The 41,606-nt window shown below is 67.1% G+C and carries 40 protein-coding genes, 1 tRNA gene and 1 pseudogene (1 of these 42 running past the window's edge); 23 read left to right on the top strand and 19 right to left on the bottom strand.

Annotated features, from left to right (window positions below; genetic code table 11):
• The 4 genes from IC535_RS13765 to IC535_RS13780 form a co-directional block, all read right to left on the bottom strand.
• Positions 1-346 carry the 5' end (the start) of a TonB-dependent receptor gene (locus tag IC535_RS13765; RefSeq protein ID WP_228886836.1) on the bottom strand. Its footprint begins 2,714 nt before the window's first position, so only the first 346 of its 3,060 coding nucleotides appear in the window; it begins with the start codon at positions 344-346; the stop codon falls past the left edge of the window.
• Between the two features lie 126 nt (positions 347-472).
• Entirely contained in the window at positions 473-1,501 is a 1,029-nt protein-coding gene (locus tag IC535_RS13770; RefSeq protein WP_228886835.1) for a LacI family DNA-binding transcriptional regulator, read from the bottom strand.
• Between the two features lie 148 nt (positions 1,502-1,649).
• Complete coding sequence (locus tag IC535_RS13775) at positions 1,650-1,919, bottom strand: BolA family protein (RefSeq protein ID WP_228886834.1); 270 nt, start codon at positions 1,917-1,919, stop codon at positions 1,650-1,652.
• Entirely contained in the window at positions 1,916-2,215 is a 300-nt protein-coding gene (locus tag IC535_RS13780) for a YciI family protein (RefSeq protein ID WP_228886833.1), read from the bottom strand. The genes IC535_RS13775 and IC535_RS13780 overlap by 4 nt, the downstream gene beginning before the upstream one ends.
• A gap of 346 nt (positions 2,216-2,561) precedes the next feature.
• Here IC535_RS13780 and IC535_RS13785 point away from each other — a divergent pair, with 346 nt between their 5' ends.
• The 3 genes and pseudogenes from IC535_RS13785 to IC535_RS13795 form a co-directional block, all read left to right on the top strand.
• Positions 2,562-3,470 carry a segregation and condensation protein A gene (locus IC535_RS13785; protein WP_228886832.1) on the top strand — a complete coding sequence of 303 codons (909 nt, stop codon included), beginning with the start codon at positions 2,562-2,564 and terminating at the stop codon, positions 3,468-3,470.
• Positions 3,471-3,485: 15 nt separating this feature from the next.
• The gene (gene scpB / locus IC535_RS13790; protein ID WP_228886831.1) at positions 3,486-4,523 is read left to right on the top strand and encodes an SMC-Scp complex subunit ScpB; all 1,038 of its coding nucleotides are present in this window, start codon (positions 3,486-3,488) and stop codon (positions 4,521-4,523) included.
• Positions 4,516-6,258, top strand: a pseudogene (locus tag IC535_RS13795) (pseudouridine synthase); the annotation flags it as partial. The gene scpB and the pseudogene IC535_RS13795, both read left to right, overlap by 8 nt.
• Before the next feature lie 409 nt (positions 6,259-6,667).
• Here the strand turns inward: IC535_RS13795 and IC535_RS13800 are convergent.
• From IC535_RS13800 to IC535_RS13810, 3 genes are all read right to left on the bottom strand, one after another.
• Positions 6,668-7,102 carry a hypothetical protein gene (locus tag IC535_RS13800; protein ID WP_228886829.1) on the bottom strand — a complete coding sequence of 145 codons (435 nt, stop codon included), beginning with the start codon at positions 7,100-7,102 and terminating at the stop codon, positions 6,668-6,670.
• A gap of 92 nt (positions 7,103-7,194) precedes the next feature.
• Positions 7,195-8,028, bottom strand: a complete 834-nt coding sequence (locus tag IC535_RS13805; RefSeq protein ID WP_228886828.1) for an amidohydrolase — start codon at positions 8,026-8,028, stop codon at positions 7,195-7,197.
• Positions 8,028-9,176, bottom strand: coding sequence for a pyridoxal phosphate-dependent aminotransferase (locus IC535_RS13810; RefSeq protein WP_228886827.1), 1,149 nt, complete (start codon positions 9,174-9,176; stop codon positions 8,028-8,030). Before IC535_RS13810 ends, IC535_RS13805 begins: the two co-directional genes overlap by 1 nt.
• A gap of 157 nt (positions 9,177-9,333) precedes the next feature.
• On the opposite strand from IC535_RS13810, the gene ccmA reads away from it, so the two are divergent.
• From ccmA to IC535_RS13875, 13 genes are all read left to right on the top strand, one after another.
• Positions 9,334-9,972, top strand: a complete 639-nt coding sequence (ccmA, locus tag IC535_RS13815) for a heme ABC exporter ATP-binding protein CcmA (protein WP_228886826.1) — start codon at positions 9,334-9,336, stop codon at positions 9,970-9,972.
• Positions 9,969-10,664 (top strand): heme exporter protein CcmB, encoded by a 696-nt coding sequence (ccmB, locus tag IC535_RS13820; RefSeq protein WP_228886825.1) that lies wholly within the window; start codon positions 9,969-9,971, stop codon positions 10,662-10,664. Before ccmA ends, ccmB begins: the two co-directional genes overlap by 4 nt.
• Positions 10,665-10,760: 96 nt before the next feature.
• Positions 10,761-11,537 carry a heme ABC transporter permease CcmC gene (gene ccmC / locus IC535_RS13825; RefSeq protein ID WP_228886824.1) on the top strand — a complete coding sequence of 259 codons (777 nt, stop codon included), beginning with the start codon at positions 10,761-10,763 and terminating at the stop codon, positions 11,535-11,537.
• Complete coding sequence (locus tag IC535_RS13830; RefSeq protein ID WP_228886823.1) at positions 11,534-11,719, top strand: heme exporter protein CcmD; 186 nt, start codon at positions 11,534-11,536, stop codon at positions 11,717-11,719. The genes ccmC and IC535_RS13830 overlap by 4 nt, the downstream gene beginning before the upstream one ends.
• Positions 11,716-12,177, top strand: coding sequence for a cytochrome c maturation protein CcmE (ccmE, locus tag IC535_RS13835; RefSeq protein WP_228886822.1), 462 nt, complete (start codon positions 11,716-11,718; stop codon positions 12,175-12,177). Before IC535_RS13830 ends, ccmE begins: the two co-directional genes overlap by 4 nt.
• Positions 12,178-14,091, top strand: a complete 1,914-nt coding sequence (locus IC535_RS13840; RefSeq protein ID WP_228886821.1) for a heme lyase CcmF/NrfE family subunit — start codon at positions 12,178-12,180, stop codon at positions 14,089-14,091.
• A 111-nt stretch (positions 14,092-14,202) separates the two neighbouring features.
• Positions 14,203-14,727, top strand: a complete 525-nt coding sequence (locus IC535_RS13845) for a DsbE family thiol:disulfide interchange protein (protein ID WP_429000396.1) — start codon at positions 14,203-14,205, stop codon at positions 14,725-14,727.
• 13 nt (positions 14,728-14,740) lie between these two features.
• The gene (locus tag IC535_RS13850) at positions 14,741-15,175 is read left to right on the top strand and encodes a cytochrome c-type biogenesis protein (RefSeq protein ID WP_429000395.1); all 435 of its coding nucleotides are present in this window, start codon (positions 14,741-14,743) and stop codon (positions 15,173-15,175) included.
• Positions 15,169-16,188, top strand: a complete 1,020-nt coding sequence (locus IC535_RS13855) for a tetratricopeptide repeat protein (RefSeq protein ID WP_228886882.1) — start codon at positions 15,169-15,171, stop codon at positions 16,186-16,188. The genes IC535_RS13850 and IC535_RS13855 overlap by 7 nt, the downstream gene beginning before the upstream one ends.
• Before the next feature lie 64 nt (positions 16,189-16,252).
• A complete protein-coding gene (metX, locus tag IC535_RS13860; RefSeq protein ID WP_228886818.1) occupies positions 16,253-17,365 on the top strand; it encodes a homoserine O-acetyltransferase MetX in 1,113 nt (370 codons plus the stop codon).
• Positions 17,362-17,700, top strand: a complete 339-nt coding sequence (locus tag IC535_RS13865) for a DUF1294 domain-containing protein (protein WP_228886817.1) — start codon at positions 17,362-17,364, stop codon at positions 17,698-17,700. The genes metX and IC535_RS13865 overlap by 4 nt, the downstream gene beginning before the upstream one ends.
• A gap of 246 nt (positions 17,701-17,946) precedes the next feature.
• Positions 17,947-18,666, top strand: coding sequence for a hypothetical protein (locus IC535_RS13870; RefSeq protein WP_228886816.1), 720 nt, complete (start codon positions 17,947-17,949; stop codon positions 18,664-18,666).
• 53 nt (positions 18,667-18,719) lie between these two features.
• Positions 18,720-19,673, top strand: coding sequence for a CPBP family intramembrane glutamic endopeptidase (locus IC535_RS13875; protein ID WP_228886815.1), 954 nt, complete (start codon positions 18,720-18,722; stop codon positions 19,671-19,673).
• Positions 19,674-19,776: 103 nt separating this feature from the next.
• Here IC535_RS13875 and IC535_RS13880 read toward each other — a convergent pair whose 3' ends face one another.
• A complete protein-coding gene (locus IC535_RS13880; RefSeq protein ID WP_228886814.1) occupies positions 19,777-20,280 on the bottom strand; it encodes a hypothetical protein in 504 nt (167 codons plus the stop codon).
• 194 nt (positions 20,281-20,474) lie between these two features.
• The gene (locus IC535_RS13885; RefSeq protein ID WP_228886813.1) at positions 20,475-20,975 is read right to left on the bottom strand and encodes a MarR family winged helix-turn-helix transcriptional regulator; all 501 of its coding nucleotides are present in this window, start codon (positions 20,973-20,975) and stop codon (positions 20,475-20,477) included.
• A gap of 121 nt (positions 20,976-21,096) precedes the next feature.
• Between IC535_RS13885 and IC535_RS13890 the strand changes: the two genes are divergently transcribed.
• Together IC535_RS13890 and IC535_RS13895 are read left to right on the top strand one after the other, a co-directional pair.
• Positions 21,097-22,221 carry a serine hydrolase domain-containing protein gene (locus IC535_RS13890; protein ID WP_228886812.1) on the top strand — a complete coding sequence of 375 codons (1,125 nt, stop codon included), beginning with the start codon at positions 21,097-21,099 and terminating at the stop codon, positions 22,219-22,221.
• Positions 22,222-22,617: 396 nt separating this feature from the next.
• The gene (locus IC535_RS13895) at positions 22,618-24,024 is read left to right on the top strand and encodes a S41 family peptidase (RefSeq protein WP_228886811.1); all 1,407 of its coding nucleotides are present in this window, start codon (positions 22,618-22,620) and stop codon (positions 24,022-24,024) included.
• Positions 24,025-24,138: 114 nt separating this feature from the next.
• On the opposite strand, the gene IC535_RS13900 is transcribed toward IC535_RS13895, so the two are convergent.
• The 8 genes from IC535_RS13900 to IC535_RS13935 form a co-directional block, all read right to left on the bottom strand.
• Positions 24,139-24,705 (bottom strand): TetR/AcrR family transcriptional regulator, encoded by a 567-nt coding sequence (locus IC535_RS13900; protein WP_228886810.1) that lies wholly within the window; start codon positions 24,703-24,705, stop codon positions 24,139-24,141.
• 15 nt (positions 24,706-24,720) lie between these two features.
• On the bottom strand, positions 24,721-26,001 hold the full coding sequence (gene fabF, locus IC535_RS13905; protein WP_228886809.1) for a beta-ketoacyl-ACP synthase II: 1,281 nt from the start codon (positions 25,999-26,001) through the stop codon (positions 24,721-24,723).
• Complete coding sequence (locus IC535_RS13910) at positions 26,001-29,069, bottom strand: efflux RND transporter permease subunit (protein ID WP_228886808.1); 3,069 nt, start codon at positions 29,067-29,069, stop codon at positions 26,001-26,003. Before IC535_RS13910 ends, fabF begins: the two co-directional genes overlap by 1 nt.
• On the bottom strand, positions 29,066-30,184 hold the full coding sequence (locus IC535_RS13915) for an efflux RND transporter periplasmic adaptor subunit (protein WP_228886807.1): 1,119 nt from the start codon (positions 30,182-30,184) through the stop codon (positions 29,066-29,068). Before IC535_RS13915 ends, IC535_RS13910 begins: the two co-directional genes overlap by 4 nt.
• An 82-nt stretch (positions 30,185-30,266) precedes the next feature.
• Positions 30,267-30,884: a TetR/AcrR family transcriptional regulator gene (locus IC535_RS13920; RefSeq protein ID WP_228886806.1), complete on the bottom strand. Its 618-nt coding sequence runs from the start codon at positions 30,882-30,884 to the stop codon at positions 30,267-30,269.
• Between the two features lie 241 nt (positions 30,885-31,125).
• A complete protein-coding gene (locus IC535_RS13925; protein WP_228886805.1) occupies positions 31,126-31,371 on the bottom strand; it encodes a hypothetical protein in 246 nt (81 codons plus the stop codon).
• Positions 31,368-31,709 carry a SymE family type I addiction module toxin gene (locus IC535_RS13930; protein ID WP_228886804.1) on the bottom strand — a complete coding sequence of 114 codons (342 nt, stop codon included), beginning with the start codon at positions 31,707-31,709 and terminating at the stop codon, positions 31,368-31,370. The genes IC535_RS13925 and IC535_RS13930 overlap by 4 nt, the downstream gene beginning before the upstream one ends.
• A gap of 406 nt (positions 31,710-32,115) precedes the next feature.
• Complete coding sequence (locus tag IC535_RS13935; protein ID WP_228886803.1) at positions 32,116-32,865, bottom strand: hypothetical protein; 750 nt, start codon at positions 32,863-32,865, stop codon at positions 32,116-32,118.
• 571 nt (positions 32,866-33,436) lie between these two features.
• Here IC535_RS13935 and IC535_RS13940 point away from each other — a divergent pair.
• The gene (locus tag IC535_RS13940) at positions 33,437-34,723 is read left to right on the top strand and encodes a hypothetical protein (protein ID WP_228886802.1); all 1,287 of its coding nucleotides are present in this window, start codon (positions 33,437-33,439) and stop codon (positions 34,721-34,723) included.
• A 197-nt stretch (positions 34,724-34,920) separates the two neighbouring features.
• Here IC535_RS13940 and cydC read toward each other — a convergent pair whose 3' ends face one another.
• Positions 34,921-36,591 carry a thiol reductant ABC exporter subunit CydC gene (cydC, locus tag IC535_RS13945; protein WP_228886801.1) on the bottom strand — a complete coding sequence of 557 codons (1,671 nt, stop codon included), beginning with the start codon at positions 36,589-36,591 and terminating at the stop codon, positions 34,921-34,923.
• Positions 36,588-38,318 carry a thiol reductant ABC exporter subunit CydD gene (cydD, locus tag IC535_RS13950; RefSeq protein WP_228886800.1) on the bottom strand — a complete coding sequence of 577 codons (1,731 nt, stop codon included), beginning with the start codon at positions 38,316-38,318 and terminating at the stop codon, positions 36,588-36,590. The genes cydC and cydD overlap by 4 nt, the downstream gene beginning before the upstream one ends.
• Before the next feature lie 228 nt (positions 38,319-38,546).
• Between cydD and IC535_RS13955 the strand changes: the two genes are divergently transcribed.
• The 4 genes from IC535_RS13955 to IC535_RS13970 all read left to right on the top strand — a co-directional run bounded on the left by IC535_RS13955 (position 38,547) and on the right by IC535_RS13970 (position 41,606).
• A complete protein-coding gene (locus IC535_RS13955) occupies positions 38,547-40,130 on the top strand; it encodes a cytochrome ubiquinol oxidase subunit I (protein WP_228886799.1) in 1,584 nt (527 codons plus the stop codon).
• Between the two features lie 15 nt (positions 40,131-40,145).
• A complete protein-coding gene (cydB, locus tag IC535_RS13960; protein WP_228886798.1) occupies positions 40,146-41,300 on the top strand; it encodes a cytochrome d ubiquinol oxidase subunit II in 1,155 nt (384 codons plus the stop codon).
• 59 nt (positions 41,301-41,359) lie between these two features.
• Positions 41,360-41,473 (top strand): cytochrome bd-I oxidase subunit CydX, encoded by a 114-nt coding sequence (gene cydX, locus IC535_RS13965; RefSeq protein ID WP_228886797.1) that lies wholly within the window; start codon positions 41,360-41,362, stop codon positions 41,471-41,473.
• A 56-nt stretch (positions 41,474-41,529) separates the two neighbouring features.
• A tRNA-Pro gene (locus IC535_RS13970) sits at positions 41,530-41,606 on the top strand.

Consider the following 41,606-nt stretch of genomic DNA (forward strand, 5'->3'; position numbering starts at 1 on the left):
CGCCGTTGGCCGGCGCGCCGCTGAAGTTCAGGGTCGCCGCGGAGGCCACGGTCACGGTCACCTTCTGGGTCTGGCCATTGGCCACCACGTCATAGGTGCCCGGGTCCAGGCCCATCAGCGAATAGCTGCCGTCGGCGCGGGTGGTGGCGCGGCGCACCGAGCCGCTGGCCAGGTTGGTGGCGGTCACTTCGGTGCCGGCTTGGGCTTGGGCGACCTGGCCACGCAGCGAAGAGGTGGCCGACTGCGCCATCAGGGTCGGGGCGGCGCCTAGCAGCAGGCAACTGACCAGCGCGCTGGTCAGCAGGCTACGGGCCGGCACGCGGGTGCGGTGATTGGAATACGTCATGTAAATCTCCGGGTGGTGGTGGCCGTCTTTGCGGCCCCTGTCGTTTTTTTGATTGCGTGGTTTGGATGCGTCACGACCAACGGTCGCGACCTGCTGCACTACCTTGTGTTGCGTCATGACCAACGGTCATGACCTACCGCTTGAATCACGCACGATCAGGCTCGGCACAAGCGTCTGCTTGTCACCGGCCACTTCCGTGTTGTTGCCGTCCATCAACTGCAACAGACGCGTCATCGCCTTATCGCCGAGATCTGCAATGCTCACCTGCATCGTGGTCAACGATGGGTGAACGAAACGCGCCAGCGGAATGTCATCGAAGCCGGCCAGGGCGACATCGGCCGGAACCCGCACGCCTGCCTGCGCGAACGCATACAGACAGCCCAGCGCCATCATGTCGTTGGCGGCAAACACGGCATCGGGCAGCGTGCCGGCTGCCAGCAGCTCCTGCCCGGCGCGGTGGCCGGAGGCTTCGTCAAAGTCGCCGGGCAACTCGATGCCGGCAGCGCCGGCACCGAACGCGGCCAGCGCGTCACGGAAACCACGCAGGCGCTCGCGGGCATCGAAGTTGAGGTCCGGACCGGAAATGAATGCGATGCGACGGTGGCCGACATCCAGCAGGTGGCGGGTCATCGTCATCGCCCCGGCATGGTCATCGATGCTCAGCACCGGATGATCCTGCTCGGGCAGGTAGGTATTGATCAGCACCGTGGGCAGTGCCTGCGGCAGGTTGTCGGTGAGGAACCCCGGGCTTTCGGCGTACGGGGACAACACCAGCAGGCCGTCCACCCGGCCACGCATGGCGCGCAGGGCCGCGCCCTGCTGCTCCTGGTCGCCGTGGTAGCTGGACACCAGCAGGTGCTGGCGGCGCTCGCGGGCCACCCCGTCGATGCCACGCATCAACTCGGAGAAGAACTCGCCGTACAGGTCCGGCAGCACCACGCCAATGGTGTTGGTGCGGCGGCTGCTCAGGCTGCGGGCGGCGGCATGCGGCGTATAGCGCAGGCGCGCAGCCACCTCCAGCACCAGCTTGCGCACGGGCTCGGCGACATTTTCATGGCCGTTCAGGGCACGCGAGACCGTCGCCACAGAGACGCGGGCTTCGCGGGCTACATCTTTGATTGTGATGGCTGCCTTGTTCACTTCGCCGCCCTCCACGGCTTAGAGATTTGGGGCTTGGCGCGGAATGTAAGCGTTTTCAATCCTGAATGTAAACACTACGTTAGCCATATGTCGCACGCCGGTAACCCAAAGCTGTCCATGGCAGCCCCCTTCGGGACTGGCCAGGACAAGGCAGGACAAGGGTTTAGGCGTTTTTGGCCGGTGCCTCGGCGCGGATGGACAGCGCGTGGATATCGGTGTCCATCATGCTGCCCAGGGCGGCATAGACCGCCCGGTGGCGCGCAAGTGGCAGCTTGCCCTCGAAGGCGGCGCTGACGATGTGCACGTTGAAATGCCCGCGGCCGTCACGGGCGCCCTCATGGCCGGCGTGCCGGTGGCTGTCGTCCTCCACCTCCAGCTGCACCGGGTCCAGCGCCTGCTGCAGTGCCGCGCGGATGCGCTCGACCCGGTTCATGGCAGCACCTTGCGGAACGGGCGCACCTGCACCCGCACATATACCCCGGCATCCACGTAGGGATCGGCCTGGGCCCAGGCCTGGGCGGCCTCCAGCGAGTCGAACGCAGCGATCACCACGCTGCCGCTGAACCCGGCCGGGCCCGGGTCCTCGCTGTCGATCGCCGGGCACGGCCCGGCCAGCAGCAGCCGGCCGGCATCGCGCAGCGCGGTCAGCCGGGCCAGATGGTCCGCGCGCGCCGCCAGCCGGGCCGCCAGCACATCGGCACCGTCATAGCCTTCAATCACATACCACATAGGCAACTCCCAAGGCTCAACTAAACGAACCCGGCGATTCTAGCCCGCCCGGCTGGACACTGCCGGCCTGAACCCGTACTCTTGTCCCCATTGCACGTGGCTGGACGCAGCAGCCCCGTCGGCAACCGGCTTCACCACCCGACCGACGATCGACCCGCTGCCCCACACCAGCGCACGTAGACGACCTCCCGTAGTTCTGTCGCTGCCCATCGCGGCGCGCCTTGCTGTTTGAAGTGTGGAACCGCGCCGACACAGGCGTGTCATGGCTTGCCATCTTGCCGCCCGGAACGCTCCGGCCGCTGGCACGGTGCGGCGACCGGTCCGTTGCAATACTGACGTCAACTTGATGACCTCCGAACTCGCGCTCGACGCGAACCCGCAAATCCGGCCGACCGCCCCACAGCAGCAGGAAATGCCGCTGGCCGTGTGGCATGGGCAACCGGTCCTGCAGATTCCGCAGGACCTGTACATCCCGCCGGATGCGCTGGAAGTGATCCTGGATGCCTTCGAGGGCCCGCTGGACCTGCTGCTGTACCTGATCCGCCGGCAGAACCTGGACATCCTGGACATCCCGGTGGCCGAGATCACCCGCCAGTACGTCGAGTACATCAATGTCATGCAGGAGCTGCGCTTCGAGCTGGCGGCCGAATACCTGGTGATGGCGGCGATCCTGGCCGAAGTGAAGTCGCGGATGCTGCTGCCGCGGCCGCCCAGCATCGAGGGCGAGGAAGCCGACCCGCGCGCCGAACTGGTACGCAGGCTGCAGGAGTACGAACGTTTCAAGCAGGCCGCCGAGGACATCGACGCCCTGCCCCGCCAGGACCGCGACACCAGCGTGGCACATGCCTTCGTCCCCGACCGGGCCGCGATCAAGCTGCCGCCGCCGGTGGACCTGAAGGAAATGCTGGTGGCGCTGCACGACGTGCTCAAGCGCGCCGAGCTGTTTACCGGGCATGCGATCAAGCGCGAAGCCCTGAGCGTGCGCCAGCGCATGGGCGAAGTGCTGGGCCGGTTGGAAGATGGCAAGTTCTACCGTTTTGAAACGCTGTTCACCGCCGAAGAAGGCAAGCTGGGGGTGCTGGTGACCTTCCTGGCCCTGCTCGAACTGGCCAAGGAACAACTGCTGGACATCGTCCAGGAAGCCCCGCTGGCGCCGATCTACGTCAAGTCCCTGGCCGCCGGCAACACCAACGAACCGCTGCAGTTCAACAGCGAATTCGACGACCCCGCCGACGCCGCCAACGAAACCGACTGAGCACCCGACCCTCGCATGGATCAACCGCTGATCAACCGTATTGTCGAAGGCGCGCTGCTGGCCTCCAGCCAGCCGCTGACCCTGGCGCAATTGCAGGGCCTGTTCCCGGAAGAGGAACCGGCGCCGCCAGGCAGCATCGAACGCGCGCTGGAACTGCTGCGCGAGGGCTGCCAGGACCGTGGCGTGGAACTGGTCGAGGTCGCTTCCGGCTTCCGCTTCCAGGTCACCGGCGAAGTGCACGCCTACATCACCCGGCTGTGGACCGAGCGCAAGACCCGCTACACCCGCGCCACCCTGGAAACCCTGGCGCTTATCGCCTACCGCCAGCCGATCACCCGCGGCGAAATCGAACAGGTGCGCGGCGTGGCGGTCAGCAGCAACATCATCCAGGCCCTGGAAGAGCGCGAATGGATCCGCGTGATCGGCCACCGCGACGTGCCCGGCAAGCCGGCGCTGTTTGGCACCACCAAGGGCTTCCTGGATTATTTCGGGCTCAAGCGCCTGGACGAACTGCCGCCGCTGTCCGAGCTGCGCGACCTGGGTGAGCTGGAACCGCAGCTGCCGCTGGACAGCCACGGCCAGCTGGCCGGCCGCCTGCCCGCCGGCGCAGCCAGCCCGGAAGGCGAGCTGGACGGCGACGCGGCCAACGACGACGCCGGCCTGCCGGCGGCGGCCGGCGAAGACCAGGACGACGCGGATGCGGCGCCGGTCGACCCGCCCGAACCCGCCGCTGCCCGGTTGGCGGCCCGCGCCGCACTGGCGGCGGCGCGACTGGCGGACCCGCCCGCAGATGCGGACAATACCCAAGGCTCGGCCGATGCCGATGCCGATGCCACCGACACCCCATTCGATGCGCCGTTGCCGCCTGCCGACGACGACGCTGATACGACCGCCAGCGATGGCGAACCCGATACCGCGCCGGGAGAGCGCGCGGCGCCCCAGAACGAAACCGAAGACAACGCCGTCGCGACGACGACCGTGGCTGTTGACGAAGCCGATCCCGAACCAGAGGCCGACGCACCCGTCGCCGGCCGGAGCCAAGTGAATGAGTGACACCCCCCGCAAGCCGTCTTTGAACAAGCTTTCGCTCAAGCGCGAAACCGCCACCGACCAGCCCAAGCTGGAAGAACGCCTGCACAAGGTGCTGGCCCAGGCCGGGCTCGGCTCGCGCCGCGCGCTGGAACAGCGCATCGCCGATGGCCTGGTCAAGGTCAACGGTGAAGTCGCGCAGACCGGCATGTCGATCAAGAGCGGCGACAAGGTCGAGCTGGACGGCCGTGGCTTCGTGGCCACCGCGCTGACCGAAACTTCGCGCGTGCTGGCCTACAACAAACCCGAAGGCGAAGTGACCACCCGCGAAGATCCCGAAGGCCGCCCGACCGTGTTCGAAGCGCTGCCGGCCCTGAAGGGCGCGCGCTGGATCGCGATCGGCCGCCTGGACATCAACACCACCGGCCTGCTGCTGGCAACCACCGACGGTGAGCTGGCCAACGCGATGATGCACCCCTCCTATGAGGTCGAACGCGAGTACGTGGTGCGCGTGCGCGCCCCGGAAGGCGAAGAGAAGGTGCCCGACAACATCGTCGACCGCCTCGCCCGTGGCGTGGCGCTGGAAGACGGCCCGGCCAAGTTCGACGAGATCGAACGCATCGGCGGCACCGATTCGCACGACTGGTTCCGCGTGGTGGTCAAGGAAGGCCGCAACCGCGAAGTGCGCCGCCTGTGGGAATCGCAGGGCTGCCAGGTCAGCCGCCTCAAGCGCACCCGCTACGGCAAGGTGTCGCTGCCGCGCGAACTGCTGCGCGGCCAGTCGGTGGAACTGCCGGTCAAGCAGGTTGAAGCCCTGCGCGCCGAACTGAACCTGGAAGCAGGCGCGCCGTCGGCGCTGACCCTGCAGCCGGTGATCGGCCAGCGCCGCGCGGCCAAGACCACCGTGCGCGTGTCGCGCGAGGGTGGCCGCGGCAACGCCTACGTCAACGGCCACAATTCGGCCGACGAAGGCCGCGAACTGCGCCGTTTCGACAACGTGCGCGAAGAGCGCGGCCGTGGCCGCGGCGGCAATGGCGGCGGCTTCAAGGGTGGCCTGACGGTCAGCGGCGAAGCGGCGGCCAAGCAGTCCCAGCGCCCGTTCAAGGCGCGCCCGGACAAGGGCAACCGCGCGTTGCCCGAAGGCAACCCGGCCGCGTTCCGCAGCTGGTACGTGCCTGACGGTGTCAGCACCGGCCCGAGCAACCACCGCAATGCCGGCCCGGGCGCTGCCCGTGGCCCGGGTGCGCGCGGTCCGGGTGCCGGCGCAGGCGCCGGTGGCCAAGGCCGTCCGTACGGCAAGCCGAAGGGTCCGGGCGGCGCCGGCGGCCAGGGTCGCAGCTTCGGCGGCGAAGGCCGCGGTGCAGGCGGTGGCGGCGGCTACGGCGGCGAAAGCCGTGGCGGCTACGGCGGCCAGGGCCGTCCGGCCGGTCCGGGCGGCGGCGGCAACCGCGGCGCCCAGGGCGGCCAGGGTCCGTCCCGCCATCCCTATGGTCATCCGGGCAACGCCCCCAGCTTCCCGTCCGACCACGCCAACCCGGGCTTCAGCCCGTACGGCAGCGCGCGGCCGGCCGGCAACGGTCCCGGCGCCCGTGGTCCGGGTGGCCCCGGCGGCAACCGCGGCCCGGGTGGTCCCGGCGCACGCGGTCCCGGCGGTCCGGGCGGCAACCGTGGCCCGGGTGGTCCCGGCGCACGCGGCCCCGGCGGTCCGGGCGGCAACCGTGGCCCGGGTGGCCCGAGCGCACGTGGTCCCGGTGGTCCGGGCGGCAACCGTGGCCCGGGTGGCCCCGGCGCACGCGGCCCCGGCGGCCCGGGCGGTCGCCCCGGCGGCAGCCGCGGCCCGGGTGGCGGCGGTCATCGTGGCGGCGGCCCGCGCGGCGCCTGATCGCTGAGCCGCTGAAACGAAAAACCCGGCTCCGGCCGGGTTTTTTTGTTTACTGGCGTCGGGTGGCGCGTCGCCTGCGGTGTCGGTTGGAACAACCTGGACGGATCATCGGTGCGTGCAGATGGTCGCCGCCGGACAGGTACGCCGCGCTGCGCGTGGTCTCCACGCATGGCGTGGATCTACGGGCGTTGTCAGGTTCACAGGGAAACGCATGGCGCCGCGCGTGTAGATCCACGCCATGCGTGGATGCCTTGGTGCGGATGCCCTTGGCGTGGATGCCCTTGCTTCAACGCCGCTCGATGGTGAACTTGCCCAGGCCCACGCCCAGGTCCCAGCCCTTGCCGGTGCCGGCCAGCGCCAGCGACACATCGCCCTTGGTCATCACCTGGGCATTGCTGGACTTGTCCGCACCGGCGTGCGCCTCTACCGAGGCATACGAACCGAGCAGATCGTTGAGCGAATAGGCGCCGGAGAAGCGGCCCTTGCCGTCGACGATCTTCGACTTGCCCACGGTCAGCCCACCGCCCTTGACGGTGATCTTGACCGGAATGCGCGCGCCATTGTCGCAGCTGATCGTGCCGGTACCCGAGGCGGTCTTGTACAACACCGACCAGCCGGCCAGGTTGTAGTGCAGTTCGCAGTCGATGTTGCCGGCCGCCTGGGCCGCCGGCACCACGCTGATGCCGGCCAGTGCGATCAATGCCAGGGAGAACGTCTTCATGCAGGTCCGCTCGTACGCAATGGGAATGACTGGAATCTAGCAGCGCGCGCGTGTGGCCTGGATGAGGCCGCCCGCGCGCGTCAGGCCATCGTTCAGCCAGCGCCGGCCGGCCCGCCCAAGGTGAACGCGTCGGCATCGAGCATGGCCGGGAAGCGCGCGCGGTGCGCGGCCAGCGCCGCCGCCGACACGGTGGTGGTCGCCACCTGCTCCACCTCGCGCACTTCCAGCTGCGGCTGGCCGAGGAAATCGATCACCGCGCTGTCGCCGGCATAGTGCAGGCCGTTGCCGTCCACGCCCACGCGGTTGACCGCGGCCACGTAGCAGAGGTTTTCGATCGCCCGCGCGCGCAGCAGCGTGCGCCACGCATAGGCGCGCGCCGAGGGCCAGTTGGCCACGAACAGCTGCAGGTCGAAATCCATCTCGTCGGCGCGCTCGACGTTGTAGCGGTTGCGGCAGAACACCGGGAAGCGCAGGTCGTAGCAGACCTGCGGGTTGATCCGCCAGCCCTTCCAGTCCACGCACAGGCGTTCGCTGCCGGCGGCGTAGCGCAGGTGCTCATCGCCATAGCGGAACAGGTGGCGCTTGTCGTAGTGCTGCAGCGCGCCGTCCGGGGTGGCCCACAGCAGCCGGTTGTACACGCCCTGCCCCACCCGCAGCTGCACGCTGCCGGTGACCGCCGCGCCCAGGCGCGCGGCCTGTTCGCGCATCCAGGCCACGGTCGGGCCGTCCATGTCTTCGGCCTTGTCGATGGCCGCGTTGGAGAAGCCGCTGGTGAAGGTCTCCGGCAGGATCACCAGGTCGGTCTGCCCGGCCAGCGGCGCCAGCAGCGCGCCGTAATGGTCGCGGTTGCCGGCCGGGTCGTGCCAGCGGGTGTCGCCCTGGACCAGGGAGACGCGCAGGTCGCTGCGTTGGACGGGTGCGTCCATCACAGCGCCTGCAGGCGGTCGATCGCCGCGTCCAGGGTGGCATCGTTCTTGGCAAAGCACAGCCGCACCAGGCGCTGGCCAAGCGGCGCGGTCTCATAGAACGGCGACAGCGGAATCGCGGCCACGCCCTTTTCAATCGTCAGCCACTTCACGAATTCATGGTCGGGCAGATCGCTGATCGCCGAATAGTCCACCAGCTGGAAGTAGCCGCCCGGCACCGGCAGCGGGGTCAGCCGGGTGGTCAGCAACTGTTCGCGGAAACCGTCGCGCTTGGCCTGGTAGAACGCGCCCAGCTGCAGATGGTGTTCGGGCTCATCGCGGATCATCGCGGCAAACCCATGCTGGGCCGGGCCGAAGCTGGTGAAGGTATTGTACTGGTGCACCTTGCGGAACTCGGCGCTCAGCAACGGCGGGGCGATCGCATAACCGATCTTCCAGCCGGTGCAGTGGTAGGTCTTGCCGAAGCTGGAAATCACGAACGTGCGCCCGCGCAGTTCCGGATAGCGCAGCGCCGATTCATGCCGGCGGCCGTCGTAGATGATGTGCTCGTAGACCTCATCGGAGATCAGGTAGATATCGGTGCCGCGCAATACCTCGACCAGCGCCTGCATGTCATCGGCGGTGAGCATCGCCCCGGACGGGTTGTGGGGCGTGTTGACCATCAGCAGACGGGTGCGCGGGCTGATCGCCGCGCGGACGCGGTCCCAGTCCACCGCGAAGGTCTGCGGGTCCAGCGGCACGTGCACCGCGCGCGCGCCGGCCAGCTCGATCGCCGGCTCGTAGCAGTCGTAGGCCGGGTCGAGCACGATCACCTCCTCGCCCGGGCGCACCACCGCGTGGATGGCGTTGAAGATCGCCTCGGTGGCGCCGCTGGTGACGGTGATTTCGCTGTCCGGGTCCAGCTGCGCGCCGTACAGGTCCAGCGACTTCTGCGCGATCGCCTGGCGCAGCGGCGCCACCCCGGTCATCGGCGGGTACTGGTTCAGCCCGCCCTGCATGGCCTGGATGGTGGCATCGAGCAGGCGCTGCGGCGCGGAGAAATCCGGAAACCCCTGGCCCAGGTTCACGGCGCCATGCTCGGCGGCCAGCTGGGACATCACGGTGAAGATGGTGGTGCCCACCTTGGGCAGCTTGGTCTGCGGTTGCATCGGCCGGAAAAAAAAAGAAAGGGGGAAAGCGCAGTGTACGCAACCCAGCGGTAGCTACCCACCGTTGGTGGGTATGGCGTAAACCCGCATTCGCGTATTCGTCCCACCGCCCCGCCCCCGATACACTGTCGGCCCCATCCATCGCAAAGACCCGCCCTTGAACCCTCCTCCGCTGCTGGCCGCGCAGGGCCTGGCCTTCAGTCGCAACGATGAACCGGTGTTCGGCCCGCTCGACCTGCACATCGACGCCGGCGAAGCCTTGCTGGTGCAGGGCGACAACGGGGCCGGCAAGACCACCCTGCTGCGCGTGCTGGCCGGCCTGCTGCGCGCCGATGCCGGGCAGGTGCAGATCGATGGCCGCCCGGCCGGGCACACGGAACGGGCGCAGTTCGTGGCCTACCTGAGCCACCTGCCGGCGCTGAAGGCCGACCTGGGCGCGCTGGAAAACCTGGACTTCCTGTGCGGCCTGCACGGCCGCCGCGCGCGCCAGATGCCGGGCAACGCGCTGGCCATCGTCGGCCTGGCCGGCCATGAGGACACCCTGGTGCGGCAGCTCTCGGCCGGCCAGAAACGGCGCCTGGCACTGGCCCGGATCTGGCTGTCGCCGGCGCCGCTGTGGCTGCTCGACGAACCCTATGCCAACCTCGACCTGGACGGCATCAACCTGGTGAACCGGATGATTTCCGCACATCTGCGCAGCGGCGGCGCCGCCCTGGTAACCACCCACGGCGCCTATGCCGCCCCGCCAGTGCAGACCCGGCTGCTGCGCCTGGCCCGTGCCGGGAGCGCGGCATGATCGCCCACGGTACCCAGCCCGGCCTGTGGCAGACCGCCTGCGCGCTGGTCCGCCGCGATCTGCGCCTGCTCTGGCGGCGGCGCGGCGATGCCTTGCAGCCCCTGATGTTTGCCGTGCTGGTGGTGGTGCTGTTCGTGCTGGCGCTGGGCCGCCAACCTGCGCTGATCGCGCAGGTGGCCGCGGCGGTGATGTGGCTGGCGGTGCTGCTGGCCGGGCAGCTGGCGCTGGATTCGCTGTTCCGCAGCGATGCCGAGGACGGTTCGCTGGAACAATGGCTGCTGGCCCCGGTGCCATTGGCCTGGCTGGTGCTGGTGCGGGTGCTGGTGCATTGGGCCAGCACCGCCCTGCCGCTGATCGTGATGACCCCGCTGCTGGCCGAAATGCTGCATCTGCCACATGACCAACTGCCCATCCTGCTGGCATCGTTGCTGCTGGGAACCCCGTTGCTGAGCCTGATCGGCGGCGTGGTGGCCGCACTGACCGTCGGTATCCGGCGCTCTGGTATTCTCGTGGCGTTGCTGGCGTTGCCGCTGTATGTACCGGTGCTGGTGTTCGGTGCGGGCAGCGTGGCGGCAGCGGCAGGCGGGCAGGATCCGATCGGCCCGCTGCTGCTGCTCGGCGCCGGGCTGGTGGTGGCCCTGGTGCTGGCACCGTTGATCACCGCCGCGGCGATCCGGATTTCATTGAATTGAGGCTTGGTCCACCGCACCACCGTTTCCAGCGTCATCGTTCAACCAGCTGCGTCACGTCCGTTGAATCGTCGCCCTTCGTTGGATAGCCACCGCTGCATGCACACTATCGTCCGCTGGTTCCACCAACTCGGTTCGCCGCCCACCTTCGACCGCTTTGCCGCGCGCTGGTCGCGCGTGTTCTACGTGGCCGCGCTGCCGGTGCTGTTGATCGGCGTCTGGCAGGGGTTGTTCGTGGTGCCGCCCGAGCAGACCCAGAACGATGCCTTCCGGATCATCTACATCCACGTGCCCAGTGCCTGGATGAGCCTGTTCGTGTTCGCGCTGATGGCCTTCTATGCGGTCATCGCCCTGGTCTGGCGGATCAAGATCTGCGAAATCCTGGCGATGGCCTGCGCACCGATGGGCGCCGGCTTCACCCTGGTCACCCTGCTCACCGGCAGCATCTGGGGCAAGGGCACCTGGGGTGGCTGGTGGGACTGGGACCCGCGGCTGACCAGCGAGCTGATCCTGCTGTTCCTGTACCTGGGCGTGATCGGCCTGTACCACGCCATCGAAGACCGCCGCAGCGCCGCCCGCGCGGCCGGCCTGCTGGCCATCGTCGGGGTCGGCCTGCTGCCGGTGATCCGCTATTCGGTGGACTGGTTCGGCGGCCTGCACCAGCGCCAGTCGATCAACGTCTTTGGCACCAACGCGGTGCGCGATGAACTGATCGCGCCGCTGTGGTGGATGGTGGTGGCCACCAAACTGTGGTTCGTCGGTTCGCTGCTGGCCAAGGCACGCGCCGACAACCTGAGCCGCGAAGCCGGCAAGGCCTGGGTCGGCGGGCAACTGGCCGGCACCCCGTCGGCCCCGATCGAGGATGCGCCGCGATGAGCCACCTGCCCTTCATCATCGCCGCCTACGCGGTGTTCTTCCTGGTGCTCGGCAGCGATGCGCTGGGGTCGTGGCTGCGCCTGCGCCTGGCGCGGCGGCAGGCCCTGCGCCGCCAACAACGGCTGCAGGCACGCGCCCAGCCGCAAACCGCTACCCCGCTGGCGCCGGAGCTGAGCCGATGACCCCGGTGCAACGCCGCCGCATGATCTGGGTGCTGTTGCTGCTGCTGGCTTCGGCGCTGGCCACCACCCTGGTGGCGTTCGCCCTGCAGCGCAATATCGCCTATCTGTATACGCCGGCCGAAGTGCTGCGCGGCGAGGTCGACCCGCAATCGCGCTTCCGCCTGGGCGGCATGGTGGTGAAGGGCTCGTTCCAGCGCGCCACCGGTTCGCTGGAGGCGCACTTCGTGGTCACCGATGGCGATGCCACCCTGCCGGTGAGCACCTCGCGGATTCTGCCGGACATGTTCCGCGAAGGCACCGCGGTGGTCGCCAGCGGCCGCCTGCAGGACGGCCGTTTCATCGCCGATGAAGTGCTGGCCAAGCACGATGAAAACTACGTGCCCAAGGAAGTGGCCGACAAGATGGGCCAGGCCCACCGCAAGCACGATGTGCCGGTGGCGCCGGCCGGAGCGCCCTGAGTGCTGCCCGAACTGGGCCAGGTGCTGCTGGTCAGTGCGTTGTTGATGGCCATGCTGCAGGCGGTGCTGCCGCTGTGGGGCGCCCAGCGCGGGCAGCAGGCATGGATGGCAGTGGCGCGCCCGGCCGCGTTCGCCCAGCTGGCCTTGTTGCTGGGCGCCTTTGCGGTACTGACCGCGGCCTTTGTCGGCCAGGATTTCTCGGTGCGCTATGTGGCCGAAAATTCCAACAGCTTGCTGCCGCTGGCCTACCGCTATTCGGCGGTATGGGGCGCCCATGAGGGCTCGCTGCTGTTGTGGGCGCTGGTACTGGCGCTGTGGAGCGGCGCGGTGGCGCTGTGGTCGCAGCGGTTGCCGGCGCAGGTTTGCGCGCGCGTACTGGGCGTGCTCGGCATCATCAGCATCGGCTTCCTGGCCTTCCTGATCTTCACCTCCAACCCGTTCGCGCGGTTGATCCCGGCCCCGCTGGAAGGACGCGACCTCAACCCGCTGCTGCAGGACCCCGGGCTGATCATCCACCCGCCGATGCTGTACGTGGGCTACGTGGGCTTTGCGGTGCCGTTCGCCTTCGCCATCGCCGCGCTGCTGGAAGGCCGGGTGGATGCGCGCTGGCTGCGCTGGACCCGGCCGTGGACCAACGTGGCCTGGGGCTTTTTGACCTTGGGCATCGCGCTGGGCAGCTGGTGGGCGTACTACGAGCTGGGCTGGGGCGGCTGGTGGTTCTGGGACCCGGTGGAGAACGCCAGCTTCCTGCCGTGGCTGGCCGGGGCGGCGCTGATCCATTCGCAGGCGGTCACCGAAAAACGCGGCAGCTTCGCCAGCTGGACCCTGCTGCTGGCCATCGCCGCGTTCGCGCTGTCGCTGCTGGGTACCTTCCTGGTCCGTTCGGGCGTGCTGACCAGCGTGCATTCCTTCGCCGCCGATCCCTCGCGCGGCACCTTCATCCTGGTGTTCCTGGCCCTGGTGATCGGCGGCGCGCTGCTGCTGTATGCGCTGCGCGCCGGCGCGCTGGGCAGCGACGACCCGCGCCGCGGCTTCATGCCCACCTCGCGCGAAACCCTGCTGCTGGCCAACAACCTGCTGCTGGCCGCGGCCTGCGCGATGGTGCTGCTGGGCACGCTGTACCCGCTGCTGGCCGATGCGCTGGGGCTGGGCAAGGTCTCGGTGGGCCCGCCCTATTTCGGCACGCTGTTCCTGTTGCTGATGGTCCCGCTGGTGGCCCTGCTGCCGTTCGGCCCGCTGGTCAACTGGCAGCGCGACCAGCCGCGTCGCGCGCTGGCGCTGCTGGCGCCCTGGGCCGGGCTGGCACTGCTGCTGGGCGCGATCGCGTATTTCACGGCGCCGCAGGGCGCGCTCAAGACCGCTGCCGGCGTGACCGGCGCGGCCTGGGTGGCGCTGGGCACCGCGCGCTTTGTGTGGACCCGGCTGCGCGGCAACGGCCGCTTCAATGCGGAAATGATCGGCATGATCCTCGCCCATGGCGGGGTGGCAGTGTTCCTGGCCGGCGCGCTGCTGGTGGAAGCGCTGAACGTACAGCGCGAGGTCGCCCTGTCGCCCGGGCAGACCCTGCAGGTGGGCGGCTATGAACTGCGCTTTGAAGGCGTGGACCACCAGCTAGGCCCGAACTACAGCGCCGACCGCGGCCAGGTGCGCGTGCTGCGCCACGACCGCGAACTGGCCCTGCTGCACCCGGAAAAACGCCAGTACGCCAGCGGCGGCCAGATGATGACCGAAGCGGGCATCCTGGCCCGCGTGCGCGGCGATGTGTACGTGGCGCTGGGCGAGCCGCTGGGCAACAATGCCTGGGCGGTGCGCGTGCACATCAAACCGTTCGTCCGCTGGATCTGGCTGGGCGCCCTGCTGATGGCCCTGGGTGGCTTTGTCACCGCCGCCGACCGTCGTTTCCGCCGTCCCTAGCCATCTGCCGTCCAGGAGTTCCCCGTGTCCGACCCCCGCCCCGCTTCCCGTCCGCTGCCGCCGGTGGCCATCGTCATCGGCGTGCTGTTCTTCTTCGGGCTGCTCGGGCTGATGGTGTACGGGGTGATGAAGTCCGGCGCGCCCGACCGCGACATCCTGCCCTCGGCGTTGATCGGCAAACCGGCACCGGCGTTCACCCTGCCGGTGCTGCATGACCCCGGCATCCAGGTCAGCAGCAGCGAACTGCGCGGCGCGCCCTACGTACTCAACGTGTGGGGCAGCTGGTGCGCGGCCTGCCGCGAAGAACACCCGGTGCTGACCCGCTTTGCCGAAACCAAGCGCGTGCGCGTGATCGGCTACAACTGGAAGGACGAACCGGCCGATGCGTTGCGCTGGCTGGAACAGCTGGGCAATCCGTTCGTGCTGGTGCTCACCGACATCGAAGGCCGCACCGCGATCGACTGGGGCGTCACCGCCGCGCCGGAAACCTTCCTGGTCGACGCCAGTGGCGTGGTGCGCTGGAAGTACAGCGGCGCGCTGACCCAGCAGGTGATCGATACCCGGCTGATTCCCGAACTGGAAAAGGTGGAGCGTGCCAATGCCGATGCTGCAAGTTCCCTGCCGGCCGCGCCGTAGGCGCCTGCCGGTGCTGCGCGCGGCGGTCCTGGCCGCGGCCCTGCTGGCACCCGCATTGGCCCCGGCGCAGGCGGTCTCCGACCCTACCCCGCTGCACTACCGCGATGCCGCGCAGGAAGCGCGCTTCCACGCGCTGGCCGCCGAACTGCGCTGCGTGCAGTGCCAGAACCAGTCGCTGGCCGATTCCAACGCGCAGATCGCCCATGACCTGCGCCGTGAAGTACTGCTGCTGATGCAGCAGGGCCATGACGATGCGCAGATCAAGCAGTTCCTGGTCGACCGCTATGGCCCGTTCGTGCTGTACCGCCCGCCGATGGATGCGCGCAACAGCGTGCTGTGGTTCGGCCCGGCCGTGCTGCTGCTGGCCGGGGCCGGGGTACTGGTCTGGGTGGTGCGCCGGCGTAGCCGGCAGGTCCAGCCGATCGACACCACCGGGGACGGCTGGTGAGCGCGTGGCTGCCCGCGCTGGCGGCGCTGACCGCGACCGTGGCCGCGCTGCTGGTGCTGTGGCCATTGCGCCGCAGCGACCGACGCGCGCCCTTCATCGCGATGGTGCTGGCCGTGGGCGTGGCCGGTGCCTGCCTGTACCTGCTGGTCGGGCAGCCGCAGGCGCCATCGGCCGCCGTGGCCGCCGCGCCCACCGACCTGGGCCAGGGCGTGCAGGCGCTGGAGCAGGCCCTGCAGCGCGACCCGCAGCGCGCCGACGGCTGGGCCCTGCTCGGCCGCGCGCGCACCGAACTGGGCCAGCACCAGCCGGCGGCCGATGCATTCGCGCGGGCGGTGGCGCTGGCCCCGGATGATCCCGGCGTGCTGGTCGAAGCCGCGCAGGCGCGGGCCCAGGCCGATGCCGGCAAACAGTTCGACGACACCGCGCTGCAGTGGCTGCGCCACGCCCGGCAGCTGGCCCCCGACGCCGAGCGCGCCAGCTGGCTGCTCGGCATCGCCCTGCGCCAGCGCGGCCAGGACGCCGAAGCGGCCGGCATCTGGGAGGCGCTGCTGCCGCGCCTGGACCCGGGCGCGGCCAGCGCGCTGCGCGAACAGATCGCCATCGCCCGCGGCAAGGCCGGCCTGCCGGCTGCAACCGCCGCTGCCGCCGCAGTTGCCGGCACCGCGCTGGGCGTGCAGGTCCGGCTGGACCCGGCATTTGCCGCGCGCGCGTCCCTGCCCGCCGATGCCAGCGTGTTCGTGATCGCCCGCGTGCCGGGCGGCCCGCCGATGCCGGTGGCGGTGGAAAAACACCCGCTCGGTGCGCTGCCGCTGCAGCTCAGCCTGGACGATGCCGACAGCCCGATGCCGACCCAGCCGCTGTCGGCCCATGCCGAGGTGGAGGTATTCGCCCGCCTGTCCGTCTCCGGCAACGCCAGCCGCCAGGACGGCGACCTGGATTCGGCGCCGGTGCGCGTGCGCCTGCCGCATGCCGGAACGGTGCAACTGGTACTGGGCGCGCCGGACCGGCCTTGATGCCGGCCCTCCACGGTGTTGGCGTGCCCTCGGCCGCGGCCTGCAGCCGGGCTAAAATGGCCGCATGACTGAATTCATTCCGGCCGGCACCCGTTACCACGCCCTGCCCTCCCCGTTCCCGTTCAAGCGCGGTGGCGCCCTGCACGGCGCGCACGTGGCCTATGAAACCTGGGGCACCCTGGATGCGCAGGCCGCCAACGCGATCCTGCTGGTTACCGGGCTGTCGCCAGATGCGCATGCCGCCGCCAACGCCGGCAACCCGGCCCCCGGCTGGTGGGAAGCCATGCTCGGCCCGGGCAAGCCGATCGACACCGACCGCTGGTTCGTGGTCTGCGTCAATTCGCTGGGCAGCTGCAAGGGCTCCACCGGCCCGGCCAGCATCGACCCGGACACCGGCGCGCTGTACCGGCTGGGCTTCCCGGAACTGTCGATCGAAGACGGCGCGCGCGCCGCGGTGGAGGTGGTACGCGCCCTGGGCATCAGCGAACTGGCCTGCGTGATCGGCAACTCGATGGGCGGCATGACCGCACTGGCCGTGTTGCTGCTGCACCCGGGCATCGCCCGCAGCCACATCAACATCTCCGGCAGCGCCCAGGCCTTGCCGTTCTCCATCGCGATCCGTTCGCTGCAGCGCGAGGCGATCCGGCTGGATCCCAAGTGGGATGCCGGCCGCTACAGCGACGACAGCTACCCCGAATCGGGCATGCGCATGGCGCGCAAGCTGGGCGTGATCACCTACCGCTCGGCGCTGGAATGGGACGGCCGCTTCGGCCGCGTGCGGCTGGATTCGGACCAGACCGACGAAGATCCGTTCGGCCTGGAATTCCAGGTGGAAAGCTACCTGGAAGGCCACGCCCGGCGTTTCGTGCGCTTCTTCGACCCCAACTGCTATCTGTACCTGAGCCGCTCGATGGACTGGTTCGACCTGGCCGAATATGCCGACGGCGACGTACTGGCCGGCCTGGCCAGCATCAAGGTGGGCAAGGCGCTGGCGATCGGCGCCAACACCGACATCCTGTTCCCGGTGCAGCAGCAGCAACAGATCGCCGACGGCCTGCGCGCCGGCGGCGCCGACGCGCAGTTCATCGGGCTGGATTCACCGCAGGGGCATGATGCGTTCCTGGTGGACTTCGCACGGTTCGGGCCGGCGGTGGGCGACTTCCTCGCCACGCTGTGAAGCACGGGCGCCGCTATCTGGCACTGGCCGCCGCCGGCGCCCTGGCCGGCGCGGCGGTCAGCGGCTGGCTGCCAGCGTGGCTGGCCGCCTGGTATGCACTCGCCAGCGTGGTGGCATTCGCACTGTACGGGCACGACAAGCGCGCCGCGCGGCTGGGCCGCTGGCGCACGCCCGAACGCACCCTGCAGCTGCTGGCCTTCGCCGGCGGCTGGCCGGGCGCGCTGCTGGGCCAATCGGTGTTCGCCCACAAGCACCGCAAGACCGCGTTCCAGTGGGTATTCGCGCTGTGCGTGGTGGCCAATATCGCGTCGTTGGTGGTGCTGCTGCGTGCATAGATTCCCTGCGCCGGTTCCTGAATGACCACACAATCGCGGGGGGCATGCCGCAATTCCCGGGCATGACCGCATTTCGGCAACCCGCCACCTCCGTGGCCTTCTTCGGGATTCCAGAGAGCGCCCTATCACTGTTGACAGAGTTACAAAAAGGAACTAAACCTTGCCCCTATACATAGGACCAAAGGTTTGAATTGCAGCCGAAATCTTGGCTAGGCAATAACTCCAGCACGCAGCCTTGCAGGCGCATTGGCTAAGCAGTTCTATCAGGACATCATTGCCGGGAAGCAATTAACAGCACAAACAATGGAGGTTTGGATGATCAGGAGTATCGTCACTGTCGCGACGTTGTCCGTCGCAGCGTTTCTTCCCCTTAGTAGCGGGGCGAAAGAGGCAGACCCGCCCAAGAAGGACTTTGATGAGCCGTCGATGGCTCAAATTAGTTCGACGTCAGTTGTTCCAAACACAGGAGCCATCATCAATGGCCGACTGATGTTTGAGTCTATTGATAGCAGCGGAAAGCTGTATTCCGTCGAGTACGACCCGGCAACTTCACACGTAGTCGCAATTAGCGGCAACAACTTGATCAGCAAAACACTGACACCGCAGCAGCTCGCTATCGCAGAAACGAAAGCGAACCAAGCTGCGGCTGCGGGGCTGGCTCCCGTCGTCATGGTTCCCATTTTTATGGGCATCGCTTGTTATACAAACGACCAGTTCACGAAGCACGATGCAATTCGGCAGTGTGAACGCAAAGGGCGAACCGTTGTGATGGAGAACACCGGAATCTGTGGCTTCAATGCGAGCTACCGGTGTGATGATGTCGATCCACCACCAGTCCCAACACCGGCCCCGACGCCAGTTCCAGGCCCATCCACGGCTTACCAAGGCATTTGGCTTGCCAATGGAAACAGCGTGGGTTCAAGCGATTATTGGTCGGTCTGGACATATGACGACGACTGGTTCTAAATCGGCCCAGTAATTTCGATGCTTCCCGGCATTTCAAATGGACTATTGAAATAATGCTGAATGTGATCACGGACCGGCTGCCACGCTTCATGCCTGCGTTTCGCTTTGCCGCCGCGATGGGCCTCTCCATCACTATGGTGTTCGCGGTGTCCATGGCGTTGATGGTGGCATCAATGATCGGCGGCGTCCGTTCGATGGATTTGACCTTCAAGATCGCCGAGCCGGCGGGCAAGCCGGGCGTCCGCGATGGCAGCGCGGTCTATGGCACAGACGCCCGGCACGGAATCACCTGCGCGGACGCATCGGCCGCCATGGGCGACGGGCACTGGTGGATCCGTTGCAAGTTCGCTGCCGAGGAATCCGCCTTTGGCACGGACTACCTGGAATCGCGCGGGCTCACGTGGGACGGAGCGGCCGCAAACGTCGTCATTCGCCCCATCGGTGGGGCCTGGGTGCACTACCTGGTTGCCGCATTACTTGCGTTGATACTAGGGCTGGCCTGGAGCTGGCGCGACCGCCAACGATGGCGACGGGAGCTCCAGTGGATCTGGGCGCACCGGAAAACCGCCGTCGTGGCGCTCCTGCTTCCGGCGGCAGCCGCATTCTCCCTGTCCACGGTGACCTACCTGTTGACCGGTGCAGCGGCCATGCCGCCTGCCATGGCAAATGCAGTGCCGCGCGAGTACCTGTTGCCGATGTTCATTGCCATCGTGGTAGTGGCACCGGTGCTGGAAGAGCTGCTTCATCGTGGCGTGGTCTTCGACCTGCTCAGCCGGCGGGTGGGCGTCATTGCCGCAGCGGGTTTGGGAACGGCGCTGTTCGTCGGGATGCATTTCCTAGGCGAGTCCGGAAACGTGGAGCCCATCCGCCTGGTCTCACTGGTCACTTTCTCGCTGGCGATCTACGCGGTCCGGGTGCGATGCAACTCGTTGGTCCTGTGCGTACTGGCGCACATGCTGCTGAACCTCATCGTCTTTGCAGCGATAGCCTTGGGCACGCAAGCTTGATCTGCCAACGGGATCTGCGCGGTGCATGGCACTGATATTGCGCAAAAAAAGATATCCAAGGCCAGGACGTTGTATCTATTGCCTGGGTTTGGCCCACAGGGAATCAACATACATCCCAGTCCACGCTGCCTGCGTTCAGTGCATGGGCACGAATGGTGGAAAGGGCGTTCTCGAGCATGTCATAGGCAGATACCGCGCCCGAAACCGCAGGCCCCGCGGTCAGCACCAGGTGCTCGACATCCACGCGGCCGGCACTGCTCAATGTCACGCCAAGCTTCAGCGTGGTCGTTCCGGAAGGAATGTAGAGCTGCACTTCCCTGGCTTGTGGACCCGCGCCGGCATACACCGGCGCGCCAGCGGAGTTCGCAAAAGCCAACCGTCCTTGGGCGCCGTCCGCTCGGACCCAGAGCGCGGCGGTGCCTGCGCCATCCCTGACCAGAAGGGTGCCGGCCAAGCGCACTTCCCGCCCCTGGAAGGGACCGGCATCCAGTGAGGTGACAGCGCCAATAAACTTTTCGGTGCCGGTCGATTCAGCGGACAAGGTGAGTGCCGCACCACCGGTCTTCAGAATATCGCCCGAACCGGCGGTGATCGGCGCTGGTGCCATTCCAGACGGTGTGCGCCGACGCTCCGCCGCTGAGCAGCGCCAGAAGTAGAAATACCGCTGCGCGGTTCATGGTCAACATCCTTGTTCGCCTTGAAACGCCATCCTAGTTCAAGCCCACTCCGTCCGCTAAGTGGTGTGCAGACGCTTGGCGCGCTGCACCCGTGACGACGACCTGACGAGATGAACCCGGGTGCCTAGCGTTCTGTTCTGCTCATGATGCGCTCATACATCGCCTGCCGCGTCAGTGCGTCTTCGAGTCGATCCAGCGAAGCGATCAATTCCCCCGCCTCCGCGGTCAGTTCGAGCGCAACCGCATTCAGGGTTTTCCAGAAGGGCCCCATTCGCTCCACAAGCTTGCGGCCAGCCGGGGTGAGCTTCAACAATCGGCGTCGGGCATCCATCGGGTCGGACTTGGATACGACGATCCCAGCCTTTTCGAGCGAGCTCCGGGTCTGGCTCACCGAGACGTGAGTGATTCTGAGCGCAGCGGCGAGCTCGCCAACCGTTGAGGGTCCGTTGATCACAAGCTGATTGAGAACACCGAACCAGCGCTGCTCGAACTTGACCCCCAGCGCGGCATATGCCCGCGTCGTGTCGCCGTCGATCAACTCCGACACCCTTCGCAACCGCGCGCCGAGCCCTGCCCCGCCCAAGCTGCGGGAGTAATCGTTGGTGCTGCCGTCGGTCGCGCTCATGGTTGACTATATGTAGGTGCCTACATATATTGGAACTCATTCCTGGTGTCGAGGTCAACCCGTGACGCACGCTTACCTGTTACAGAGACGACGCCTCATTGGCGCCGGCATGATTGCGCTCATGGCGCCCACGCTGGGCAGTGCGCGGGACGACGGTGCTCACGCCCCATTCGAAGCACTCGATGCCTTCGTTGCAGAGCAGATGCGCCAGGCCAGCATTCCCGGGCTCGCGCTGGGCGTGGCCTCCAACGGGGCCGTTCGCTTCGTCCAAGGCTATGGCCATGCCGATATCGAACAGCGCCGCCCGGTGACGGCCGAGACCATGTTTCACATCGCCTCAGTCACCAAGACGGTCACTACTGCGGCCATCATGCAACTTGTCGATGCCGGCAGATTGAGCCTCGATGAGGCCGTAGGCGGCTACCTTGACTTCCCGCTGCGCAATCCACACCACCCGGATGTGTCGATCACGTTCCGACACCTGTTGATGCATACCTCCAGCATCTCCGATGCGAACTACTACGCGATCGACTTTCGGCAGCGGGGGCGCGATTCCACGATACCCCTGGCCGAATTCCTGAAGGACTACCTCGCGCCCGGTGGCCGGGCGTATTCCAGGGACACCTGTTTCTCCCAGGACATGCCGGGTGCGGCATGGGACTACAGCAATGTCGGCTACGGGCTGCTGGGCTATCTCGCCAGCCGGATCGCCGGTCAGGACATGCGCGAGCAGACGCGCGAAAAAATCTTCAGGCCCCTTGGCATGGGCCACACGAGCTGGACGATCAGTGGTACCCCGGCCACGCTTGGGGCAACGCCTTACGATGACGTCGATGGTGTTCTTGCCGCTGTCGAGCCGGTCGGTTTCCCCGACTGGGCCACAGGGATGCTGCGATCGTCCATCGGGGATTTCACCCGATTCGTGGCCGCATCGGCAAACGGCGGCGTTTTCGGGAACGCCAGGATCGTCAGTGGAGCGGCCATGGCGCAGATGCTCACCATGCACACCCCGCCGAAACTGCCTGACTGGCTGAGCGGTCAAGGGCTGGGCTGGGTGACCTCCAAGCTGGATGGCCGCGACATGCCGAACCATTGGGGCGGCGACCCGGGCGTCTTCACGGCCGTGTACATGGACCCTCCGAACCGCACCGGAGTCGCGATCTTCACCAATGCCACCGTTTCAGCAGCGAGAAAGACGGCCGTAAAGAACATTGCGAGCCGTCTACTCGGCACTCGACAGCGATGAACCTGCGTTGGCGGGTCCGGAGCTCCACGCTCCCCACCGTTCGAGGATACGCTGGCAGAAAGTAGTTTGTGCCAGATCGCTACTTCAAGCTTGTTGCACGTGGGGCGGCCGAGGCCTCCGCTTGCCGTTGGCCAAACGCTATGCCCGCCGCGCCTTCGCTGCTGCAGGTGAGATTCATGGCACAGACGAAACCCGTTCTGGTTGGCACCCTGGCGATAGCTGTACACGCCGTGCCGGGCAAACGCATAGGACGCCTGCCAGCATCTGCTCACGCGATGGCCCGGGAGTGACACTGTCGCCCGCCCGGGCAAACAGAGCCTTCCCGCGACATTATCCGCTGTTCCTGCATAGGCGCTAGACTGATAATTCATGCCAAGGACGGGGTTGGTTGGTCAGATGCAAGCGCAGAATGACTCGAATCGGCATCGGCACCGTCTTGGTCGATGGATACTGCTTGCCATCGCCTCGGTGGCGACGTTGGCCTTGCTCCTGGTGCTCGGCCGGATTCTATCGACGGTTCCAAAACCGTGGCGCGAGGGGATCCGCAACGTCGGGCCACCATGTACGCAGAGCTTCAGCCGCTCGCCGCAGTCGCCAGCTGGCGCGGATATCAAGGTGGCGACAGATCCTGGGAAAGTCTGTGGCTACGCGTATGCCATCCGAACGGCGGAGAACGAGAGTACGCAGTATGTGCTCACCCTGGCCGGGGGCAACGTCGACGCCAAGTCGACGGTTCTGGTCTCGCTCACCGCTTATGATGGCCTGCGCAAACTGGACCGGGTGCGTCGCAGAATCCAGGGTCCTGCCAACCTGGAAAACATGCAGTTGGTCGTCGATGTATCGCCACGCGCGACCCTGGTCGAGGTTGTCACATCGGTCCGCGGCGGTGGCGGGTATGCGTTGCAGGGAGTCACGTTGCTGCCCGCAGGCAAGGCCGCCACATCCGGGGTGACGTTGTACCGGGAGGCGGTGGATCTCATTGCGGCCCATGCGCTGAACGTCGCCAACCTGCCGCCCGACTTTCGTACGCGCTGGCAACCGCCCGAAGATGCCACCCCGGGCGAGGCACGACGTGCCATTGGCCAGGTACTGAAGGCGTTGGGCGACGGGCACAGCTTCCTGCTGGACCCCGATCGCCTGGCCTCCCTGCCGCGCCAGGAGCAAGCGACATTCAAGCTGGCGCGGTTCAAGCGGCTGGGTGCGAACATTGGCTATGTCGAGGTACCGGGATTCCTCGGTAACGACCCCGTCCTTCGCCAGCGCTATTCAGCGTCGATCACAGAAGCCCTGCAGGCAGGTACCCGTGCAGGCGTCCGTGGCTGGGTGCTGGATCTTCGCGGCAACACCGGCGGCAACATGTGGCCGATGCTTGCGGGCCTTGAGCCCCTGTTGCGCAACCAGACGTTGGGTTGGTTCCAGCGACGCGATGGAAGCCGGCGTCCCTGGCGCAATGAAACAACTATTGGCGCCGATGAATTGCAAGGTCTGGCCCAGATGCCGGTCGCGGTGCTTACTTCAGGCAGGACCGCAAGTTCTGGCGAGGCCGTGGTCGTCGCCTTCCGTGGCCGCCCCCATACACGCAGCTTCGGTACGCCCACCGCTGGCGTTGCAACAGGCAATGCGGGTTATCGGCTCCAGGACGCGACAATGCTGCAGCTGACCACGACATCGTTCGTTGATCGCACGCAGCACGTTCACGGCGGCCCGATTCAGCCAGACGAACGTGTTGGTCTCCTTACCTCAGGCGACGAGACCGAGGCCCAGGCGATGCGCTGGTTGGGAACACAGGTCAACGTTCCGTGAGACTGCGCGGCCGACTGCTTTCAGGCAGGAGCGGACTTCGTCCGGTCTTGGTCCGGACGGCAGGGGCTGCGCTAAGGAAGCACTGTTGACGGCACGACGCGATACGCGATCGCGCTACCCTGGCTTTCGGTAGGCGGCAAGGAAGAGCCTGATGACCGCACCGGCACCCCGCAACGAATCCATCCTGTCCAGCAAGGTCAGAAAGACTTCGGCATGCAGGCCGGCATCGGGCGAACCCGACGCCGAGAATGCGGCCTCCAGTTGCGTCCGTTGGCGATCGAATCGGCGCTCCCAGCCCGCCATGATGTGCGCGGGAACCGCTTCGCCCTGGTGGACCGCGCGGGACAGGGCCCGGTAGGCGTCACTGCGGGTGACCTGCTCCAGGCCTTGGGCCATCGACCACAGCAGATCATGCAGACCGGCGGTATCTGACCCGATCGCGCCCACCGCGCGTTCGACGCTTGCCAGCCAACGCTGCAGGACCGCTGCGGCCAGCAGTTGCTTGCTGCGGAAGTGCGCGTAGAGGGTGACCTTGGTGGCCTCGCACTCCGCTGCAATCAACCCCATGCTGCAGGTGTCCACGCCGTGCCGGGCGAACGCACGCGACGCGGCTTCCAGGATCTGCTCACGGCGCTCGCTGCGGATGCGGTCCCAGCGCTGCGCCCGCGGTTCAAGGGCCATCGACGCCGGCTCCGGCTAGGGCCAGCGCTTGAACAGCACGCTGGCATTGACCCCGCCGAAACCGAAGCCATTGGACAGCGCATGTTCGATCGCAGCGGGCATCGCATGCGGCCCGGCAATGCTCAGGCCTTCGGCCAGCGCGTCAGGCACGGCCAGGTTCAGCGTGGGCGGCACGATCTGGTCGCGCAGCGCGAGCACGGTGAACGCCGCTTCGATGCCGCCGGCCGCACCCAGCAGGTGCCCGGTACTGCCCTTGGTGGAAGTGATGTGCAGCCCGGGGGCGGCGCCGAACAGGGCGCGGATCGCGGCCAGCTCGGCGCGGTCGCCGACCTGGGTCGAGGTGGCATGCGCGTTGAGGTGCTGCACCTGCGCCGGATCGATGCCCGCCTGCCCCAGCGCCTGGGCCATCGCCCGCCGCGCGCCCGAACCGTCTTCGGGCCCCGCGGTGAGGTGGTAGGCGTCGGCGCTGGTGCCATAGCCGACCAGTTCGGCCAGCGGCGTAGCGCCGCGGGCCAGCGCATGCTGCAGTGATTCGATCACCAGCAGCCCGGCGCCTTCGGCCATGACGAAGCCGTCGCGGCCCTGGTCGAACGGCCGCGATGCGGCCTGCGGGTTGTCGTTGTAGCCGGTGGACAGCGCCTTGGCGGCCGCGAATGCGCCCAGCGACACGCGGTGCAGCGCCGCTTCGGTGCCGCCGCAGACGGCGATATCGGCCTCACCGGCGCGTATCATCCGCGCCGCATCGCCGATGGCCTGCACGCCTGCCGCGCACGCGGTGACCGGCGCGCCGATCGGGCCCTGGAAGCCGTTGCGGATCGATACATGGCCGGCGGCCATGTTGCCCAGGAACGACGGCGCGGTGAACGGCGACAGCCGGCGCGGCCCCCGCAGCCGGGTGGTTTCCACCGCCTCGGCGATCGCGCCGAAGCCGCCGATACCCGAGGCGATCACGGTCGCGGTCCGGCTGCGTTCGGCCTCGGTCGCCGGCGCCCACCCCGCCTGGGCCAGCGCTTCCTCGGCCGCGATGATCGCGAACTCGATGAAGCGGTCCATCTTGCGCAGGTCCTTATCGCTGATGCTGGCCCGGCGGTTGTAGCCGGTCAACGGGTCTTCGTCCACGCCACGCACCCGGCCACCGATGGCCACGCCCACGCCTTCGCAAAGCTCGGCCGGCAGCGCGGTGATGCCCGAAGCGCCGGCCAACAACTTCGACCATACCGCGTCGGTGCCGGTGCCCAGCGGGGAAACGATGCCGATGCCGGTCACCACGATCCGTACATTGTTGGCGGTAGGCATCACTTCGCTCCCTGCGCCGCGTCGGCGCGGATCTTGAACCAGATGGAATACATCGCCGGCAGGAACACCAGGGTCAGCACCGTGCCGGCGATCGTGCCGCCGATGAGGGTGTAGGCCAGCGTGCCCCAGAACACCGAGTGGGTAAGCGGGATGAAGGCCAGCACGGCCGCCAGCGCGGTGAGGATCACCGGCCGCGCCCGCTGCACGGTGGCTTCCACCAGCGCCTGGCGCGGGCCCATGCCTTCGTGCTCGTTATGGTGGATCTGCCCGATCAGGATCAGGGTATTGCGCATCAGGATGCCCGACAGCGCGATCAGCCCGACCAGTGCATTGATGCCGAATGGCTGCTGGAACAGCAGCAGGGTCGGCACCACGCCGATCAGGCCCAGCGGGCTGGTCAGGAACACCATGACCATCGCCGACATCGAGCGCACCTGCAGCACGATGATCAGCAGGGTCACCGCCAGCATGATCGGGAACAGCGGCAGCATCGCCGCCATCGCCTTGCCGGACTCTTCGATCGCACCGGCTTCGGTGATGCGGTAGCCCTTGGGCAGCGTTGCACGCAACGGCGCCAGGGCCGCCGTCATCGCCGCCGACACATCCGGTGGCTGCAGGCCTTCGGCAATGTCGCCGCGCACGGTGATCGTCGGCACCCGGTCGCGGCGGCGCATCACCGGCTCTTCCATGCGCACCTCCAGCGTGCCGATCTGCGACAGCGGAATGCGCTGGCCTGCGGCACCGGTCAGGGTGAAATCCTGCACCCTGGCCGGGTCCAGCCGGGTGCTGCCAGAGGAGCGCGCAAGCACCTGCACCGTGCGGATGTCCTCGCGCACCGTGGTCACCGGCACGCCGTTCAACAGGAACTGCAGCTGCTGGGCCGCGCTGCTGGAGCTCAGGCCCACGGCCTGCAGGCGGTCCTGGTCCAGGCTGAAGTGCAGCGCGGGCGTGCGTACGCCCCAGTCGCGGTTGACCGTGCGCATCATCGGGCTGGCCTGCAGTTGCGTCTCCACCGCGTCGGCGATGCTGCGCAGCACCGCCGGGTCCGGGCCGCTCACGCGGTAGGCCACCGGGAACGGCGAATACGGGCCGAACACCAGCTGGCTCACGCGTACCCGCGCTTCCGGCGCCAGCCCGGCGGCCACCGCTTCGCGCAGCCGGTGCTTGAGCGCCTCGCGCTGCTCTTGGCTGTCGGTGCGGATGACGATCTTGGCGAACGCCGGGTCGGGCAGCTCCGGCGACATCGCCAGGAAGAAGCGCGGCGCCCCCTGGCCAATGTAGGCCGTGACGATGCGCGCTTCCTTCTGCCTGGCAAGCCAGGCTTCCACCTTCGCCGTGGCCGCGCTGGTCTGGGCAATCGCGGTGCCGTAGGGCATCTGCACTTCCACCAGCACCTCGGGGCGGTCGGAGATCGGGAAGAACTGCTTCTTCACCGCGCCCATGCCGGCAATGGCCAGCGCGAACAGCACCACCACCGCGCCGGCCACCAGCCACTTGCGCTCGATGACCCGGCCCAGCAGGCGGCGGAAGCGGTTGTAGCGCGGGGTGTCGTACAACGCTTCGTGGCCGCCTTCCACCGGCGTGAGCTGCGGCAGCAGCTTCACCCCCAGGTACGGCGTGAACACCACCGCCACCACCCACGAGGCGATCAGCGCTATGCCGACGATCCAGAACATGTTGCTGGTGTACTCACCGGCGGTGGAACGCGCGAAGCCGTTGGGCATGAAGCCCACGGCGGTCACCAGCGTGCCCGACAGCATCGGCGCGGCGGTATGGCTCCATGCATAGGCCGACGCGGCCACGCGGCTGAAGCCCTCTTCCATCTTCACCACCATCATCTCGATGGCGATGATGGCATCGTCAACCAGCAGGCCCAACGCCAGGATCAGCGAGCCCAAAGTGATGCGATCGAAGTTCTTGCCGGTGGCGGCCATCACCAGGAACACCGCCGCCAGGGTCAACGGCACCGCGGCGGCCACCACCACCCCCACCCGCCAGCCCATGCTGACAAAGCACACCAGCATCACCACCACCAGCGCCACGAAGAACTTCACCATGAACTCGTTGACCGAGGAGCTGATGTTGTCCGACTGGTCCGTCACCTTGCCCAGCGACATGCCCAGCGGCAGTTCGGCGTTGATCTGCGCCACTTCGCCGTCCAGCGCCTTGCCCAGGTCCAGGCCGTTCCAGCCATCGCGCATCACCACGCCCAGCAGCAGCGCAGGCTCGCCACCGTTGCGGATGAGGAAGCCGGCCGGGTCCTCGTAACCGCGCTTCACCGTCGCGATGTCGGCCAGCTTGAGGGTCTTGCCGGCGGAAACAATCGGCGTGTTGCGGATCTTGTCCAGCTCGTCCAGCGCGCCATCCAGGCGCACGAATACGGTCGGGCCATGGGTTTCCACCGAACCGGCGGGGGTCAGCGCGTTCTGCCCGTTAAGCGCGGCGAACACCTCCTGCGGGCTGATGCCCAGGGTGGCCAGGCGCTCGTGCGAGAACTCCACGAAGATGCGCTCGGGCTGCTCGCCGATGATGTTGACCTTCTTCACCCCCGGCACGTGCAGCATGCGCTGGCGCAGCACTTCGGCATCACGGACCAGCACGCGCTGCGGCTCGCCCCTGGCCTTGAGCGCGAACAAGGCGAAGGTGACGTCGGCATATTCATCGTTGACCATCGGCCCGATCACGCCGGCCGGCAGGTTGGCCGCTTCGTCCTGCAGTTTCTTGCGCGCCTGGTAGAACTCCTCCTGCACCTGCGCCGGCGGCGTGCTGTCGAGCAGGCTCAGCGTGGTGAACGCCAGGCCGGGGCGGGTGAAGGTCTCGCTGCGGTCGTACCAGCGCAGCTCCTGCAGCCGCTTCTCCAGCTTTTCGGCCACCTGGTCCTGCATCTGCTGGGCGGTGGCGCCCGGCCAGGCGGTCACCACCGTCATCACCTTCACCGTGAACGCCGGATCCTCAGCGCGGCCCAGCTTGAAGAAGGAGACGATGCCGGCCAGCGACACCAGCAGGATCAGGAACACCGTGATGGAGCGTTCGCGCACGGCCAGCGCGGACAGATTGAAACCGCTCACGGTGCCGGCGCTCCGGCAGCTGCCGCGGCAGTGGGCTCAAGCACGCGTACTACCTGGCCTTCGCGCAGCAGGTGCGCGCCCAGTGCGGCCACGCGGTCGCCATCCTTCAGGTTGCCGCTTACATACGCACTGTCATCGGAGATGCGCAGTACCTGCACCGGCCGCCAGCTTGCCTTGGCCGGCTGGCCGTCGATCCGCCATACGCCGGTGCCCTTGCCGCCATCGTTGAGCCCGGCCAGCGGCACCCGCACGCCGTTGCCCACCGCCGCGGTGCCCGGCGTGGGCAGTTCCAGCACCACCGTGGCGCCCAGCGGCGCCGGCTCGCCCTGGGCGTCCAGCACGTAGCGCGCCTCGAAGGTGCGCGAGAGCGGATCGGCCGCGCTGGACAACACCCGCAGGCGCGCCGCAATAGGCGGGCCGGCATGGCCGAAGATGCTGGCCGTGGCCACCGAACCCAGCGCCGGGCGCAGGGTTTCCGGCAACTGCACCACCGCCTCGCGGGGGCCGGAACGGGCCAGCCGCACCACCACCTGGCCGGCGCCTACCACCTGTCCCGGCTCGGCCAGGGTCTGCGACACCACGCCATCGGCGTCGGCCAGCAGCAGCGCATAGCCACTGGCATTGGCCGCCACCGTTGCCTGTGCCCTGGCCGCGCGCAGCTCCGCCTGCGCGGTCTCCGCCGCGGCCTTGATCTGGTCATAGGCCGAGCGCGACACCACCTGGCTGGTGGCCAGCGTGCGGTAGCGCAGTTCGTCCTGCGCGGCCTGGGTGGCGCGTGCCTGGGCGGCGGCCACCGCCTGCCGCTGCGCGCTTGCGGCCAGTTCCAGATCGGCCGGGTCCATGCGCATCAAGGGCTGGCCACGGGTCACCGGCTGGCCGGCATCCACCAGCCGCGCCAGCACCTTGCCGGATACCCGGAAGCCCAGGTCGCTCTGCACCCGGGCCTGCACGGTACCGGTGAAGGCACGGGTCTGGCCGGCACCGGCACGCACCGCCTCCACCCTCACCAATGGCGGCTCGGTGCGCGGATCGGCCGGCGGGGTGCCGCCACAGGCGGCCAGCGCCAGGGAAAGGACGGAAAGGGACAGAAAGCCTGAAGAACGATGCCGCAGCATGGAAGCACCCGGGAAGGGACTGGTCAGGCCGGCATTGTTGTTCCTAGTGACTAATTATGTCAATGGTCACTATCCATCAGAATCAGGGTGACAGGCTTCTCAGGATCAGGCTGGACAGCTGCACCGGTGCGTCCTCGCTGTATTGCAGGCTCTGCCGCAGCAGCAGCGGGTTCAGGTACGGGCGCATCACCAGGTAGATGGCCTGCGCGGCTTCGTCCAGCGGCGTCTTGCGCTCGAAGTCGCCCGCCGCCCGGCCCCGCTCCAGGATCTTCTGCAGGTGCCCGCGCACGCGGGCCTCGTAGGCCACGGCGGTGGGCCAGCCCTCGGAGGCGGCGGCCACGGCGATTTCGTACAGCTTGCGGTCCTGGTTGAACAAGGCCACGCTCGCTTCGACGGCCACGCGGAACATGCGCCGCAACTGTTCCGGCGCGCTGTCGGTGCTGGCGATCGCCGCCTCGATCTGCAGCTCGATCCCGCGCAGGCAGGTATGGCAGATCGCTTCGCCGATCGACTGCTTGGAGGCGAAGAACTTGTAGATGTAGGCCTTGGAAAAGCCGATCGCCCGGGCCAGGTCCGACACGGTGGTCTTCTCGTACCCGTAGTGGCTGAAATGCTCGGTCGCGGCGGCAACGATCTGGTCACGGACCTCATGGTCCCCAGGGCCCCGCGCGGCGGGCTGAATCTCGGTTTCGGTGTTCATGCGGCTACTGTAGCGCCGCCCGGAAAAGGGGGCAAATAGTGACCGTCTAGAATACTAGTCACATATAAGAGCGCAGCCAGGCGCGGCTGTAGGTATCGAACCCCATCCGAGCAGGTTCCACGTTGAGCGAGCCGGTGAGGCGGGTCCGGCTCCCGGTCCGGACCCACTCTGGACCCATGTATGGGGCGAAGCCACCCGCCCGGCCCTGCCGTGACGCCGACCCGCCGTGTTCCGGCAATGGTCAATCCCCACCGAACGGACAGCAGTGCCATCCCTGCTGTCGTCGCGCCCACGCCTCCAGATCCCTGTCGTAGCCCATGGCCACCGGATCGCGCCCGTCGGTCAGCTTCGTCGGCTGGCCGACGTACTCGCGCATCAAGCGACCAAGCACCTGGTCAGCACCCCGGTGTTCGCGCGCCGCCGCAGCCTGGAAGCGCGCCTGCAGTCCCGCTTCCACCTTTACCTGCATCACCACACTGGTGTTCATGGCGCGCTCCCCCTACGGACCATCGAAGTGGCTTTCGCTTCCCTAGCGGCGCGCTGCAGCTTTCTGGGGATCTTCGCCGGCACCGGCGCCGGGCGCTCGATCACCGTCAGAGTGATGCAGCCCTGCCGTGCCTCGATCTTCAGACGCGAGCCCACGTCGAAGCCCAGCTTGTCCAACCAACGGCCGCGCAGGCGCAGATACGGCACCACCTCGTCGCGGCCGTATTCCTCGCGGATCGGATACAGCGCCGCACCCACTTTGCAGCGGTGGGTCGAGCGGGCATAGGGTTTGCGTTTGGGGGGCTCGAAGAGCGGCGAGTTGGCCCACGACGTCAGCATGTTGCACCTCCTGTCAGGATCGCCCTCGTCGGGATGGCGAGGGTGTCGGGAGGCTAGAACCGCAGAGAGCCGGCGGGCGTATTCCCACTAGGGTGTTGTATTAGCCGCCCTCCCGACGGAGGAGGATCAACTTTATCTCTCTGGGAGGTTCTAGGCTCCGATGTACACCATGCGCGATGGTGCAGAAGATGGGAAATCGCTTGTTTCTGTTGATTCGGACCGGTTGGTTGAACATGCCTACGCCAATGTCGCAACTTGCACTGTCAGTGTTTTCAAAGTCCGCTAGAACGCGGCGCGGCGCGGCGCTCATCGTCATGTCCGTGGCGCGATCGCACCACAAGCATCGCCACCTGCCGAGTGCGGCATGGCCTCTGTCGGCCAGAAGCAGACATAGGCCAACGTAAAGCTAACCGGCCTGCGTTGCTTTTTGCACATGCTCGGTTGAGCGCAATGTTATGTCGCCGGTGAGGCCCCGCTTCTTTTTCAGAAGCTCCAACTTTTGAGAAAGCGTAAATTGCGATGCTGCCGCCAGTTGTTCCTTGACTCGGCACAAGAGCGGCCAGTAGTCACGGTGAAATGCTTTCTCCGGGGATTCAACTAACGCCTCGACGATTAGGCAGAGTCCTTCACAACCCTTCTTGAGAAGGTCGAGTTTCACCAAATCAAGGTTCGCAAGCGAACCGGTCAAGTCTGTATTCAGTGCCGTGTTCTTGTTATTCAGCGCAACTTGCCACTGCCCGTGCGCCACTTTGTTACGAAGTTGGCTCGGGGTTTCAATGTATGCCTTGATAAGGCGACTGAGTTCTTGCTTTACGTTCGGAACATAGTTGCCATTTCTCGAACGAATCTTTCGTAGTGCAAGCGCTACACATTTTTCCCAGGCAGAGACAATGCTGCCCCGCTCCCCTGCTGTCTTGATTTGACGAATCTCGTCTAGCTCAAAGCAGTGCGGTGTGTGGACTAATTTGGAAAATGCCGCCTCAGACCATGCACAGTAGGTAAGAGCCAAGACCTTTGTCTGTAGCTCAACTGATGCTTTGTTGTTCGCCAGGAGGTCGCGGTGAATACCGCGTTTTATGTGCTTCCAGCCCTGCTCAAGAACTCTCAGGTTCGCTGTCTGCGCTTGGAAGACTTCAAGCTGCTGCTTTCTGTTCATATCGTTCCGTGCAGGTAAAGAACACTATCGTTTCAAATGCTCTTTACCTGCCCGGAATCGAACCGGGAACCTGCAGATTGCCTCTGCAGTGCCTTACCATATTCGGCCACAGATCCAAGGCAAGGATAACTCGTATGCCATACGCGTGGCAAGTGGTGCGGCATGACTACACGGTAGCCGGACCCGTGGGGTCAGGTTATACAACTTATCCACCGCGCCGTATGGCGGTCTATGCCCTAAGCCGACTCGATCTTAGAATGGCGGCATCCTGAGGACAAGTCGACGTTGGCCCGTCCCAGCGAGCTTACCTGGGTGCATTTCATGAGCCGCGAAGAAGCACTTAAGAATGTTCTTCGTGCCGAAGTGGGCCTGACCTACCCCGATAAATCGTCCTCATTTCCTGCCACGCCGGGTATACGCTTTCAGCCAAAAGGAGCGAGTAGGTCGGAGGCAGCAGCGGTCCTCACAGTCCCAATGCGTTCGTGCCACAAAGCCAGTGCGCACTGAGCGATGCTGTGCGACCCTAGAACCTCTAAGCTTCACTGATCGAAGGTCGGTGATAGGACTGAGCGTGAAGCAGCGATACGAGGGTCTCAACGGCGAAGCCCTGCCGAGAGTGGTGCCATTGCCGGTCGAGCATGTGCTGCAACGCTACCGCGATGTGTGGGTACCGATCGATACCTATCCATATTTGGCTGTCGATACGAAGCGGGTTGATGCGCACTGTCAGGACATCGGCAACTTCGCGGTGTTCGCGGGCGGTCGCCTGATGCAGAACCTCCGGCCCGAAGAAGGCGGCAGCCGTTTGATCTCGGGAATGATGGGCAGTGGCGTCGATGCCGGACTCTCTCCCGAATCAAAGGTGGTTGTGGAGGGCATGGCCAATCCACGCGCGCATTGGATCATGAACTTCAATGACGCGTTCGCCGTTGGTATGCATCCATTCGCTGCGCTTCACACGCACTACATCTACGTCGACGGGAACGGTAGCTACCAGCGCAAATTTGCCGAATTGGTGATCGTCGACCGGCATAGTCGGCCGCGGTGCGCCCTAGTCGACTTCGACCCGCTGGCAGAGATGGCACTGACGTTTCATCTTGAATATATCAATGAGCCGCGCGACAGGTCATGCGACATGGTTCGCTTGACGACGTTACTCGATGCAATGTTCGTGGAGAACGAGAAGATCCTCACCGCAGCGACCGCGCACCACTGCGAGCACGCGCCGCTGGAAAAGCCGTTCGACTATGTTGCACCAACGCTGACCCGTTACGGCCGTCTAACCCACGACGCTGGCGGGCAGCCACGGATCGAGCTGTCGTTCGCGCTGCTGCACTACGAAAAGGCGTTGCGCGAGTTCGACTCGCTCAAGGCGGCGGCGGCGAAGAAAGACACCGAGGCCGCGTTCGTCCATGGCGTCTACTGCGTGGTCGCCATTGCAGCCTGCGTCGAGGCTACCGGCAACCGACTCGCGTTCTTGCAGACTGGCGTTCATCCTGACCACCGCGACAAGCGCCAGCCGCTGCACAAGATCAACGATGCTGGCGCGGCACTCGCGCAGGCCGCAGGCCGCGCGTTCGTGCCGATCGTGGCCGGGCGGCCGATCTACCATTCGCTGGAGCGGGTGCGCGAGCTGCGCAATGCCTTCATGCACGCCAAGGAGCGCGACGAGGAAGTCGATCCGGTAGCGCTGACCTCGACCGTGTTCACCGCCGTCGACGAGAGCCGCTGTCGGGACTACCTGCACCACCTGCGCCTAGCCGTTGCTCATGTGTTTGACCAACTCGCGCCTGAGCATGCCGCGCCGATCGTGACGCGCGGTAACGTCGATTGGCTCGGCGGGATTGAGGTGCCTTAGAGGTCAGCGCGCAAAGCCACGGACTGCCCGACCCCGACCTCGCGCGACCTGAGGCTGCCCGTTGTTGAGGGCCCTTGCGGGCAAGCGGTGGCAATCAGTGCCCATATTGAGTCATTCCGCCCCGTAGAACGACGGCTTTCGGCCAGAAGCGGACATCAGCCGACATCCCCAATAGCATCCCCCACGAGCCATCACCCCTACCCCAACCGCCCCTCCCGCAACCGATAACTCCGATGCACGATGCCCTCCGGCAATGCGTCATGCGTAATCATCAACAAACTCCGCCCGCCCAGCGCGGCCACCATGTCATGCAGCAACGCATGCGCGGTATCCACGTCCAACCCCTCGGTGGGCTCGTCCAGCAGCAGGATCGGCGCGTCGCGCAGCAGCGCGCGCGCCAGGGCCAGGCGCCGCGCCTGGCCGGCCGACATGGTGGCGCCGTTTTCGCCTACCCAGGCCTGCAGGCCGCCCAACTGCTCGGCCCAGCCCTGCAGCCGCACGTCGGCCAATACTTGCCATAGGCGGGCATCGCCGGCATCGGGATCGCCCAGGCGCAGGTTGTCGGCGATGCTGCCGGCAAATACCGGGGCGTTCTGCGGCAGCCAGGCGATCTGGCGGTGCCAGTGGTCCTGGGCGAGGTGGGCGATGTCGATGCCGCCGTAGCGGACCCGGCCGGCGTCGGGGTCCCACAGCCGCAGCAGCAGCGCCGACAGCGTGGTCTTGCCGCTGCCGCTGTCGCCGCCGATGGCGATGCGTTCGCCTGGCTGCAGTTCCAGTTGCACGTCCTGCAGCAGCGCGCGCGCCTGGCCCGGCCAGCGGAAGGCGACGTTGTCGAAACTCAGTGTGGCGGCCTGCGCCGGCAGCGCGACCGGATCGGTCGGTTCGGCTACGCCGGGGGCCTGGTCGACGATGGTTTCCAGCCGCACCGCCGCCACCCGGCCGGACAGCCAAGATTGCCAGGCCAGGCCGATGCCGGCCCACAGTTCCAGCAGGGCCACGGTGAGAAACACCAGCGCCGCGGCCAGTGCGGCGTCGATGGCGCCCTGCTGGAAACCGTGCAGGGCCAGCCACAGCATCGCCACCAGGCCGGCGGCGGCGCACAGGCCGTGCAGCGCGTTGCCGCGGATCAGCCGCCAGCGGCGGCGGCGGTCGCGCGATTTGAGTTGCTTGGCCGCTACCAGCACGCGCTGGTTCCAGTGCTCGCCGGCCTGCAGCGCGGCCAGGTCGGCGGCGCCTTCCAGCCCTTCGAAAGACTGGGTGCGCAGCTGCGCCCGATGCAGGGCGCGGTCGCGTTCCTGTTCGCCGGCGCCGCGCACGGTCAGCCAGGGCACGCCTATGCCGATCAGCAGCGCCAGCACCGCCAGCAGGGCGGCGGCGGGCGGGTAGATGATGCCGGCCGAGACCACGGCCACCACCGAGATGCCGGCCAAGGCCAGCAACGGGCCGATCGCGCGCACCAGCAGGCCGTCCACTTCGCCGATGTCCGACATCAGCCGCGCCAGCAGTTCGCCGGTGCGGATGCCGGCCAGCCGCGCCGGGGCCAGCGGCAGCGCGCGGCGGAAGAACCACACGCGCAGGTCGCGGGCGATGCGCAGGGTGACGTCGTGGCCCACCAGTTTTTCGAAATAGCGCGAGACGATGCGCGCCATGGTCAGGCCGCGGATGCCGGCCGAGGGCGAGAAGAAATTGAAGCCGCTGCCCAGCCCGGCCGCGCCGGCCAGCGCGGCGGCGGTGAGGAAGCCGCCGGACAGGCCCAGCAGCGCGGTGCCGGCCAGCATGGTGGTCCACAGCAGCAGCAAGGTCAGCAGCAGGCGAGCGCGGTGGCGGGTGAACACGTCCTTGAGGGTATCGATACGCGGCGTGTTCATGCCGGCAGCTCCGAGGCGTGGCGGGCGCCGCTGGCGGTGAGGGTCAGGCGGGTATCGGCCCAGCGCATCGCCGCTTCGCTGTGGGTGGCGATGACCACGCTGCGCCCGCGCGCGAAGGCAGCCAGGGTGCGCAGCAGGTCGGCTTCGGTGTCGGCATCGAGGAAGGCGGTGGGTTCGTCGAGCAGCAGCAGCTGCGGGTCGCGCAACAGCAGCCGGGCCAGGCCGATGCGGCGTGCTTCGCCGCCGGACAGGCCAAAACCGCGTTCACCGATCACCGTGTCCAGGCCGCGCGGCAGCGCGGCGGCAAAGCGCATCACCTGCGCCGCTTCGGCCACCGCGTGCAGGTGCGCGTCGGTGGCGCCGGGGGCGGCCAGACGCAGATTGTCGGCGATGCTGCCGTGGAACAGGTAGGGGCGCTGGCCGGCATAGCCGATTTCCAGGCCCGGGCGCAGCACGATGCTGCCCGAGCGTGGCGGCAGCCAGCCGGCCAGGGCTTCGAGCAGGGTACTCTTGCCGCTGCCGCTGGGCCCGACCAGGGCCACGCGCTGGCCGGCCTCGATCTGGAACGACAGCTGCCGCACCACATCGTGCGGCGCGCCCAGCGGGCGCAGGCTGAGCTCGCGCACCTGCACCGGCGGGGCATGCTGTTCCAGCAGCTCGGGCGCGCGCGGCAGCGCGGCCGGCGCCTCGCTGGCCGCGTCGGCCGCCGGCAGCTCGCCCAGCAGGCGCTCCACTTCGGCCGCGGCGGCCAGTGCGTTGGCGCGGTCGTGGTAGTGCGCGGCCAGCCGCCGCAGCGGCGCGTAGAACTCCGGCGCCAGCAGCAGGCAGAACATGCCCACGCCCAGCGTGGGCACCTGCGCGTGCAGCGACATCAGCCCCAGGTAGCTCAGGCCCAGGTACAGCGCCACCATGGCCACGCTGACCGAGGCGAAGAACTCCAGCACGGTGGAGGACAGGAAGGCGATGCGCAGCACTTTCAGGGTGCGCTCGCGCACGCCTTCGGCGGCGGCCTCCACCCCGGCCAGTTCGGCCTGGCCGCGTCCGTACAGGCGCAGCAGGCCCAGGCCCTTGATGCGGTCGGCGAAATGCCCGCTCATTCGTGCCAGTTCGCCCAGCTGCGCGCGCCCGGCCGCTTCGGCGCCCCAGCCGACCAGCATCATGAAGAACGGCACCAGCGGTGCGGTAAACAGCAGGATCAGCGCCACCACCCAGTCGGTCCAGGCCACTGCCAGCACGATCAGCAGCGGTACCACCACCACTTCGATGCGCACCGGCTGGTAGCCGGCGTAGTAATTTTCGATCGCATCGGCGTGGGCCAGCATCAGCTCGCCCAGCTCGCCGGTGCGTTGCTGGCGCAACCACAGCGGCCCGCGCCCGAGCAGCCGCCGGTAGACCCGCTCGCGCAGGGCCAGCCGCGCCGCATCGGCCACGTCGCCGGCGGCAGCCTGGGTGGCGCTGCCCAGCAGGGTGCGCACCGCCAGTACCACCAGCAGGCCCAGCAGCACCGGGGTGGCCTGGGCCAACGGCCGGTGCTGCACCAGCACTGCCTGGATCAGCCAGGCGATCGCCGCGGCCTGGCCGATCAGCAGCGCCCCGGACAGGCAGATGCACACTGCCGCCCAGCGTTGGCGGCCGCGTGCGGCCTGCCCCAGCCCGCCCAGCCATTGCAGGCGCTGGCGGCGCAGGGTGGCCGTTTCAACGGCGGTGGCGTCAGGGGGTATGCTCAAAACAGGTCACTGGCGGCCACGGGGAGGTTCCGGTCGATTGTAGGGGCTCCCGGGGCGGGGCCGCTGCGGCACTCGGTCGCAGGCCCGGCCCGGCTGCATACGATTCCTTCGCGGGATCGTTTGTACATTGATCTGGATCAAGGCCTTTTGAAGTTGTCGGTCACAGAATTGCGCTGTAGACCCCCTTCCCGCCACCTGTAACGGCAAAACCCACGAGGTAGCCAGGCCATGATCGATCAGACAGTCGTAGAACTGTCACGGCTGCAATTCGCCCTGACCGCGATGTACCACTTCCTTTTCGTCCCGCTCACCCTGGGCCTGTCGTTCATGGTGGCCATCATGGAGAGCGTGTACGTCATGACCCGCAAGCCGGTCTGGCGGCAGATGACCCTGTTCTGGGGCACGTTGTTCGGCATCAACTTCGCCATCGGCGTGGCCACCGGCATCGTGATGGAGTTCCAGTTCGGCATGAACTGGTCCTACTACAGCCACTACGTCGGCGATATCTTCGGCGCGCCGCTGGCCATCGAAGGGCTGATGGCGTTCTTCCTGGAAGCCAGCTTCATCGGCCTGTTCTTCTTCGGCTGGAAGCGCCTGACCCCGGTCAAGCACCTCACCGTGACCTGGCTGATGGCGCTGGGCACCAACCTGTCGGCGGTGTGGATCCTGATCGCCAACGGCTGGATGCAGAACCCCACCGGCGCGGTGTTCAACCCCGAAACCATGCGCATGGAAGTGGTGGACTTCGCCGCGGTGCTGTTCAACCCGGTGGCCCAGGCCAAGTTCGTGCACACCGTCAGTGCCGGCTATGTGACCGGCGCGGTGTTTGTGATGTCCATCAGCGCGCTGTACCTGCTGCGCAACAAGCACAAGGACATGGCCCGGCGCTCGTTCGCGGTGGCGGCCGCGTTCGGCCTGCTGTCGTCGCTGTCGGTGGTGGTGTTGGGTGACGAGAGCGGTTACGCCGCCAGCGAACACCAGAAGATGAAGCTGGCCGCGATCGAAGCGATGTGGGAAACCGAGCGCGCCCCGGCCGATTTCACCGCCTTCGGCATCCCCAACCAGGCCACCCACACCAACGACTACGCGATCAAGATCCCCTACCTGATGGGCCTGATCGCCACCCGTTCGCTGGACCAGCCGATCCCGGGCATCCTGGAACTGGTGGGGCGCGCGGAGAACCGCATCCGCGGCGGCCAGATCGCCTACGGTGCGCTGGAGCGCGTGCGCAAGGACAAGAACGATGTGCAGGCGCGCGAGATGTTCGACCGCCACTGGCAGGACCTGGGCCACGGCCTGCTGCTCAAGCGCTACCGCGAGGACATCCTCAACGCCACCCCGGAAGAAATCGCCAAGGCGGCCATGGATACCGTGCCACGCGTGGCACCGCTGTTCTGGACCTTCCGGATCATGGCCGGGCTGGGCTTCTACCTGATCGCCTTCTTCGCGCTGGCCTTCTACTTCTCCTGCCGGCACAACTTCCAGGACAAGCGCTGGTTCCTCAAGCTGGCGCTGTGGTCGCTGCCGGCACCGTGGATTGCGATCGAATGCGGCTGGTTCGTGGCCGAGTACGGCCGCCAGCCGTGGGCGGTGGATGGCGTGCTGCCCACCTTCTACGCCGCATCGGGCCTGGCCCTGCATGAAATCCTGACCACCCTGGCGGTGTTCACCGGGCTGTACACGGTGCTGCTGGTGATCGAGGTCAAGCTGATGCTGAAGGCGATCCGCACGGGCCCCGACGACATCCTGCCCTCGCTGCAGGCCGATATGCGCCCCGCCCCCCACACTGCCGCCGCCCCCGGCCAAGCCTGAGGCAGGAGAATCCAGATGGAATTCATTGCACTTGATTACACCACGCTCCGCGTGATCTGGTGGCTGCTGCTCGGCATCCTGCTGGTCGGCTGGGCCGTCATGGACGGTTTCGACCTGGGCGTAGGCACCTTGCTGCCGTTCGTGGCCCGCACCGACGACGAGCGCCGGCTGGTGATCAACACCGTCGGCCCGGTCTGGGAAGGCAACCAGGTTTGGCTGGTGCTGGGCGGCGGCGCGATCTTCGCCGCCTGGCCGCCGCTGTATGCGGTGAGCTTCTCCGGCTTCTACCTGGCGGTGTTTGTGATGCTGTTCGGGCTGATCCTGCGCCCGGTCGGCTTCAAGTACCGCAGCAAGATGCCCAGCAAGCGCTGGCGCGACACCTGGGACTGGGTGCTGTTCGTCGGCGGCCTGCTGCCGGGCCTGATCGCCGGCGTGGCGGTGGGCAACGTGCTGGTGGGTGTGCCGTTCCACTTCGATGACAGCATGCGCATCTTCTACACCGGTTCGTTCTTCGCCCTGCTCAACCCGTTCGCGCTGGTGGCCGGCCTGGTCAGCGTGGCCATGCTGGTGTCCCACGGCGCGGCCATGCTGGTGCTCAAGACCGACGGCCCGGTGGCCGAGCGTTCGGCCCGCTACGGCAGCATCGCCGCGCTGGCCAGCGTGGTGCTGTTCGCCGCTGCCGGCGCCTGGGTGGCCTTCGGCCTGCCCGGCTACCAGATCACCTCGCAGGTGGTGACCGACGGCCCGACCAATCCGCTGCTGAAGACCGCCGAGATCGGCGCGGTGGCCGGTGGCTGGCTGCGCAACTACAGCAGCATGCCGGCCACGCTGGTGTTCCCGCTGGTGGGCCTGCTCGGTGCGCTGGCCAGTGCCTTCCTGCTGCGTGCCCGTCGCGGCGGCCTGGCCTTCATCGCCTCGGGCGCGTCCATCGCCGGCATCATCCTGACCGTCGGCTTTGCGATCTTCCCGTTCCTGCTGCCCTCCTCCAGCCAGCCCGTTTCCAGCCTCACCGTCTGGGACAGCTCGTCCAGCCACCTGACCTTGTGGATCATGCTGCTGGCCACGGCGATCTTCCTGCCGATCATCATCGGCTACACCACCTGGGTGTACCGGGTGATGAAGGGCAAGACCACCGCCGAGGAAATGGGCGACAACCCCAACGCGTACTGATTGCCCGGGTACCGGCCAATGGCCGGCACCGCCCCCGTCATTAAGTTAGGAGATTGACCATGTGGTATTTCGCCTGGATCCTCGGCGCAGGGCTGGCCTCGGTCGTGGCCATCCTCAACGGCATGTGGTTCGAAGCCCGCGAGAGCAACCGCGCCGACGACGAACTGCGCTGAAACCGTAAAAAAAGGTTGCCGATACGGTCTTCACGCCGTATTCTTGGCGGCTCCTTCGGGGTGTAGCTCAGTCTGGTAGAGCGCTACGTTCGGGACGTAGAGGTCGCAGGTTCGAATCCTGTCTCCCCGACCA

It is taken from the genome of Stenotrophomonas rhizophila, from assembly GCF_020857975.1.
Taxonomy (GTDB): domain Bacteria; phylum Pseudomonadota; class Gammaproteobacteria; order Xanthomonadales; family Xanthomonadaceae; genus Stenotrophomonas; species Stenotrophomonas rhizophila_C.

Bases quoted from the DNA above. Each gene is read 5' to 3' on its own strand.
- IC535_RS13775 (WP_228886834.1), bottom strand. From the start codon at position 1,919: ATGAACCGGGTCGAGCGCATCCGCGCGGCACTGCAGCAGGCGCTGGAC.
- IC535_RS13780 (WP_228886833.1), bottom strand. From the start codon at position 2,215: ATGTGGTATGTGATTGAAGGCTATGACGGTGCCGATGTGCTGGCGGCC.
- fabF (WP_228886809.1), bottom strand. From the start codon at position 26,001: ATGCCTACCGCCAACAATGTACGGATCGTGGTGACCGGCATCGGCATC.
- IC535_RS13925 (WP_228886805.1), bottom strand. From the start codon at position 31,371: ATGAACACCAGTGTGGTGATGCAGGTAAAGGTGGAAGCGGGACTGCAG.
- cydB (WP_228886798.1), top strand. From the start codon at position 40,146: ATGGAATTCATTGCACTTGATTACACCACGCTCCGCGTGATCTGGTGG.
- IC535_RS13810 (WP_228886827.1), bottom strand. From the start codon at position 9,176: ATGCAACCGCAGACCAAGCTGCCCAAGGTGGGCACCACCATCTTCACC.
- IC535_RS13895 (WP_228886811.1), top strand. From the start codon at position 22,618: ATGCAAGCGCAGAATGACTCGAATCGGCATCGGCACCGTCTTGGTCGA.
- IC535_RS13880 (WP_228886814.1), bottom strand. From the start codon at position 20,280: ATGGCACCAGCGCCGATCACCGCCGGTTCGGGCGATATTCTGAAGACC.
- cydC (WP_228886801.1), bottom strand. From the start codon at position 36,591: ATGAACACGCCGCGTATCGATACCCTCAAGGACGTGTTCACCCGCCAC.
- IC535_RS13830 (WP_228886823.1), top strand. From the start codon at position 11,534: ATGAGCCACCTGCCCTTCATCATCGCCGCCTACGCGGTGTTCTTCCTG.
- ccmE (WP_228886822.1), top strand. From the start codon at position 11,716: ATGACCCCGGTGCAACGCCGCCGCATGATCTGGGTGCTGTTGCTGCTG.
- metX (WP_228886818.1), top strand. From the start codon at position 16,253: ATGACTGAATTCATTCCGGCCGGCACCCGTTACCACGCCCTGCCCTCC.
- IC535_RS13955 (WP_228886799.1), top strand. From the start codon at position 38,547: ATGATCGATCAGACAGTCGTAGAACTGTCACGGCTGCAATTCGCCCTG.
- IC535_RS13885 (WP_228886813.1), bottom strand. From the start codon at position 20,975: ATGAGCGCGACCGACGGCAGCACCAACGATTACTCCCGCAGCTTGGGC.
- IC535_RS13800 (WP_228886829.1), bottom strand. From the start codon at position 7,102: ATGAAGACGTTCTCCCTGGCATTGATCGCACTGGCCGGCATCAGCGTG.
- IC535_RS13920 (WP_228886806.1), bottom strand. From the start codon at position 30,884: ATGAACACCGAAACCGAGATTCAGCCCGCCGCGCGGGGCCCTGGGGAC.
- IC535_RS13915 (WP_228886807.1), bottom strand. From the start codon at position 30,184: ATGCTGCGGCATCGTTCTTCAGGCTTTCTGTCCCTTTCCGTCCTTTCC.
- IC535_RS13805 (WP_228886828.1), bottom strand. From the start codon at position 8,028: ATGGACGCACCCGTCCAACGCAGCGACCTGCGCGTCTCCCTGGTCCAG.
- ccmB (WP_228886825.1), top strand. From the start codon at position 9,969: ATGATCGCCCACGGTACCCAGCCCGGCCTGTGGCAGACCGCCTGCGCG.
- IC535_RS13875 (WP_228886815.1), top strand. From the start codon at position 18,720: ATGCTGAATGTGATCACGGACCGGCTGCCACGCTTCATGCCTGCGTTT.
- IC535_RS13890 (WP_228886812.1), top strand. From the start codon at position 21,097: ATGGCGCCCACGCTGGGCAGTGCGCGGGACGACGGTGCTCACGCCCCA.
- IC535_RS13845 (WP_429000396.1), top strand. From the start codon at position 14,203: ATGGTGTACGGGGTGATGAAGTCCGGCGCGCCCGACCGCGACATCCTG.
- scpB (WP_228886831.1), top strand. From the start codon at position 3,486: ATGGATCAACCGCTGATCAACCGTATTGTCGAAGGCGCGCTGCTGGCC.
- ccmC (WP_228886824.1), top strand. From the start codon at position 10,761: ATGCACACTATCGTCCGCTGGTTCCACCAACTCGGTTCGCCGCCCACC.
- IC535_RS13935 (WP_228886803.1), bottom strand. From the start codon at position 32,865: ATGAACAGAAAGCAGCAGCTTGAAGTCTTCCAAGCGCAGACAGCGAAC.
- cydX (WP_228886797.1), top strand. From the start codon at position 41,360: ATGTGGTATTTCGCCTGGATCCTCGGCGCAGGGCTGGCCTCGGTCGTG.
- IC535_RS13785 (WP_228886832.1), top strand. From the start codon at position 2,562: ATGACCTCCGAACTCGCGCTCGACGCGAACCCGCAAATCCGGCCGACC.
- IC535_RS13930 (WP_228886804.1), bottom strand. From the start codon at position 31,709: ATGCTGACGTCGTGGGCCAACTCGCCGCTCTTCGAGCCCCCCAAACGC.
- IC535_RS13900 (WP_228886810.1), bottom strand. From the start codon at position 24,705: ATGGCCCTTGAACCGCGGGCGCAGCGCTGGGACCGCATCCGCAGCGAG.